At 47.8% G+C, this 57,671-nt stretch carries 50 protein-coding genes and 1 tRNA gene; 29 read left to right on the top strand and 22 right to left on the bottom strand.

Annotated elements, in window-relative coordinates; all coding sequences use genetic code 11:
* Positions 1-80: 80 nt before the first annotated feature.
* From AB3R30_RS09035 to AB3R30_RS09025, 3 genes are all read right to left on the bottom strand, one after another.
* Positions 81-1,790, bottom strand: coding sequence for a dipeptide ABC transporter ATP-binding protein (locus tag AB3R30_RS09035; RefSeq protein ID WP_458648847.1), 1,710 nt, complete (start codon positions 1,788-1,790; stop codon positions 81-83).
* Between the two features lie 143 nt (positions 1,791-1,933).
* Positions 1,934-3,178, bottom strand: coding sequence for an MlaD family protein (locus tag AB3R30_RS09030; protein WP_458648846.1), 1,245 nt, complete (start codon positions 3,176-3,178; stop codon positions 1,934-1,936).
* A 20-nt stretch (positions 3,179-3,198) separates the two neighbouring features.
* Positions 3,199-3,981 (bottom strand): ABC transporter ATP-binding protein, encoded by a 783-nt coding sequence (locus AB3R30_RS09025; RefSeq protein ID WP_458648845.1) that lies wholly within the window; start codon positions 3,979-3,981, stop codon positions 3,199-3,201.
* Positions 3,982-4,215: 234 nt separating this feature from the next.
* Here AB3R30_RS09025 and AB3R30_RS09020 point away from each other — a divergent pair, with 234 nt between their 5' ends.
* The 5 genes from AB3R30_RS09020 to msrA all read left to right on the top strand — a co-directional run bounded on the left by AB3R30_RS09020 (position 4,216) and on the right by msrA (position 9,380).
* Entirely contained in the window at positions 4,216-5,547 is a 1,332-nt protein-coding gene (locus AB3R30_RS09020; RefSeq protein ID WP_458648844.1) for a bifunctional folylpolyglutamate synthase/dihydrofolate synthase, read from the top strand.
* A gap of 307 nt (positions 5,548-5,854) precedes the next feature.
* Positions 5,855-7,006 carry an NAD-dependent epimerase/dehydratase family protein gene (locus AB3R30_RS09015; RefSeq protein ID WP_458648843.1) on the top strand — a complete coding sequence of 384 codons (1,152 nt, stop codon included), beginning with the start codon at positions 5,855-5,857 and terminating at the stop codon, positions 7,004-7,006.
* Positions 7,007-7,011: 5 nt separating this feature from the next.
* Positions 7,012-7,299, top strand: a complete 288-nt coding sequence (locus tag AB3R30_RS09010; RefSeq protein WP_458648842.1) for a hypothetical protein — start codon at positions 7,012-7,014, stop codon at positions 7,297-7,299.
* Positions 7,300-7,329: 30 nt separating this feature from the next.
* Complete coding sequence (locus AB3R30_RS09005) at positions 7,330-8,463, top strand: glycosyltransferase family 4 protein (RefSeq protein WP_458648841.1); 1,134 nt, start codon at positions 7,330-7,332, stop codon at positions 8,461-8,463.
* Positions 8,464-8,603: 140 nt separating this feature from the next.
* Complete coding sequence (msrA, locus tag AB3R30_RS09000; protein WP_458648840.1) at positions 8,604-9,380, top strand: peptide-methionine (S)-S-oxide reductase MsrA; 777 nt, start codon at positions 8,604-8,606, stop codon at positions 9,378-9,380.
* An 86-nt stretch (positions 9,381-9,466) separates the two neighbouring features.
* Here the strand turns inward: msrA and AB3R30_RS08995 are convergent, their stop codons facing one another.
* Both AB3R30_RS08995 and lipB read right to left on the bottom strand, forming a co-directional pair.
* Positions 9,467-10,504, bottom strand: coding sequence for a Rieske 2Fe-2S domain-containing protein (locus tag AB3R30_RS08995; protein WP_458648839.1), 1,038 nt, complete (start codon positions 10,502-10,504; stop codon positions 9,467-9,469).
* A 131-nt stretch (positions 10,505-10,635) separates the two neighbouring features.
* Entirely contained in the window at positions 10,636-11,280 is a 645-nt protein-coding gene (gene lipB / locus AB3R30_RS08990; protein ID WP_458648838.1) for a lipoyl(octanoyl) transferase LipB, read from the bottom strand.
* A 279-nt stretch (positions 11,281-11,559) separates the two neighbouring features.
* On the opposite strand from lipB, the gene hpf reads away from it, so the two are divergent.
* On the top strand, positions 11,560-12,216 hold the full coding sequence (gene hpf, locus AB3R30_RS08985) for a ribosome hibernation-promoting factor, HPF/YfiA family (RefSeq protein WP_458648837.1): 657 nt from the start codon (positions 11,560-11,562) through the stop codon (positions 12,214-12,216).
* Positions 12,217-12,355: 139 nt separating this feature from the next.
* On the opposite strand, the gene AB3R30_RS08980 is transcribed toward hpf, so the two are convergent.
* Complete coding sequence (locus tag AB3R30_RS08980; RefSeq protein ID WP_458648836.1) at positions 12,356-12,568, bottom strand: DUF350 domain-containing protein; 213 nt, start codon at positions 12,566-12,568, stop codon at positions 12,356-12,358.
* 232 nt (positions 12,569-12,800) lie between these two features.
* On the opposite strand from AB3R30_RS08980, the gene AB3R30_RS08975 reads away from it, so the two are divergent.
* From AB3R30_RS08975 to AB3R30_RS08950, 6 genes are all read left to right on the top strand, one after another.
* The gene (locus AB3R30_RS08975) at positions 12,801-13,793 is read left to right on the top strand and encodes a hypothetical protein (RefSeq protein WP_458648835.1); all 993 of its coding nucleotides are present in this window, start codon (positions 12,801-12,803) and stop codon (positions 13,791-13,793) included.
* A 10-nt stretch (positions 13,794-13,803) separates the two neighbouring features.
* Complete coding sequence (locus AB3R30_RS08970; RefSeq protein WP_458648834.1) at positions 13,804-14,031, top strand: hypothetical protein; 228 nt, start codon at positions 13,804-13,806, stop codon at positions 14,029-14,031.
* A gap of 45 nt (positions 14,032-14,076) precedes the next feature.
* Positions 14,077-15,714 (top strand): spermidine synthase, encoded by a 1,638-nt coding sequence (locus AB3R30_RS08965; RefSeq protein WP_458648833.1) that lies wholly within the window; start codon positions 14,077-14,079, stop codon positions 15,712-15,714.
* A gap of 83 nt (positions 15,715-15,797) precedes the next feature.
* Positions 15,798-16,391 (top strand): DUF4178 domain-containing protein, encoded by a 594-nt coding sequence (locus tag AB3R30_RS08960; protein ID WP_458648832.1) that lies wholly within the window; start codon positions 15,798-15,800, stop codon positions 16,389-16,391.
* Positions 16,384-16,785, top strand: a complete 402-nt coding sequence (locus AB3R30_RS08955; protein WP_458648831.1) for an S-adenosylmethionine decarboxylase family protein — start codon at positions 16,384-16,386, stop codon at positions 16,783-16,785. Before AB3R30_RS08960 ends, AB3R30_RS08955 begins: the two co-directional genes overlap by 8 nt.
* A gap of 12 nt (positions 16,786-16,797) precedes the next feature.
* Positions 16,798-18,210 carry an amidase gene (locus AB3R30_RS08950; protein WP_458648830.1) on the top strand — a complete coding sequence of 471 codons (1,413 nt, stop codon included), beginning with the start codon at positions 16,798-16,800 and terminating at the stop codon, positions 18,208-18,210.
* 38 nt (positions 18,211-18,248) lie between these two features.
* Here the strand turns inward: AB3R30_RS08950 and glmU are convergent, their stop codons facing one another.
* Entirely contained in the window at positions 18,249-19,643 is a 1,395-nt protein-coding gene (gene glmU / locus AB3R30_RS08945; protein ID WP_458648829.1) for a bifunctional UDP-N-acetylglucosamine diphosphorylase/glucosamine-1-phosphate N-acetyltransferase GlmU, read from the bottom strand.
* 86 nt (positions 19,644-19,729) lie between these two features.
* Positions 19,730-20,920: a GNAT family N-acetyltransferase gene (locus tag AB3R30_RS08940; RefSeq protein WP_458648828.1), complete on the bottom strand. Its 1,191-nt coding sequence runs from the start codon at positions 20,918-20,920 to the stop codon at positions 19,730-19,732.
* A gap of 381 nt (positions 20,921-21,301) precedes the next feature.
* On the opposite strand from AB3R30_RS08940, the gene AB3R30_RS08935 reads away from it, so the two are divergent.
* The gene (locus AB3R30_RS08935; RefSeq protein ID WP_458648827.1) at positions 21,302-24,064 is read left to right on the top strand and encodes a DUF4912 domain-containing protein; all 2,763 of its coding nucleotides are present in this window, start codon (positions 21,302-21,304) and stop codon (positions 24,062-24,064) included.
* Between the two features lie 21 nt (positions 24,065-24,085).
* Here the strand turns inward: AB3R30_RS08935 and AB3R30_RS08930 are convergent, their stop codons facing one another.
* The gene (locus AB3R30_RS08930) at positions 24,086-24,580 is read right to left on the bottom strand and encodes a lysostaphin resistance A-like protein (RefSeq protein WP_458648826.1); all 495 of its coding nucleotides are present in this window, start codon (positions 24,578-24,580) and stop codon (positions 24,086-24,088) included.
* Positions 24,581-25,205: 625 nt separating this feature from the next.
* On the opposite strand from AB3R30_RS08930, the gene AB3R30_RS08925 reads away from it, so the two are divergent.
* Both AB3R30_RS08925 and AB3R30_RS08920 read left to right on the top strand, forming a co-directional pair.
* Positions 25,206-25,523, top strand: a complete 318-nt coding sequence (locus AB3R30_RS08925; protein WP_458648825.1) for a slr1957 family protein — start codon at positions 25,206-25,208, stop codon at positions 25,521-25,523.
* A 256-nt stretch (positions 25,524-25,779) separates the two neighbouring features.
* Positions 25,780-26,301: a CGLD27 family protein gene (locus AB3R30_RS08920; RefSeq protein ID WP_458648824.1), complete on the top strand. Its 522-nt coding sequence runs from the start codon at positions 25,780-25,782 to the stop codon at positions 26,299-26,301.
* Between the two features lie 39 nt (positions 26,302-26,340).
* On the opposite strand, the gene AB3R30_RS08915 is transcribed toward AB3R30_RS08920, so the two are convergent.
* A complete protein-coding gene (locus AB3R30_RS08915) occupies positions 26,341-26,949 on the bottom strand; it encodes a hypothetical protein (protein ID WP_458648823.1) in 609 nt (202 codons plus the stop codon).
* Positions 26,950-27,273: 324 nt separating this feature from the next.
* Positions 27,274-27,903, bottom strand: a complete 630-nt coding sequence (locus AB3R30_RS08910) for a thylakoid membrane photosystem I accumulation factor (RefSeq protein ID WP_458648822.1) — start codon at positions 27,901-27,903, stop codon at positions 27,274-27,276.
* Between the two features lie 153 nt (positions 27,904-28,056).
* On the opposite strand from AB3R30_RS08910, the gene AB3R30_RS08905 reads away from it, so the two are divergent.
* The 5 genes from AB3R30_RS08905 to AB3R30_RS08885 all read left to right on the top strand — a co-directional run bounded on the left by AB3R30_RS08905 (position 28,057) and on the right by AB3R30_RS08885 (position 32,079).
* Entirely contained in the window at positions 28,057-28,569 is a 513-nt protein-coding gene (locus tag AB3R30_RS08905) for a Fur family transcriptional regulator (RefSeq protein ID WP_458648821.1), read from the top strand.
* A 34-nt stretch (positions 28,570-28,603) separates the two neighbouring features.
* Positions 28,604-28,915 (top strand): Ycf66 family protein, encoded by a 312-nt coding sequence (locus tag AB3R30_RS08900; RefSeq protein WP_458648820.1) that lies wholly within the window; start codon positions 28,604-28,606, stop codon positions 28,913-28,915.
* Positions 28,916-29,166: 251 nt separating this feature from the next.
* Positions 29,167-30,996 (top strand): hypothetical protein, encoded by a 1,830-nt coding sequence (locus tag AB3R30_RS08895; RefSeq protein WP_458648819.1) that lies wholly within the window; start codon positions 29,167-29,169, stop codon positions 30,994-30,996.
* A gap of 129 nt (positions 30,997-31,125) precedes the next feature.
* Positions 31,126-31,782, top strand: a complete 657-nt coding sequence (locus tag AB3R30_RS08890) for a DUF3386 domain-containing protein (protein ID WP_458648818.1) — start codon at positions 31,126-31,128, stop codon at positions 31,780-31,782.
* 54 nt (positions 31,783-31,836) lie between these two features.
* Positions 31,837-32,079: a NifU family protein gene (locus AB3R30_RS08885; RefSeq protein WP_458648817.1), complete on the top strand. Its 243-nt coding sequence runs from the start codon at positions 31,837-31,839 to the stop codon at positions 32,077-32,079.
* 241 nt (positions 32,080-32,320) lie between these two features.
* Here AB3R30_RS08885 and AB3R30_RS08880 read toward each other — a convergent pair whose 3' ends face one another.
* From AB3R30_RS08880 to AB3R30_RS08865, 4 genes are all read right to left on the bottom strand, one after another.
* On the bottom strand, positions 32,321-32,737 hold the full coding sequence (locus AB3R30_RS08880) for a TIGR02588 family protein (protein WP_458648816.1): 417 nt from the start codon (positions 32,735-32,737) through the stop codon (positions 32,321-32,323).
* A complete protein-coding gene (locus AB3R30_RS08875; RefSeq protein WP_458648815.1) occupies positions 32,734-33,594 on the bottom strand; it encodes a TIGR02587 family membrane protein in 861 nt (286 codons plus the stop codon). The genes AB3R30_RS08880 and AB3R30_RS08875 overlap by 4 nt, the downstream gene beginning before the upstream one ends.
* Positions 33,595-33,654: 60 nt before the next feature.
* Positions 33,655-35,469, bottom strand: coding sequence for a M3 family oligoendopeptidase (locus AB3R30_RS08870; RefSeq protein WP_458648814.1), 1,815 nt, complete (start codon positions 35,467-35,469; stop codon positions 33,655-33,657).
* Positions 35,470-35,940: 471 nt separating this feature from the next.
* On the bottom strand, positions 35,941-36,393 hold the full coding sequence (locus tag AB3R30_RS08865) for a hypothetical protein (RefSeq protein ID WP_458648813.1): 453 nt from the start codon (positions 36,391-36,393) through the stop codon (positions 35,941-35,943).
* Positions 36,394-36,620: 227 nt separating this feature from the next.
* Here AB3R30_RS08865 and AB3R30_RS08860 point away from each other — a divergent pair, with 227 nt between their 5' ends.
* Positions 36,621-37,922, top strand: coding sequence for an FAD-dependent hydroxylase (locus AB3R30_RS08860; RefSeq protein WP_458648812.1), 1,302 nt, complete (start codon positions 36,621-36,623; stop codon positions 37,920-37,922).
* 67 nt (positions 37,923-37,989) lie between these two features.
* Here AB3R30_RS08860 and AB3R30_RS08855 read toward each other — a convergent pair.
* The 3 genes from AB3R30_RS08855 to AB3R30_RS08845 all read right to left on the bottom strand — a co-directional run bounded on the left by AB3R30_RS08855 (position 37,990) and on the right by AB3R30_RS08845 (position 39,419).
* A tRNA-Val gene (locus tag AB3R30_RS08855) sits at positions 37,990-38,061 on the bottom strand.
* A gap of 68 nt (positions 38,062-38,129) precedes the next feature.
* Positions 38,130-38,708, bottom strand: a complete 579-nt coding sequence (locus tag AB3R30_RS08850; RefSeq protein ID WP_458648811.1) for an Npun_F5749 family FMN-dependent PPOX-type flavoprotein — start codon at positions 38,706-38,708, stop codon at positions 38,130-38,132.
* Complete coding sequence (locus AB3R30_RS08845) at positions 38,709-39,419, bottom strand: M48 family metallopeptidase (protein ID WP_458648810.1); 711 nt, start codon at positions 39,417-39,419, stop codon at positions 38,709-38,711. It abuts the gene before it with no gap.
* Between the two features lie 175 nt (positions 39,420-39,594).
* Here AB3R30_RS08845 and AB3R30_RS08840 point away from each other — a divergent pair, with 175 nt between their 5' ends.
* Complete coding sequence (locus AB3R30_RS08840; protein WP_458648809.1) at positions 39,595-40,245, top strand: GNAT family N-acetyltransferase; 651 nt, start codon at positions 39,595-39,597, stop codon at positions 40,243-40,245.
* 73 nt (positions 40,246-40,318) lie between these two features.
* Here the strand turns inward: AB3R30_RS08840 and AB3R30_RS08835 are convergent, their stop codons facing one another.
* Positions 40,319-41,086: a Uma2 family endonuclease gene (locus AB3R30_RS08835; protein WP_458648808.1), complete on the bottom strand. Its 768-nt coding sequence runs from the start codon at positions 41,084-41,086 to the stop codon at positions 40,319-40,321.
* A 197-nt stretch (positions 41,087-41,283) separates the two neighbouring features.
* On the opposite strand from AB3R30_RS08835, the gene AB3R30_RS08830 reads away from it, so the two are divergent.
* Entirely contained in the window at positions 41,284-43,692 is a 2,409-nt protein-coding gene (locus AB3R30_RS08830; protein ID WP_458648807.1) for a C2 family cysteine protease, read from the top strand.
* Between the two features lie 114 nt (positions 43,693-43,806).
* Complete coding sequence (locus AB3R30_RS08825; protein WP_458648806.1) at positions 43,807-44,286, top strand: hypothetical protein; 480 nt, start codon at positions 43,807-43,809, stop codon at positions 44,284-44,286.
* Between the two features lie 14 nt (positions 44,287-44,300).
* On the opposite strand, the gene AB3R30_RS08820 is transcribed toward AB3R30_RS08825, so the two are convergent.
* Complete coding sequence (locus AB3R30_RS08820; protein ID WP_458648805.1) at positions 44,301-44,978, bottom strand: SOS response-associated peptidase; 678 nt, start codon at positions 44,976-44,978, stop codon at positions 44,301-44,303.
* Between the two features lie 148 nt (positions 44,979-45,126).
* Here AB3R30_RS08820 and AB3R30_RS08815 point away from each other — a divergent pair, with 148 nt between their 5' ends.
* On the top strand, positions 45,127-47,451 hold the full coding sequence (locus AB3R30_RS08815; protein WP_458648804.1) for a Tex family protein: 2,325 nt from the start codon (positions 45,127-45,129) through the stop codon (positions 47,449-47,451).
* 50 nt (positions 47,452-47,501) lie between these two features.
* Here the strand turns inward: AB3R30_RS08815 and AB3R30_RS08810 are convergent, their stop codons facing one another.
* A complete protein-coding gene (locus AB3R30_RS08810) occupies positions 47,502-47,897 on the bottom strand; it encodes a carboxypeptidase-like regulatory domain-containing protein (RefSeq protein ID WP_458648803.1) in 396 nt (131 codons plus the stop codon).
* A gap of 180 nt (positions 47,898-48,077) precedes the next feature.
* Positions 48,078-50,672, bottom strand: coding sequence for a pre-peptidase C-terminal domain-containing protein (locus AB3R30_RS08805; RefSeq protein ID WP_458648802.1), 2,595 nt, complete (start codon positions 50,670-50,672; stop codon positions 48,078-48,080).
* A gap of 450 nt (positions 50,673-51,122) precedes the next feature.
* Here AB3R30_RS08805 and acs point away from each other — a divergent pair, with 450 nt between their 5' ends.
* From acs to AB3R30_RS08785, 4 genes are all read left to right on the top strand, one after another.
* Positions 51,123-53,090: an acetate--CoA ligase gene (gene acs / locus AB3R30_RS08800; protein ID WP_458648801.1), complete on the top strand. Its 1,968-nt coding sequence runs from the start codon at positions 51,123-51,125 to the stop codon at positions 53,088-53,090.
* Between the two features lie 206 nt (positions 53,091-53,296).
* Positions 53,297-55,222 carry a DUF3685 domain-containing protein gene (locus AB3R30_RS08795; protein ID WP_458648800.1) on the top strand — a complete coding sequence of 642 codons (1,926 nt, stop codon included), beginning with the start codon at positions 53,297-53,299 and terminating at the stop codon, positions 55,220-55,222.
* Positions 55,223-55,502: 280 nt separating this feature from the next.
* On the top strand, positions 55,503-55,862 hold the full coding sequence (locus tag AB3R30_RS08790) for a hypothetical protein (RefSeq protein WP_458648799.1): 360 nt from the start codon (positions 55,503-55,505) through the stop codon (positions 55,860-55,862).
* 88 nt (positions 55,863-55,950) lie between these two features.
* Positions 55,951-57,378, top strand: a complete 1,428-nt coding sequence (locus AB3R30_RS08785) for a hypothetical protein (RefSeq protein ID WP_458648798.1) — start codon at positions 55,951-55,953, stop codon at positions 57,376-57,378.
* The last annotated feature ends 293 nt before the right edge of the window (positions 57,379-57,671 follow it).

Raw genomic sequence — 57,671 nt, 5'->3', positions numbered from 1 at the left:
TTAGGGCTGGCAAGCTAACCAGAAGTGACTGTTCAACACTCAACATTCAACACTCAACATTCGACATTCGACATTTCCTCTTAGACCCTGCTTAACAACGGTGCTGCCTGCAACAGGGTTTGGGTATAAAGATGCTGGGGATTAGAGAAAATGTCGTGGGTTTGCCCCAGTTCAACGATTTTTCCGGCTTGCATCACGGCAATGCGATCGCAAAAATAGCGTGCTACCCAAAGATCGTGCGTAATAAATAGATAGGTCAGGTGAAAATCTTGTTTTAATTCCTGCATTAAATCCAACACCTGCGCCTGCACGGTGGCATCCAGCATACTCACGGGTTCGTCGCAAATGACGAGTTGGGGGCGGGTGATCAGGGTGCGGGCGATCGCCACTCGCTGCTGTTGCCCTCCAGAAAGCTCCGATGGATAGCAGGAGTAGTAGGCGGATGCAGGGGTTAATTGCACCCGTTCTAGCATTTCTAATACTGCTTTTTTAGCCGCGATCGGAGTGGCTAATTGATGAATCAGGAGTGGGTCGGCAATGCTTTGTCCAACTGTCATCATTGGGTTAAGACACGCACGCGGATCTTGAAAAATCATTTGCAGATCTCGTCGCTGTCGCTGCATGTCTGCACGAGCCAAGTCGGGCAAATTGCGTCCCAAAAATTCAACCCGTCCAGAGCTAGGACGCACAAGCTGCAAAATCGTGCGGGACAGGGTGCTTTTGCCACAGCCCGATTCGCCGACTAATCCAAGGGTTTCACCGAAATAAATCTCTAGGGTAATGTCGTCTACGGCTTTCAAGGTTTGTTCTCTACCGGAAACTAATCGGGCGAGCAGGGTGGATTCTAAACTGTAGTGTTTTTTGAGATTTTGCAGGCGGAGAAGGGGGGTGGAGGGGGAAATTTTGAGTTTTGAGTTTTGAGTTTTGAATTGTAGAGGGGTGGAGGGGGGAAGGGGTGGAGGGGTGGAAAGAGTTTTGGTCGCTTGCACATGTAGGGCGGCTTGCAGGAGCGATCGCGTGTAGTCGTGCTGGGGATGGGTGAGGACGGATTGGGTGTTGCCTGTTTCGACAAATTTGCCAGTATGCATGACGGCAATGCGATCGCAGTATTCCCCAACTAGCGCTAAATCGTGGGAAATCAGCAGCAGTGCCATCTCTCGTTCACTACATAGGCGCGTTAATTCCTGTAGGATTTGAGCCGATATGGTCACATCTAGGCTGGTGGTAGGTTCATCTGCCACAATCAGCTTGGGATTCAATAACAAGGCTAGGGCGATCGCCACCCGTTGCCGCATTCCGCCGCTGAATTCATGGGGATATTGCGCCCAGCGATTGGCAGGAATTTTTACCGCTTCTAAAACGGCGATCGCCCGATCTTTTGCCTGCGATCGCGATAATCCTGGCTCGTGAGCTTGCAGCGTTTCTACACAGTGATCACCAATGGTCATCAGTGCATCTAACCGCGTCATTGGGTCTTGAAACACGAGCGCTACTGATTCCCCTCGAAAGCGGCGTAAGGCTGAGGGTGCCAGGTCTAATACTGATTGTCCGGCAAACTGAATGCTGCCTTGGGTTACACTTCCCGCTGGCAATAACCGCAGCAATGCCCGTCCCAATGTCGATTTGCCGCACCCTGACTCGCCGACTAATCCCAAGCGATCGCCTGCCCGCAGTTCAAACGAAACTCCATCCACCGACCAAATCGGCTGCGATTGACCCGTCTCTAGTTTCCCGTGCCGCGTGGGATAGGCAATTTTTAGTTGGTCAACCTGGAGTAAGGGCTTAGTCATATCAATAAGTTGGGCTTAGTATGCAGGGTATGGACTGCGGTGTTTTATACCGTTTTGAGTTTTGAATAGTTGGAGTGCGATCTCATTCTGTCTCAACCGCGATCGCACTCCCGCTAAAAAACCAAACCGCGATGGCTTCCATTTTATTCTTGGCTGATGCCTTCTGGGGGCGGTGAAGCAGGGTTATTACTAGGCGGCTTATTAATGTTGTTGGGAGCGGCATTAGCAGGATCAGCGGGTTGGGGAACTGGGGTAGGATGAGTTAGAGAAGCCGAGATCGGGGCGAGAATTTGGGCAGTTTGGGTGTGTTGCTGAAGTTGTTGGGTTGAAGAGACTAAGCCGCTCAATCCATTGACCAGATTTCTTAAGTTACTCCGAAATTTAGGATCTCCGGTTAATTCATCTAAATCAGCGGTAATTTTCTGAGCATTTTGGAAAGTCGCCCTAGCAGAATCCAAGGTTTGTTGCAGCACCAGCAGATTTGCAGGACTATTGAGGGCGTCACTGGCGGATCGTAAATTCGCTGAAGCTTTGGCAGCATTAGTCGAAAGAGTTTCTAAATTTTGAATAAACTCGCCTTGCTCAACCTTCCCTAGTACCGTACCTAGTTTGCCGATGGAAACCCGTAGGTCGCCGCTTGTGGCATTGATGTTGTTTAGGGTGGAAACTAGGGTTGCTCGGTTTGTAGCTAGTAAGCTATTTACCTGAGAGGCAGTTGCACTAAGCTGGTTGGCAGTTTGGGTAATCGCTTGAGCGGAAGAGGACAGATTTTTGAGTTCTGAGCGAGCGTCTTTTGTGAGCATCGTAAACTCACGGCTAAGAGAAGCAATTTCGGCAGCGGCGACCGAGGTATTTTTGACCACCCCGTTAACATTGGCAAAAAACTGGGGATCAGTATACAGGTTGGCAAATCGGATGGTTGCGCGTCCTAGTTCATCAATGCTAAAGCCGGCTTCACCCGACAAACGCGCCTGATCACAGAGAATCAATCCTTGGTTACAATCCTTTGCTAAAGGAGTGATTTTAACGTTAGGAGGAAGTTGGGTTAAGGGAGTGAGTTCGATCGCCGATTGGCTAATTAACCCCGACTGGTTCACTTGAGCAATCACTTGCTTCGGAATGAGAGTCGTTGCGGGAGAGATTTCTGCTTCAACTTCAATTTTGTTGGGCTGAGGACGAATTCCGACAATTTTGCCAATTGTTACCCCGCGATAGCGCACAGGTGCGCCAACCTGTAGCCCGATGGCATTGGCAAATTCAATGAAAATTGTGAAGCTGCGTTTACCAAGCTGGATTCCTTGGAGCCACAAAGCAATCCCAATAAATAATCCAATGCCTGCCAAAATCAGTAAGCCTACTGAACCTTCTCGCACTGTTCGCGATCGCATACGTTGCCCTCACACAATGATTAACCTGCTACCTGAATGGGTCCTTCCACCTTACCGCTAAAAAATTGGCGGATTAAGAGATTGTCCGTTGTATCAATTTCATCAATGCTGCCTTCCCACTGCACTTTTCCGCGATAGAGCATGATAACCCGATCTGCCGTCCGCCGAATGGTGCTGTCTTGGTGAGTCACCATCACATACGTCCCACAGACTCCCTGAGAGTGTTGCAGTTGACGCACCAAATCTTCGATCACCGTAGACGCGATCGGATCAAGCCCTGCCGTGGGTTCATCGTATAACAACACTGCTGGCGTATCTTTGGGATTAGCTGGATTGGACATAATGGCACGGGCAAAGCTAACTCGTTTACGCATTCCACCCGACAACTGTGCCGGATAGCGATCGCCAATGCCAGTTAGCCCAACCATTTCTAGTCGCTGACTCACTAATTTCTGAATTTCTGCATGGGACAAGTTGGAGTGTTCATAGAGCAAAAAACCGACATTTTCATCCACGGTAAGCGAATCAAACAGCGCCGCTTGTTGAAAGACCATGCCAATCCCAATCGGGTCTTCAGCATCTTCGATCAACCCTTGGCGGCGGTGCCCCTGCACCCAAACCTCTCCTTCATCCGGTGCAAGCAGACCCGCCATAATCCTTAGAATTGTTGACTTGCCAGTACCCGACGGACCCACAATTGCCAGTGCTTCCCCTCGATAAATGGTTAAATCAACGGAATCTAATACAATTTGCTCTCCAAATGCTTTGGAGATTCCTTTCAGTTCAATTAACGGTTCAGACATGAGGATATGAACCAAGCCACGCAGTACTTAAATTTGGACTCCTATGAATTTAACCGTCAAAGGCACAATCTGTCAGGTGAATAAATGGAAGCCGACATACTGTATTGCATTTTTTCATTGAAAGAGTAAACAGTTGCCAGACTGCACTCCTGCTGCTTCTCTTTTCTGCATTCTGTACTCCGCACCCTGTAGCCTGTACCCTGGATGCTAGCACCCCTTTATTGACTTAGTACTTTGGCGATCGACGAAATCCTGCAATCCTTTAGCCATTTTGGTGTTCGATTGGGGCTAGATTCCATTCAGCAACTCCTCAAAAATCTTGGCAATCCCCACGAACAAGTTCCCATCATTCATGTGGCAGGCAGCAACGGTAAAGGCTCGGTTTGCGCTTACCTGTCCACCATTTTGACTGAAGCGGGGTATACCGTTGGACGATATACTTCGCCTCACTTGATCGATTGGACAGAACGCATTTGCTTAAATAATCAGGCGATCGCCCCAGAAACGTTGGAATCAATTTTGCAGGAAGTGATTGCCGCGATTCAGCCGGATGATTTGCCACCGACTCAGTTTGAGGTGATCACAGCAGCAGCTTGGCTTTATTTTGCCCAACAGGAAGTGGATGTGGCGGTGATGGAAGTGGGATTGGGCGGACGGTTGGATGCCACTAATGTGTGCGATTATCCCCTAGCTAGCATTATCACCTCGATCAGTCGCGAACACTGGCAACGACTCGGTCCAACGCTGGCGGATATTGCCTGGGAAAAAGCGGGCATTTTGAAACCGGATTGTTCAGCGGTAATCGGACAGGTGCCTAGGGAAGCTGCGTCTGTGATTCATCGACGGGCTTTAGAGTTGGGCTGTGTGGCGACCTATCCTCAGATTGCGCGAGATTTGGGCAATGGTTGGGCTGAATATCAGGGAGTTGAAGAGTATGAGCTAGAGTCAGATTTACAAGACCCTGAAGAGCGGAGCATGGTGCATTTACTGAAGGCAATTCGTTACCCGCTACCGCTCCAAGGTGCGATCCAGCTTCACAATTCGGCACTCGCGATCGCGGCGATTCAACTATTACGAGAGCAGGGCTGGCAAATCTCCGATGACGCGATCGCCCAAGGAATTGCTAACACCCAATGGGCAGGACGCTTACAGTGGGTGACCTGGCAAGGACACAAAATTTTGATCGATGGTGCCCACAATCCTGCTAGCGCTCAGGTGTTGCGAGAGTTTGTGGAGGCTTTGAATCCGCTGCCCTCTACCATTCATTGGGTAATGGGAATGCTTTCCACGAAAGATCATGGGGATGTGTTTCAAGAATTATTGCGATCGCACGACTCGCTTTACCTAGTGCCCGTCCCCGATCACAGCACCGCCACACCCACCGAGCTAGCAGTTTTAGCCAAAAATATTTGCCCCGATTTAGCAGAGTGTCAGACTTTTGCCGACGTAATAGAAGCGCTTGAAACCGCAACCCATCAAGCTGAGACCTCAGATCTTGTCGTTTTGTGCGGCTCCCTCTATTTGTTGGGACACTTTTTCAAAACTGCGAACCCTCTTCAGGCGTGAATGCACAGCCGTCTTAGAAAAGCTGAAAAGAAAAAATATCATACTATTGGACGATATTGGCACTCTAGAGAGAAGACGGGGCAACCAACAGATTGACGATTAAATATATTTCTCTAAAAGCACAGAATTTATCATCAAACTCCTGACCAGAAAGGCATCTGGCGATTTAGCAACTTGTTAAACTGACCAATTGAGATGAATCGGAACAGTCTAGATTTTTTAGTCACAAAGGCATTAACCCAAATTCATAGCTCAGAATGTGCCTAAGTCTGGTAGATTTGGCAGAGTATTCGCAAGCATGTGCAAGATGAAAGTCCTAGTAATTGGTGGCGATGGCTATTGCGGTTGGGCAACCGCGCTCTACCTCAACAAGCGGGGATATGAAGTTGGTATTCTCGATAATTTGGTGCGGCGGCATTGGGATAATGAGCTTTGTGTCGAAACTCTCACCCCGATCGCGCCGATCCAGCACCGTCTCAAGCGCTGGAATGAATTGACTGGCAAAAATATCGACCTATTTATTGGCGATATTACAAACTACGAGTTTTTGAGCAAAACCTTACGGCAGTTTGAACCCGAAGCGATCGTCCATTTTGGCGAACAGCGATCCGCGCCCTTTTCCATGATCGATCGCGAACATGCGGTCATGACTCAGGTGAACAACGTCGTCGGCACGTTGAATATTCTCTATGCCATGAAAGAGGATTTTCCCGATTGTCACCTGGTTAAGCTGGGCACGATGGGCGAATATGGTACGCCCAATATTGATATTGAAGAAGGCTACATCACGATCGAGCATAACGGGCGCAAAGATACATTGCCCTATCCCAAACAACCCGGCAGCATGTATCACCTTAGCAAAGTGCATGATTCTCACAATATCCATTTTGCCTGTCGCATTTGGGGCTTGCGGGCAACCGATTTGAACCAGGGTGTGGTTTACGGCGTGTTGACCGATGAAACCGCCATGGACGATTTGCTAGTCAATCGGTTGGATTACGATGGTGTGTTTGGCACGGCGCTCAACCGTTTTTGCGTTCAAGCAGCGGTCGGGCATCCCCTCACGGTATATGGCAAGGGCGGACAAACTCGCGGCTTCTTGGATATTCGCGACACGGTGCGCTGTGTGGAATTGGCGATCGCCACTCCAGCCGCTCCCGGCGAGTTTCGGGTCTTCAACCAGTTCACTGAGCTATTCAGCGTGGGTGATTTAGCGCGCATGGTGGAAAAAGCAGGCAGCGAGATTGGCTTAAAAGTTGAAGTGAAAAATTTGGAAAATCCTCGGATTGAAAAAGAAGAACACTATTTCAATGCCAAAAACACCAACTTGCTAGATTTAGGCTTGGAGCCTCACTATCTCTCGAATTCGCTGCTCGATTCCCTGTTAAATGTGGCGGTGAAATACAAAACCCGCGTCGATGAATCGCAAATTCTGCCTAAAGTGACCTGGAAACGGTAACCACGATGGGCGCTCGTGTGCTGCTATTGGTATCGACAACGATCGCGCCTAGGATGGGTGCGATCGCGCTTTGTACGTTTTACTTGTTTCCAGAATGGGCAGCGTTAGACAGGAGCTATCACAATTACCAAATGCTGGCAAAATCGGAGGCACCCGTGCGGGAGGTATCCGTTGCTCAAGCGGCTGAAAATCGACATCGAATCAATTGCGTTGCTGAAGGAATTAGAATTTTGCTAGGCGGCATTATGGTATCCATTGGTGTTCATGGTTTCTGTCTCCTCGCTCGACGTTAGCCCTGCCATTTTATTAAAGCGTTCACTTATATGCGTATTGCTTTGTTCACCGAAACTTTCTTGCCCAAAGTTGACGGCATTGTCACCCGCTTACGTCATACCGTGGAGCAGCTACAGCGCATGGGCGATCAGGTGTTAGTGATCTCTCCCGATGGCGGCTTGACGGAATATAAAGGGGCAAAGATTTACGGCGTTTCGGGCTTTGCGATGCCGCTCTATCCAGAGCTAAAGATGGCGCTGCCTCGACCCGCGATCGGGGAGGCGTTGACCCAATTTAAGCCGGATATTATCCATGTGGTCAACCCTGCCGTCTTGGGGTTGGCGGGTATTTTTTATAGCAAGACCCTGAATATTCCGCTGATTGCGTCTTACCATACTCATATTCCAGAGTATCTCCAGCATTATGGGCTGGGAATGCTAGAAGGCTTAGTCTGGGAATTGCTGAAAGCCGGACATAACCAAGCGCGACTGAATCTTTGCACCTCAACGGCAATGATGCAGGCATTGACAGACCATGGGATTGAACGGGTGGATTTATGGCAGCGGGGCGTGGATACGGAAATGTTTCAACCCCATATGGCAAGCCGAGAGATGCGATCGCGCTTATCTCAAGGTCATCCTGATTCTCCGCTTTTACTGTATGTCGGTCGCCTCTCGGCTGAAAAAGAGATTGAACAAATCAAACCTGTTTTAGACTCGATTCCCAATGCACGGTTGGCTCTAGTGGGCGATGGACCCCATCGACAAGCGCTAGAAAAACATTTTGCTGAAACTGCCACTTATTTTGTGGGCTACCTGCAAGGGTTAGACCTTGGTGCTGCGTTTGCCTCTGCGGATGCGTTTGTTTTTCCCTCGCGCACTGAAACTTTGGGCTTAGTACTGCTAGAAGCAATGGCGGCAGGGTGTCCCGTGGTGGCTGCACGATCAGGCGGCATTCCCGACATTGTGGACGATGGAGTCAATGGCTTTTTGTTTGATCCAACCGACGAGCAAGGGGCGATCGCGGCAACTCAACGACTTCTAGCAAATCCTCAAGAACAAGCCACGCTACGCCATAATGCCCGTCGCGAAGCAGAATGCTGGAGTTGGTCAGCCGCCACCCAGCAACTTCACACCTACTATCAAGCGGTGATCGATGCTCAGGTTTACTCTGCCGCAGCTTAACTTAAAAAGCGCTTGGTAGAGAAGCTCTTCTAATTGAAATGACAAATGCAACAAGTCCTCAAAAACGCTGAAGAGTTGCAAATAAGGCGGATTAATCCGTTCAGGAGTGGGCTGCGTATACCAAATATAAGGGTGCTAAAGTGCAGTTTCAATTGCAGCACTCCACCCACTTGCCCATCCAAAATATCAACGCTATGCCAAATTATCGGTTTACTTCCCGTCGCATCCTCCGCAACATTTCCTTAATTGCGCTAATTGCTGTAGCCTTTGCCTACAGTGCCTCTCGTCTGGCGTTTTCGAGTGCTGCTAGAGATCGCCCCGCTGTGATCGCGGCAGGAAAAGCAATTGAGCCTGCGATCGACATTGCAGCTTCCACCGTCCAAGGGGAGCAGACCGCAATTTTTGCCGGAGGCTGTTTTTGGGGAGTAGAAGCTGTTTTTGAGCATCTCAAGGGAGTTTCTGACGTGGTTTCTGGCTTTTCTGGAGGCAATGCAGCCACCGCAAACTACGACACGGTAAGTTCAGGGCAAACAGAACATGCTGAGGCTGTGAAAATCACCTATGATCCCGCGCAGATTTCCTATGGACAACTTCTCAAGGTCTACTTTTTAGTCGCCCATGACCCAACGCAACTGAATCGCCAAGGTCCTGATATAGGAACTCAATATCGTTCAGCGATTTTTGTCAACACTGCTGAGCAAAAGCGAGTTGTTCAGGCTTACATCGCTCAGCTTGATAAAACTAAGATTTTCCGCGCTCCAATTGTGACCCAGTTAGTTCCTACATCTGATTTTTATGCGGCGGAGGAGTATCATCAGAACTTTATCGATCGCAACCCCAGCTATCCCTATGTGGTTATCCACGATCTGCCAAAGCTTGATCAGTTGAAACAGCAGTTTCCAGACTTGCACAAATAAGTCAATAAGCCGCGATCGCACGCATAGAAAAGTCAGCAACAAATTAGCGAAAGTTTTGGCATCAGAAGAATCTTAAGCTGCAAAAATCATGCTGTAAAAGAACGTCCTAAGCCCAAAGCTGCAAGCCGTTTGCGGAATATGATGGAGCTTTTATCCCCTGCAATATGCACTTCCTCAGCCAAACTGATAGGCAAATCCTCTGGCCATTGCTCTTCAACAATATCTCTATCTTCAGCAAACACCTGATGATTAAAGTCGAGCGTGTCTTGCAGTGGCGCATCCTTATCAAAGTTACGACAAATTGGCACAAACACGCGCGTCTTACGGGCTGAGATAGGGGAAGCTGCATTGAGAACATGAAGTTTGCCGTGAGGAAAGAAAACCGTTAACTTAGCTGTAAAAGGAACGTATAACTCAAACAAGCGTCTCCACAGAAAATCAGACGGCGCTAAATGCTTCATTCCATGAGCATAGTTGCTCACAGAACTTACATAATCTGCTCGAAAACCATGTTCAGTTTGCTCGATTAGGTAATCTGGCACTTCTGGATTATCTTGCTCTCCAAAAGATTTGGCATGGATAAAAGCAAAATGGCTAACATCTAAAAAGCCTTCCACTTGTCGCCCTGCTGCTGCATGTAACTCGACAGAATCGGGCAATACCTGAAGGTAATCAGGGTCATTCCACTCGCTCAGATCAGGAAACCCCACAGGTTCGTTGTCTACCAATCGAGTCCATACCAACCCATACTGCTCTACCACAGGATAGGTCTTGAGTTTTAGCCGTGATGGGATTGCTGCTTTGGGCTGAGCCGGAATGCAAACGCACTGGGCATTTTGGTCATATTGCACCCCGTGATAAGGGCAGATGAGGCGATCGTTTTCAATCCAGCCCAAGCTGAGCGGTGCGCCTCGATGCAAGCAGAGATCTTGGGCAACGATGATGGAGCCATTGGAAACTCGATAAATCACCAGTCGCTCATCTAATAAGCGAGTGCCATAAGGCTTCTCAGTTGTAATTTCATGGGAGAACGCCACGGGATACCAGAAGGGTGCTAGTGCTTGCCAGTCAGTTGGACTGAACGTGCAATTGCGCGGTAAAGATACTTCTTGAATCGCCACCATAAACGCTACTCCTGCATATGAACCAGCAGGATAAACACTACAACGAGATGAATTTCTGTTTTGTGTAATCTTGCACAGATACGGCGATGAGGCGATCGCGATCGCCTCATCGCCGCAATTTTAATAGCGCCCTAAGTGAGCCGCACTTGAAAGACAGCAGCAAATGCGATCGCCACTTGTTCTCTCACTCGATCAATCTGAATATCTGGGATAAATTGTGCCATGCTGCCCACTGCTTTATCGGCAATGCCGCAAGGGATGATCTGATCAAACCCGCTTAGATCAGGACATACATTGAGTGCGAAGCCGTGCATTGTAATCCAACGGCTGACTTTAATGCCGATCGCAGCTACTTTGCGATCGCTCACCCAAACTCCCGTCATTCCGGCAATTCGCGTTCCTTCTAGCCCATACACCGCCAACACTTGAATCAGCACCTCTTCCAGTTGGCGCAGATACCAATGCAAATCTTTTTGGTAATAGGTCAAATTCAAAATCGGGTAGCCCACCAACTGACCGGGGCAATGATACGTCACTTCACCACCTCGCTCTATCCACACAAGGTCATGCTCTGTCTGGGCTGAATTAAATTTAAGAAAGCTTGTAGTGGAACCTTGACCTAGGGTATAAATCGGCGGATGTTCTAGCAAAATCAACACATCGTCTAAATCGGGCGAGTTTGGATTTGCTTTGCGTTCTATAACCAGCGATCGCTGCAAATCCCAAGCGGTTTGATAAGGCACAACGCCTAAATTTACGACTCTACAAAGTCTCAATCGATTCTTAACCTGATGCAATAAAGCAGCATTATTTACAGAATTTGAGTAGCTTCAACGGGTAATTCCCCCCCCGATCTCTAACAATGCTCTAAAACGCCAAGAGAATCAAGAGTAATTCTCTGCAAAATTGCATCAATTTAACGCAACAGCAATCAAGAATTATCAAGGCTTGCAAAGCATTCTAAAGCTATCTGTTGGGAAGAATTCAAAGTGCTAGGGTGAAGTTAAGAACCGACTAGGGTTCAGTTAAACCTGTTTTTTAAGGGAGAAAGCTCCATGAAGCTGGTTATTCAAGGCAAAAACATCGAAATCACTGACTCCATTCGTGAGTATGTCAATCAGAAGATTGAGAAAGCAGTTATCCATTTTCAACAAATGATTACTGAAGTAGATGTTCATCTGTCGATCGCTCGTAACCCCCGTATCAACTCAAAGCAGACGGCTGAAGTAACAATTTATGTCAATGGTGCCGTTGTGCGCGCAGAAGAGGGAAGTGAAAGCCTCTATGCCAGTATTGACTTGGTTGCAGATAAGATTGCTCGTCAACTGCGGAAATATAAAGAAAAACGCAACTTTAAACAGCATACAGTGCCGAAAGGAATTGAAGAACTAATCGAGCCGCTAGCGATCGATCCGCCAAATGTGGATGATTTGTTAAAAGATCGCACTCCCGCGCTCCCGCCTGAAGTGATTCGGACGAAGTATTTCGCGATGCCTGCCATGAGTGTACAAGAAGCTATGGAACATCTAGAAATGGTGGATCATGATTTTTATGTATTCCGCAATGAAGAAACGGGTGAGATTAATGTGCTGTATGAGCGCAACCACGGAGGTTTTGGAGTGATTCAACCTCGCAATGGCAATGGGCATACTCACAACGGGAAGGATGGAAATGGGAAGGTTGCCCACCCTCCAAGCTTATCCTCGGTTTAGATCCAATTTAGGATATTTGCTGTTCAAGAGATACCTCTGATAGCTGCACCGTTTAAGTTCTCACGCGATCGCTTCAACGAAACGCGGAGCCACTTAAACGGTTTTTTAAGGCGCTGCTTCTATCACGAGTTCATTGATACTAGGGCGTGAGAAGAACGGAGATGACGATCGCAGTGATCGCCAAAACCACCGACGACATTATCACTCCCGCCGCAAGATTCCCGTTGCGGATTTCTTCGCGATAATCAATCGGATCAAGTTTATCAAACAGGCGTAAGCACCCATAAAAAATCAACACGCTGACCACAGACCACGCTATCGTTTCTCCAAGCTTTTGTAGAAATGGCATCATACAACCACCAACCGTATTTTCTAAGCTAAATTCCCAAGTTGCGTGATTATTATGACACTTGATGTAGAAAGGAATAACCAACCGGAATAAATTAGAGACAAACTGTAGCTATTTGTAGCGATTTGCTGATCAACCTCGGGTCATGGCATATCTTTCAAATATAGTGTTGAATTCTGCTTGGCTAACCAGTAGATTCCAGTTTATTTCGCTTATCGTTATTTGTGATTGACTGATGTCTTCATCTCCTAAGACTCAATACACAGCCCGATTTCTTGACCTTTTTACTTATCTAACCCTGCTTTCAACAGCGGTGATTTTTGCCTGTTTGGTATTCAGCCCGGTTTTTATGCGATCGCTCGCTTCCAAAACCATTCAGGTAAACCCAGATGTGCCAGAGCAGTTACCCCCAATTCAGCTTAAAAAAGAACTCATTGGTGCCCTGAGAATTGATGTTAGTGCGTCTATTCCATCGAATCACTGGGTTACCTACGAAATTCAGCTAAAAGATCAGCAGGGTCGGGTGCTTGCCAGCGGCATCAAACAAGCCTGGAGAGAATCAGGCACTTGGTCAGAAGAAGGAGAAAGCGGCACTTGGACAGAGGATGATTTAGTCGGTGGCTTAGATGTTCGAGCCGTCAAATCAGAACCCGTAACCATTGTGTTAGATGTATTGGAATATTCTGATATTTCTGGAAAAGAGATTGATCAGCCTGTGCCTTTTGAGATCAGCGTCGTCAATGGAGCCGTGGATACTCGCTATCTCTGGACTGGCATGATCGGCACAGCATTTCTAGCATTCCTTGCCCTATTGGTTACGCCTTTTTCGGGCAAGGTAATTATTGATAAATTAATTTGCGACAGTGACCTTAGTGGACGAGGAATTTTAGGAGGAACGAACAATTTAGTTAGGGTGACTGTCAAAATTAAATCGGATGAACACTCGCCGCGATCGCTGACTGTGCTGCTGGTGATCAACGATGGCAATGGTGAACAACTGTATTCCCAAAGGCATCCAGTCACCCTATCATTCGTTAAATCCGAGGGCAAAGTTACTGCTGCCAACGGAAAACTAACCACCTTTTTCGTCTTAGAACCGCGTAGTTCCTATGGCTTCCACGTCGAAGTTACGCCCGATGCCACGGTCGATCGCACTAAGCTCGTCGTCCGCGAACACTGCAAAACGCTGTTTCCCGCTAAAATCACCACTTTAAAGTCAACTCAATAAAATTAACCCAATGACCAAATTATTTGCTTTATTAGCCATCCTCCTCGCAGGAACCACGCTCTTTTATGGTTTTACTCAACAATCTGCCCTAGTGCTACGGCAGGAGAAGCAAGATAATCATTGGGTTCGCCATGGCACGAATACGTCTGGCTCGTATCGCAGCGGTGTTTGGATTGCCTCGCCCACCCGCCAATCCTACGGTAGTTTTCGGGGGGGTGGTCCTGGTGCGGGAAAATAGGCTAGGCAATGAAGTCCGAGTTAAAGCGTCAAGCCAATTACCTAGATGAATGAGATTGCGTGGATTAAGGAACACCCGCTTAGCCGTCGTCAGCGATGGCTATTGCTACTAACGGCGGCGGTTTCTTCTAGCTGTGGGCTAGCGGTGGAATTGTTGTTGGGTACGCTTGCCAGCTATTTGGTTGGAAATCCAGCCTTAGCTTATGGGGTGTCGGTTGGTGGTTTTTTAGCCGCGATGGGTTTGGGAGCTTACTTGAGCCGATTTGTGGCGGTGAAGGGCGATCGCGCCACCCAGCAAACCCAACTGCAAACTGCCTTGGTCTGGGTGGAACTAATGATGGCTCCCCTCAGTGCCATTATTCCCTTGATACTATTTTCCCTATTTGTGATCGATGGTCCCTTTTGGATTGCCTTGTTTTTGGGAACTATCCTGCTGGGAAGCTTGGCAGGCATGGAATTACCCCTAATCACCCGCCTACTAGAGCAAGATGAAAATCTGAAAGATACCCTATCTGGAGTGTTGGCATTGGATTATGCCGGAGCGCTTTTTGGTTCTTTGCTGTTGCCGATCGTGCTGCTGCCCCTGTTGGGTATTTTTCCCTCGGCTGCTCTGATTGGGGCGATTCCAGCGGGAATGGTGGTGTTGCTAGCGCGAAACTTTCCAGCCCTGCGCCACTGGGAACGCTGGGGGCTGTTCATCGGGTTGGCGCTATTGATATTTGTGCCGTTTACGATTATTTTGGGCGATCGCCTTGAAAACACCTTATACAAAGCCCCCGTCATTACCCGCATCCAATCTCCTTACCAGCGTGTTGTATTAACTCGTCAAGGGGCTGACCTACGCTTGTTTCTGGATGGCGACCTGCAATTTTCTACTTTAGATGAATATCGCTACCACGAAGCCCTCGTCCATCCTGCCCTCAGCGCTAATACTGCTCTACGCGCCAAAGCAAGTCAAAATGTCGAACGCCAAATGCCGAATGTCGAATCTTTAACTCCTGATTCCCCCCTCGCCTCTCGCCAGGTTCTTTTGCTGGGTGCAGGTGATGGATTAGCGTTACGCGAAGTGCTGAAATGGCAAGATGTGGAAAAAGTTGTGCTAATTGATCTCGATAAAGCAGTAGTGAATTTGGCGATGCATCATCCGTTTTTGATTAAGGCAAATCATCACTCCTACGCTGATCCTCGCGTACAGGTGATTCAAGCTGATGCTTTTGTGACTGCGCCAAACCTCCGTGATCGCTTTGATGTGATCATTGCGGATTTTCCTGACCCCGATCGCGATGTGATTGCCAAACTTTATGCTCAAGGGTTTTATCAGCGATTGCTGACTCGGTTGGCTCCTAATGGTGTATTTGTCACCCAAGCATCCAGCCCATTTTTTGCACCCAAAGTCTTTGCCTGTATTGCCGAAACCTTGAAATCTGTTGGGCTAAACGTATATCCCTATGTAGTGGATGTGCCGAGTTTTGGGCTATGGGGCTTTGTTATGGCATCTCATAGCGCCATTCAACCCAACACGCTGGAATTGCCCGTTGCTACCCGTTTTTTAAATATACCAACCATGAGAAACCTATTTCAGCTGCCAAAAGACATTCAGTTAGGCAATGTGGAAGTGAATCGGCTATCGCAGCCCGTTATCCTCAACTATCAGGCAGACTCACGCTGGGCAGCCTATGACTGACGAATGGCGAGGGGCAAGAGGCAAGGGGCGAGTTAAATATCCGATCGCGTCGAAAGGCATCATAAAAAAGTAAAGGAGGAAAAATGTTGATGTGGTTGTGGATTGGAATTGGCGCGATCGCGATCGTGGGAGTGGTTCTGGTCGTGCGGCAACGCCAAGGTAAGCCACTATTGGGAGCTTCCAATCAGCCAGCATTGCCATCACTGCATCGCACGGTGTTTAGTCTGCAAATTGGCGATATTGTCCAATATCTCGGTAAGGATTGGGTGGTTGAAGGGCAACTAACGTTTAACGATCATGGTTACACCTGGATGGAATATATGCTGCAAGATGGGGATGAAGTTCGCTGGCTATCTGTGGAAGAAGACGATCGCCTAGAAGTTTGCTGGGTGGAAACCATTACAGGCTTAGAAATCAGTGGCACTCCGCCCCAACAAATCACCTACGAGGGAGCCGTGTATAAACTGAGAGAATCGGGAACTGCTAGGATGACCCGCGCTGGCACCACGCTGAATAAGCAAGCTCAGCAGTGTCGCTATTACGATTATTCGAGCAACCATAAACAACTTTTGTCAGTGGAGGACTGGGACGGAGATATGGAAGTATCAGTAGCGTGGCAGATTTCCCCTAGCTCCCTAACTTTGCTTCCGGGTGATGGACGGCGCGTGTATGACTGAACCCACGAATGATCAAACTCTAGAACCTCTGCGATCGCACCATTGGTCTGCCATTTTAACCGCTGCTGCAAAGGTATATTCTTGGTCATCTGCCGATTTTCTAGCGTGTTTAAAGCAGGTCGTGCAGCAAGCTGGATTGACTGTTGTTGGCGAGCTCGCGTTTACCTTTGAGCCTCAAGGGATTTCGGCGATCGTGCTGCTCGAAGAATCTCATGTAGCGCTACATTTTTGGACTGAAAAAGGTAAAGTAACCGTGGATATTCATGTTTGCGATTTTCAGGAAGACAACAAACCCAAAGCTGAGAAACTAGCCCATTTGTTAGCGCTGGAAATTAGCGAGGCACCGGGTCAATGGCATTATTTATCGCTGACTGAAACTGAAAAAAATCCTTAGAGAAGACCTTGCATGGACTCAACAGATTTAGCTTTTACGACTGCGATCGAACAGGCACGGCTGATCCGCTGCAAAGAGATTTCGCCATTAGATTTAGTTGAGATTTATTTAGAGCGCATTCAACGGTTGAATCCTCAGTTAGGGAGTTATGTAGTAGTGGCGGCGGAGCAGGCGATCTCAGATGCCACAGCCAAAACTGAACTCTTGTCCCATACGCCAACCGCAGACTTGCCAGCCTTTTTTGGTGTGCCCATTTCAGTCAAAGATCTCAATCCAGTAGCAGGTTTACCCTGTGCTTATGGGGTGAAGATCTTAAAAAAACGAATCGCGACTGATGATGATGGTGTGGTCACCAAGCTGAAACAAGCAGGATTTATTATTCTGGGCAAAACGGCCACCTCAGAAATGGGCATGTTGCCTTATACCGAGCCACGGGGGTTTCTGCCTGCCCGGAATCCTTGGAGCTTGGAACATACCCCAGGGGGATCGAGTGGTGGCGCAGCAGCGGCAGTGGCAGCAGGTTTAGGTGCGATCGCCCATGCCTCAGACGGAGGCGGTTCGGTGCGAGGTCCCGCATTCTGTTGTGGGTTAGTTGGAATTAAACCTTCCCGTGGACGCATTAGCTATGCACCGATTGGAGAACGGTTGAATGGGTTGGCAACCAATGGACCGATTGGGCGCACTGTTGCAGATGCAGCGGCATTGTTGGACGTGATGGCAGGCTATGTTCCGGGCGATCCCTATTGGCTTCCCAACCCAGAGCCATCCTTTTTAGCGGCAACTCAAAGCCCTCCCAATCGGCTACGTATTGCTTACTGCACCGGAATTTTGTCGGTGGGCGAAGCGGATGAATCCTGTCGGCAAGCGGTATTAAACACTGCTACTCTGTTAGAGCAATTGGGGCATTCTGTCGAAGCCAAAGAGTTTGTGGATGTGAGCGGACTGATTGAGCCATTTACAACGGTTTTTCAGGCGATTTTGAATGAAGTCGGTATTCCTGAACTGTTTCTGGGCAAGATGAGTCGCTGGTTTGCATGGCGTGCGAGGTTTTGCTCTTCTGGCAAATATCTTAGGGCGGTCAGCAAGTTGCAGGCGATCGCCCGCCAGATTGTCGAATTTTTTGACACGATAGATGTGTTGGTCTTGCCAACCTACCTGCATCCGGCGATTCGAGTCGGCGAATGGGCAAAAGAGCGACCCGGAAAAACGTTAGACAATATCGTGAACTGGATTGCGCCCTGCGCTCCCTTTAATGCGAGCGGACAACCTTCAATTGCTCTGCCTACCGGATTTACTGCCGCAGGATTGCCTGTCGGTGTGCAGTTAGTCGGTCGTCCGGCGGCTGAGGCAACCTTGATCGCCCTCGCTGCCCAGATTGAAGCTGCCCAACCGTGGAGCCATCATCGTCCGGCGTTGGCGCTGTAATAGGAAGTATTGGATTTCGCGATCGCTAGACATCTGGCTCAATCCCCCATATTTTTCTGGTCAGAGTTGGATTTCAAGCGCCAACCGGGTTTGATCACTTGCCGAGATCGGGCGATCGCCAAACAATTGTTAGGCACATCGTCAGTAATGGTTGATCCTGCCGCAATGTTGACATCTTCGCCGATGGTGACGGGCGCAACTAAGACGCTGTTAGATCCAGTTTTGCTGCGATCGCCAATGTGAGTCGGATGTTTTTTTACGCCGTCATAGTTTGCAGTAATCGTGCCTGCGCCGATGTTCACTTGATTGCCAGCGATCGTGTCACCGAGATAGGACAAATGCGCGACGTTGGTGCGATCGCCCAATTTTGTATTTTTCAGTTCCACAAAGTTTCCAATCCGACAGTGCGATCCCGTTTCTACATGTCCTCGCAGGTGAGCATAGGGACCAATTCGAGTCGCTTCTGCCACATAGCTATCTGTGACCACCGAATAAAGCACCGTCACATTTTGACCAATTTGGCTGTTTTCAATCAGGCTACCAGGACCAATGCGGCTCCCCGCGCCGATCGCCGTTTTGCCGCGTAGATGAGTTTGGGGTTCGATCACCACATCGGGTTCAAGCTCAACGGTGTCATCGATGGTGATGCTGCTGGGATCAATCAGCGTAACGCCTTTTTTCATCCAGTCCTCTTTAATCCGCGTTTGCAAAATGGTGTAAGCATCGGCAAGCTGTTTGCGATCGTTAATCCCCAAAATTTCCTGGTAGTCTTCTACATCGATCGCCATCACGGGTTTCATGTAGTTGACTGCATCGGTTAAGTAATACTCCTTTTGATCATTATTCGTCGTTAGCTGGGGCAACACTCTCCCAAGATCAGCCCACCGAAAGCAATATACGCCCGCGTTGATCCGATGATTTTGCCTTTGAGTCGGCGTGCAGTCGCGGTCTTCTATAATCTGCTGCAACAAGTTTTGATCCGTGCGAAACACCCGTCCATAGCCTTTAGGATCGGGCAGTTGCGCCGTCAAAATTGTGGCAGCGTTACGGTTTTCTTGGTGGGTTTGCAGCAGCAACTTGAGGGTTTGAGGACGAAGTAAGGGAACATCGCCATTGAGAATCAGCAAATCGCCCTCGAACCCTTCCATGGGGGTGAGCAATTGCTGAACGGCATGTCCGGTGCCTAGCTGCTCTCGTTGTTCAACAAATTCTAGAGCAGGTAATGGTGTCTCACCCTGCGAATTTGCCAGCATTTCCATGACTAGTTCATGGCGATAGCCAACAATTACCAATCGGCGGACGGGCTGAATCTCTTCTACGCTATTCAGCACCCATTCCAGCAGTGAGCGCCCCCCCATGCGATGTAAAACCTTGGGCAGGTCAGACTTCATGCGGGTTCCACGTCCGGCGGCTAAAATTGCGATCGCGACCATGCTTATTCAATCAGATGGGGATTAGAACAACATCTTATGCGATCGTGCTCAGGTCACACAAAAAAAGGCATACAAACCAGCCGACTCTACAGGGCTTTCTCGTAAATTCGATAGGTTTTGTAAATTTTGCCGCCCGACGTTTCGATCAGTTTGCGGGACGGGAAATTGTCCTCATAAACCCAAGACAGTTCAGCGCGTTGATAGGGTTTTCCTTTTTTAATGCCACCCATCATGCCCAAATAAATCAAAGCGAGAGCCACTCGTTTCCGGCGATACTCTGGCAACGCACAGATCGCAATCACCCGTCCTTGGTCAATTTGGCGGCGATACCACAGAAATTTCAGAATCCCCAACCAGTTCAGCTTTCCGTTAACATGCTTGAGGGCAATGTTGTAGTCCGGTAGCGCCATCCAAAAGCCAATCATTTCACCGTTATATTCGGCAACCGGGAACACGTCGGGATCAACCAAATCCTGTAACGACTTGGCTTCTTCCAAAAATTCTTCCTGAGTGCGCGGAGTGGAACTCCAGTTAGCGGAAAAAGCTTTGTTAAACAGGTGATATAGGCTGATCGCGTCTGTTTCAAAGTCTTTACCCTTCGTATGAATCGGGCGAAAACTGACTCCGGCTTTGCAGGCAAAATGATAGGCTTTTTCAAACTCTTGGGGCAGCGGCTCATCCAGTGGAAAGTTATAGGCATAGGCATCTTTGGCTTTATGCCAGCCGTTTTGCTCCATAAACTGAGGATAGTAATGTGGGTTATAGGGCATCATGATCAGGGGCGGCGAGTCGAACCCATCTACTAGAAAAAGACAATTATTATGGGTGGAAAGGTCGATAGGTCCTCGAATTTTATTCATCCCTTGCGATCGCAACCACTGACTGGCAGCGTCTAACAAAGATTGGGCGATCGCAGCAGCATCAATACATTCAAAGTAGCCAAATAGCCCGATGTTTTCTCCTTCGCGATCGATCAGACGACGATTAATCGCCGCCACGATGCGTCCCAAAGGCTTGGGTGGCGATGAGGTGGATGGCGTTTCCACGGCGATGAATGCTTGCAAGGTGCCGTATTGAAAAAAAGGATTGGTGGGAGCTAGCTGGCTGGCAATGCTACTGCGAAGCGGGGGCACCCAATGGGGATCGTTTGCATAGACGATCGCAGGCACATCTAAAAAAAGGGCTTGCTCAGCGGCGGTTGTGACTGGAATGATTTGAAAAGCAAAATCAGCGTTGGAGATGGGAGCGATCGCGCTTGAATGGGGTAATGGGTTCATGAAAAGATGCCTTATCTACAGCACAGATAATTTTGTGGTGTTGCTAAATCTAGATATAAAATTCGTAGGGACAATCCCTTGTGGTTGCCCTGATCCCAGCGAGGGTAGGCACAAGGCGCTATCCCTACCAGTGAAAATCATGTCAGCATTCAGCAATACCTTTTTATGGTTTAAACAAGAACTTAATGGGACTATATCAGGCGATGGGAATATGCACGATAGCCAACAAAATGTCGATTGCTGCCGAGCGAGAAATCGCCCCAGTTGTACCAAGAGCTTTGAGATCGCCATTGACTATGAGGGAAATTGCTGGGATATTTTGAGCGTAACTTGTTAAGAAAAAATAAGGTCAACACAAATTTTTAGGTCATTTTTATTCTTATGTCGCACAAGAAGTCCCTTTCCATACTGAACTTATCGTTGCTCCTTGCTTTAGCCGCCAGCCCCATCGCCGCTTTGTATGGGTCGCTAGAGTCTGTCATTGCCCAATCTCCTGTTGTTTCTCCAACCGCTCCCTTACCAAAAGCCTTTCCTGCGGGTGCTACCGTGCGAATTGATGGTTCCAGCAGCATGGCAGCGGTCAATCAGTCTTTAAAGCAGCGCTATGAAAAGGAATCGCCAGGAACCACCGTTGATTTAGGCAGCAATGGATCAGATGCGGCTGTGCAAGCCTTATTAGATGGAAAAGTAGATATTGCGGCGATCGGGCGACCTCTGACGGCAGCAGAAAAGCAAAAAGGGTTGGTTCCGGTTTCGATTGGGCGTGAAAAGATTGCAATTATTACCAGTTCTAAGAACCCGTATAGCGGAAACGTGACTTTTGAGCAGTTTGCTAAACTCTTCCGAGGAGAAATTAAAGATTGGTCCCAACTAGGCGGCACTTCAGGGAAAGTCCGGTTTATCGATCGCCCTGAAATGAGTGATACTCGGCAGGCATTTAAAACCTATCCCGTGTTTAAAACGGCTCCTTTCCAAACCGGGACAACCGCCGAAGCCGTGAGCCAAGATAGCACCGCTGAAGTGATCCAAAACTTGGGGCAAGATGGCGTTGGTTATGCAGCCTATAGCCAAGTCAAAGGCGTAGGTGGAGTCAAGATTATCTCCATGCACCAAACGTTACCTAATAATCCGGCTTACCCGTTTTCTCAACCCCGTTATTTTGTGACAAAGGGCACTCCTGCCGCTGCTACCCAAGAGTTTCTTGCTTATGCAACCGGGGCATCGGGTTTGGCAGCGATTCGTGAAACTGAAGCTGCCGCAATTGCCCCAGGCAACAATTCAACATCGTCTCCAGCAGTTTCTCCCAGTGCAATCGGTTCGCCCACTTCGCCGATCAGTTCACCGGAAGCCGTCACTCCCAATGTAGCTCCCTCGCCTAGCCCGGAGCCAGTCGCGATCGCTACCCCCACCAATCAAGGCTTAGCTGGATTGATCCCGTGGCTGTTGCTAGTGCCTGCTGCGATTTTGGGATGGATTTGGTGGTCTGCTAAAGGACGACGCGCTCCGGCTTCACCTTTGTCTGGCGTAGAGAGATCGCCCCAACCGCCTGTAACTGAACCTGTGGCTGAAGTGCCTCCTGTGCCACCGATTGGGGATATTTCCCTGCCTGAACCTATGGTCGGGGCAGCTAGTACTGTATCAGGGATTAATCCAGCGATCACTGGGGGAACCGCGATCGCTGGAGCCGCTGGACTAGCAGGATTAGCGGGATTGGCAAGCAAGGAGCAAGATGAACCTGAGATATCTGCTGCGATAGAACCAACGCCTGCTCGGACTGCATCCGAAACCGTGAGTCCGATGGTTCCTATTTCTGCCGAGTCCTTAGCCGAGGTGCCTGCTCCAACCGCTCCACCCGACATGCATCCAGGGTTAGCTGCGGGTGCTGCATTGGCGGTAGGTACAGGAGCGGCACTTTGGGCAAAGAGATCGCAAGATCCTGACCCGGCGATCGCAAACCTTCCCATCGTGGATAACTCCCTGGACAACTCACTTTTGGGTAACTCACTTGCCGATGTAGATAACGGATTAGCAGGGCTGCCCGATGGCTACGGGGAAAGTCGGATTGTGTTAATGCCTCGCGATCCCCAGTGGGCGTATGCGTATTGGGATGTTTCTGATAGTCACAAAGCGTCATTGCGGCATGAAGGGGGCGATCGCTTAGCCCTACGCTTTTACGACGTAACAGATGCAGAACTGAGTCAACAAAACCCACACAGCCTACAGCAATATGACTGCGAGGAAGTTGCCACTAATTGGTATATTCCGGTGCCCCTCAGCGATCGCGATTACATTGTAGAAATTGGCTACCTGACCCAAGATGAGCGCTGGTTAATGCTGGCACGATCTGCCCCCGTTCGGATTCCGCCTATCTATCCATCAGATTGGACGGAAGATCAAGACGCTACCATTTCTTGGGATGAAGACTTGAGTGGGAAAATCTTTTCTGTTCCCCTCCCCTATAAAAAGAAAGCACGCACAATGCACGAAGCAATGTATGAGCTAGCCCATGGAGTCGAACGCGATCGCGCTGCGGGTTCTCTCTATGGCTCAATGCAAACGGCTAGCGCTCATCTTTCTCCTTCTGGAGTTGGCATGTCGGGAGTTGGCATGTCGGGAATTGGCATGTCGGGAGTTGGCATGTCGGGAGTTGGCATGTCGGGAGTTGGACTAGGTAGTTTGACAACTTCGGGAGTCGGCATGTCGGGAGTCGGCATGTCGGGAATCGGGATGTCGGGAGTCGGCATGTCTAGCTGGGCAACTTCTGGAATTGGGATGTCGGGAATTGGCATGTCGGGAATTGGCATGTCGGGAATTGGCATGTCGGGAATTGGATTCTCTGCTTCTATGCCACCCATTCGATCTCGTAAGTTTTGGCTGGTGGCAGATGCAGAATTGATTATTTATGGCGCAACAGAACCTGATGCCACACTGACGATCGCAGGTCGCCCAGTCCAACTGAATCCAGATGGTACTTTTCGTTTCCAAATGTCATTTCAAGACGGTTCGCTTGATTTTCCCATTCTGGCGGTTGCTTCAGATGGAGTTCAAACTCGCACCATCCATCTCACATTTGATCGAGCAACGCCTGTCCGTAACACAAATGCTAAAGATGACGCAGTAGAAGAATGGTTGCCTCATCAGTAAGCCGATGATTCGTCAGCAGCATCAAAAATGGCGATCATCCTTAAAGAAAAAGGTGTATGCCGCGATCGCTCCGATTAAAGTGATTAGAAAACTAATTTTAGGATCTAAAAAAGTAACTTGGGTCAATAAAGAGGGCGATCGCAGACTAGAATCGGCTGAATTAGCGATCAATAACATGAACAGATTATTAGCAGCATGAATGCCAAGAGCAAGTTCTAATCGATTATCTTTTAGTGTTACTGCGGCTAAAAAAAGAGATAGCACTCCGTAGGTTAATCCAGTCCACAAACTGCCGCGATTCATTTCCGAGTTACTAAAATGTGCCATGGCAAATGGAAGACTCGTTGCGATCACAAGGATTACAGGTTGTTTAATCAGTTGTCCCACCGCTTGCAAAAAATAGCCTCGAAACAGCAGTTCTTCGGTTGAAGTTTGTAGCGGTGTTAAAACGAGCGCGATCGACAAAAATGCCAGCCATTGCAAAGGATGAACACTCCATTCAAAGTGTTGTGGCATCCATAAAAGCTCTACTAATAACTGAATACTTAATATAAAAAACCAGATGCCAAATCCTAAAGTTAAACGTCTCCATTGTATAGAACCTATTGGATTAATCAAGGTGATTAACTTACGTTGGTGAATCCATTCAGTAGTAGCAAAAATACCACATAGCAAGAAGAAAAACGGAATAGTACTAATTAGATAATGTGATATCCAAGGCGAAAACCAGATACTCAGCCAAGAAGTTATTAAATGATTTGTATTTGTTTCTTTTTCCAGAAAATCGCTAATTTTCACTAGTAAATTGCTAATCAGTATTGAAATAAAAACTCCAATCCATGCACTTGTAATAATGCATAAAAACCCTAGCAAGTAATCGATCCAATGATTTTTCCCCTGTTTGCCAGCATCCAAAAAGCTTGTTTTCATTCAATATCAAAAGGAAATCTTTGTAAATAACTTAAAAGCCAGATTTCAAAAAGTTTCTAATTGTTGCAAAGTTTTGCGATCGCGAATAAAAGAGTAAATTTTGATTTCCTCAAAAACACGCTTGAGGATTCTATTTGATATAGTCGATAGACACCAGTTTTCAATACTACATTGACACCTTTTTTGCTGATTATTTTTTGTTAGCTAGGATATGAATCATTACGCAAGCCATTGGATTGATGATTGGTGCCAAGATAACGGCTGGACTGACTGGTTTATTGATCGCTCGATTTATTGGGGTTTTCCACCTCATGGGGTGATGCCAATGCCCATTCCATCAAAGGCAATGAGAGCAATTAAAGCCAAACAGGGATTGTGTTTTGAAGAAAAAGTGTGGTGTATAGCAGCCGTGAGCAGCACGATCTTGGCAGTAGGATTCAGCTACTTTTCTTCTTCTCCAATGCCGCTGGTTGGTGCATTTGCTTTCTGTGCGGTGGTGGCTGCTCGACTAGAAAACGAAGAACTCTAGCAGCAAGTCCAAATCTATAAAACACAAAAAGTCAAATACACAAAGATTCAAGTTTCGAGTGCTTAATGTAACTTGACCAACCCTCTAAAATGCTGGCTTCAGTATTGCGAGGGTTTTTTATTTTCCTCTAACAGTTTTCTCTAACAACGGCTTATTTGCTCCTTATCCTTCCTTTTGGGAAGTCGTTTATACTGAAAACTACGTTTAATTCAGATCAATTTTTCTATTCAATCTATTACACTCACGGGAGATCAGCGTGTTGCCAGATGACCCGACCCAAAATTTATCGATCGCGGCTTGCCCAGTTCCAAGCGAGCAACTTCCTTTGAATGAATACGAAGATTTGAAAGAATCTTGGTTTTTTCGGTGGGCAACGCTAGAGCGATCGCGCTATGTCAGCAAAATAATTTGGGTTTGGCTATGGAGTTGGGCGATCGCGGCTCCAATCGCAGCCGCAAGTTTTCCGTTTGAAAAATATCCGGCTAAATTTTTACTGACCAGCAGCGGTGGGGGAATTTTGCTATTGGGTCTAGTCTTAATCCGGCTTTATCTCGGCTGGTCTTATATTTCATCTCGTCTGATGGATGCCAATGTATTTTATGAAGAATCGGGTTGGTATGACGGGCAAACCTGGATTAAGCCCGCAGAAGTTTTAGCCCGCGATCGCTTAGTAGCGAGCTATCAAATTCAACCGATTCTCAAGCAAATGCAGGTAACCTTTGCAGTCTTGGCGGGACTTTGGGGCATCGGCGCTATTATTTGGCAGCTTCTAAATTAATGACAATTAAAACTAATAACAATTCTGGGTTGATCCTGCTCAAACAAACGGTTGATTACCCGAATTGACCGCATGGACACACTCGCTACCCGATTCTGGAAACCCATGACGGTATGCTGCATTTTCTGGATTCCCCCAGCCTAATTGCAAAATAATTTCAAGTTGGCTAGGACTTCCTTGCTGGCTCAAACTTGCCCATTCCGTGCGTTGCATCATGCGATCGACATCCTCCTGCGCCACCAGCCGATAGGCTTTACCCCCATTCAAACTGAGATATAAATCCATCTCCGTAGTAACCCCACCCCAAAACTCGAACAACTGAGTCTTTGCTGCTTTCAACAATTCCAAATCTTCTGGTAGCGCTGCCAGTTGCTCATCGACCTTGGGAAAGTGCAAACATTTCTCCTTGATCGTCAAAAGTTGCCAGACAATACCCGAAATTTTATGTTGCCGCTGATAGTCATGAACAGCAGCTCGAAAGTTGCGGTAAGCAGTAAATCGTTGCAGTCCTTCTGGCTGTAAAAATTTGTCAATAAATGGACTACCTGATGGACTGACCGCTAAGTTCAGGCGCTTTCCAGCCATACAAGCTCGCCGTTCATCTGACAAGATTTTGATCAGGTCTGCGGTGCTATGAATCTGTGACATCAGCAACCTACCGAACGAGGACAAAAGTTTACTAGAGGAGAATTGATTTAGAGTTATTTAAGTATTGCGAGTCCTGCTAGATTTGTCGGATGTTTCGGCTACTTTCTCATTGCTTCTTTGACTTTCTTTGATTGTGTGCCATGGGTTGAAGCGCGATCGCAGCATCGTCCAAATAAGGGCATTGCTGAATCTGAGGCTGAAATTTGTAGGGGCAATCCCTTGTGGTTTCCCTCGATCTCCGGCAGGGTCGGCACAAGACCTAACTCTACAGTCAGAAATCATACTTGCATTCAGCATCCTTAAAATAATCCCATCCAACCCAGCTTACTGAACTAATTCGGTGTTGATCTCGTTGACAGGCTGACGTTTTAGCTCAGCCGACTCAGAGCGGGGCAACAGCTTAAACACTTTACGTAATACGTCATCTAATTGTTCATAGGGAATGCTGCCTTTCTGATTTAGAACAATTTTACCAGTTTCATCAAATAAAACGGTTTGCGGCACCACTCCACTGTAGTAGTATCCTGGTTCTGTTTTTGTATAGCTTTTTTGGGGTGGAATGGCATCTACCCGTAAAGCAATAATGTCTGCTGCTCGACCATAAAATGCTTGCAGTTGGGAAACAACAGTGGAATATTGTTTGCTATCACTACTATCGTCGATGTAAAAGACTAGTATGATTGGGCGTTTGCGCTCTAAGGCTTGCTCTAGGGTGATTTTTGGCGGCACAAGAGAGCCGTTTCCTGCATACAGTGTGAAAATGTCGCCATCGTAGCGATCGTCGTTTAACCCAGCGATCGCCGTCGGCATATTCATCACTGTTAATCCACTAACTAAAATCAGGAAGCTGATTGCAAAGAGGCTAATCTTACGCCAAGAAAACCGCCAAGAAACCAGCGATCGCAGCCGAGAGAAACCCGAAAACCCAAAGAAGCACATACCATTCAGACTCATATTTTATTCTTATTGTGAAGCAACAAAGGACAGGCGTGAACCCTAAACGCGGATGGTTTGGCTCTTAGCATTAAACCAAAGTTGTAGCGAGTTTACTTTAGCTATACTAGAACTATACTTGGAAGCATGATGTGTAAAGGCACTTGAGACAGATTGTATCTAGCGATCGCCGCATCGCATCAAAAAGCTGGATTGGAAAAAGAGCGGTTAGATATGCAAAACAACACGATTAGTCAAAAACCAATTCGATCGCTCAATGATGCTCTAGATCGGTGCCAGGATTTAGGGATGCGCTTGAGTCGTCAGCGTCGTTTTATTTTGGAACTGCTGTGGCAAGCCCAAGAGCATATGTCTGCCAGAGAAATTTACGATCGCCTAAATTTACAAGGAAAAGAAATTGGGCACACATCAGTTTATCAAAACCTAGAAGCGCTTTCTAGCCAAAACATTATTGAATGCATTGAGCGATCAGATGGCAGACTCTATGGCAATATCAGCGATTCCCATAGCCATGTGAACTGCCTAGATACAAACCAGATTTTAGATGTTCACATTGTTTTGCCAGCCGACATTCTCAAGCAGATTGAAGAGCAAACAGGCGTTCGGATTACAGACTATCACATTGACTTTTTTGGCTATCGCAATCTAGAACCTGCAAATAGCTAGTATTCTAAAGCTAAAAATTTAGGGTTAGCACCATATGGTGAATATTGGGCTGAATTTAGGGAGTATTTTGGGGTTGCTACAAATTCTGATTGCCCTAGGATATCTTGCAGTGTCCATTGCTCAGATAGCGAGTGCGATTGGGTCACAGCGAAATACTGATATCCTTCTTCGCGTCCTTCAATTGATTTTTGCACCGATTATTTTGTTTCTATGTGGAGCGATTCTCTTTCTGCAAGGATGGCGACTAGACCCGATTTTGCAGTTCCAGCAGCTTTTGCTCAGTTTTCTAATTAGCTATTTAATCTTGTTGGACTTGGGCAGGTCAAACCGGAATTCTCAACGATAGGATAGGGCTGGTTTTAGAGCAAATTGCCTGTCTATCCAGCACTCCTATAAAGTATGGAAGTCATTGCATTTTGTTAAAGAAGGCGGTGCGATCGCGAAAGATTCCACTATTTGCGATCTAAACTGAGTTTCAGCTTTACAATAGCGGCAAGCTGGAATGCGGATGAATCAACCGATCAGGCGATTATCCTATCTCAGCTAGGCTGTTCATAGCAGTCGGCACTGAATTGTTGACACAGAAGCGCTGAAGGCATGGCACATAAGGCAATTGACCGATTTCGTCCCCAATTAGCAACGGGACATCAGGCTGCATCCGAATCTCATTCTCCAGTTGAATCGGCTGACCCAGAAGCCACTCTCGTAGGCTTGGAAGCCTCAGAAGTCGCGAACCAGTCTGATACTGATTTAGGTGATCCTGAACCTAGTAGTTCGGTGGATGTGGTTACCCCCAAAGAGCTAGAGCCACCAGCCGATGACATGGATTTGTCTATAGAAGCAGAGACGCAGAAGCAGACAACGGCTGAATTGTTTGCTCAAGTGACCTCAAAGTTGAAGCAAGGCGCTAAAGCGTTAGGAACGCCTTTGGTGTGGTTAGGAGTGGTGGCATTTTGTGGTGGCACTGGAGTTGCTGCGATCTCCTGGCTAACGGATGTACCGCCCAATCCTAATTGCCAGCAACTATGGTTTTTTTCATCCGATGCAGAGCGGCTATTTTGTGCAGAGCAGGCTGTGCGATCGGGTAGTGCTAGTTCGCTGGTCGCTGGATTAAAACTGATTGAACCGTGGCAGGATAACCACACGTTAGAAAAACCGGCTCAACGGCTAATGCGCGATTGGTCTAAAAATACGCTGGCGATCGCCCGCCAAAAAGCAGGACAAAACAATTTAAAGCAGGCAATTTATCTCGTCAGCAAAATTCCTGCGAGTAGCCCGTTTTATAAAAATGCTCAACAAGCTGAAAATCGCTGGCGAAAAAGCCAAATCAAAGGCACGGCGCTAGAAGCCTCGATTGAGAACGTCTTAAAAAAACAAGAGTGGCAAAAATCCGAAGCGCTTATTTTGCCGTTTGCCAACCAACAAGATGAGTATTGGCAGCAGCAATTTATCCGGATGCAAGAGCGCATCATGACAGAGCGCCTATCCTATAATCAGCTTCAAGCTATCCGAACAGACCTAGGAACAGATCTCACCAAAGCGGCAGGAAAACTAGGATCGGCGATCGCCGCAGTGGAGCAGTTACCCCCTAAAACTTATGCTCGTGCCAGTGCTGAAGAGGATGTGATTCGTTGGCGCAAAGCTCTGACCGAAAGTGCGGCTCGGCAATTGGAGCAGGGCAACTTGACAGAGGCGATCGCCCAAGCCAAATGGCTTCCCGTTCAATCCTTATCCCCTGACTTGCAAAACCTGATTGAATTTGACCAGGCAACCCAATTAAATCGACAAATGCCTGCTGCCATCCCAACCGAGGAAAACTTTTGGCAGCTAATCAGCACCCTAGCCGCTTTGCGCCAGATCCAGCCCAGTCACTCGCTGTATGCCGCAGTACAACCTAAGATCTCACCGCTAGAAGAGCGACTGCAAGATTTAACGCAATTGCGGCTTGCCAAATTTGTAGCGGAAGTACGTTCGCTCCCCTTGCTGCCGTTTGCCATTCAAATCGCTCAAGGAGTTACGCCCACTCGCCCTCATCGTCTTTATGCTCAAACGTTAATTTCAGTTTGGCAGCAGGATACGCAACAAATGGGCGATCGCGCAAATATTATTGCGGCTGAAAGATTTGCGTCGCTAGGAACAACCCCGGCACTCACTAGGGCGATCGCCTACGCAAGTCAAGTCCCTCTGGGAAGACCGCTGCGCCCAACTGCCCAAGCTGCCGTCTTTGACTGGAAACAACGCCTGCTCGATCTCGAAGACCAAGCCATTCTTAATCAGGCTCAGAAATTGGCAACTGCAAAACAGTATACTCAGGCGATTCAGCTTGCGAATAAGATTGGTGAGGGTCGCCCCCTTTATAATTCAGCGCAAACTTTAGTTCAACAGTGGAGCCTTACTGAAAGCGATCATTCTATAAAAGAGCAGTAGCACGGGCGACTAAACCAGTTTCTCCTAAACCCGGTTGAAGGTGATATTAAGAAATAAGCTCAATAAGCGAGTTCATATCCTGAGTAAAAGTCTCTAAACTAAATAAAGAACCCAACCAAGGAGAATTGCATGACTGTAGCGCAAGTATCGGCACAGGAGCTATTTCAAGCCGCTTATGAAAATCGTTATACCTGGGAGCGCACGTTCCCAGGCTATACGGCTGATGTGGTTCTGAAGCTAGATGAGCAAGAATTTAAAGGAACAGTGCGGGTAAATCCTGATCTGACTGCTGAAGTCTTTGATATTGAAGACGAGCAAGCGAAAAAGCTAGTCCATGGTCAACTTTGGGAAATCGCGATTCATCGAGTCCGGCGTTCCTTTGAAGAAACTCACAGCAAAAATACTTTTGCCTATGGCGAAATCGGTGAGTCTGGTGCGATCGAAATTTTGATGGGTGGTAAATCTGAGGGCGATCGCTACAAAGTTCACAATGGCGAAGTTAGCCTAGTTCATCGTCATATGCACGGCGTTGTCATCACCATCAACACATTCAGCACCCACGACACCGGCGAGGGCTACCTCCCCTACCGCTATGATTCTGTTTATCAAGATCCCAAAACAGGCGAACAAAAAGGCGGCAAAACGGTATTTGAAGATGAGTATGAACAAGTCGGCGGCTTTTTCATTTTGAATCGCCGTTTCATGGAAACCGATGTTCATGGCAAAACCTCAACCCATGAATTTCTCTTTTCCAACATCCAGCTTTTGTTACCCAACGCCGCTTAGAAAGTAGCGGTAGGATCAAATGGAATGATAGCTTTACAAAAACCAAGGTAAATTATGTCTGAAACGCTGACCCTAAACACTGAAAACGTAGAAACCGTCCTAGACGAAATGCGTCCCTACTTAATGGCAGATGGTGGCAACGTGGAACTCGTTGAAATCGATGGTCCTGTCGTTAAACTGCGGCTGCAAGGTGCTTGCGGCTCTTGCCCTAGCTCCGCAATGACTCTGAGAATGGGAATTGAACGCCGCCTGCGCGAATTCATTCCCGAAATCGCTGAAATTGAACAGGTCATGTAAAAAAGGACGTTGCTGAATTGATTTATGAACGCCTAAATTTGCCCTCACCCTAGCCCTCTCCCAACGGGCGAGGGAATAAGATTTCTAGCTCCCTTCTCCTTGGGGAGAAGGGTTGGGGATGAGGGAAATCATAGCTGCAATCAGCAACGCCTAAAAAAGGATTAAGGGTCAAGGAGCCAAGAATTAATTTTTGCTCCTCACCCCTTTATCTTTTCCCCTAGTCAACTTCTCGGCTCGTCCATTAAGGCGTTTTGTAGCTAGCAACTCGCATCACCAAATCACCCTGGCGCGGGTCTGTTTTGAAGACAAATGCGGCTTTTTCCGTTTCACCTTCGGATAGAAAATCAATTTGCAAATCGCCGGATTCCTGAACGGCAGTTTTAACTTTTAACTCCGCGATGACTTGTACTGACTCAGCCGTTTCGCCGCCTGTGTTGAAAATCTCAAATGGAACATAAAACTGTCCGCCCACTTCACGCACGGGTTCCGTCCGTTGGATTGTCAAAATAGGGGGACTATTTTGTCCAGTTGCCCAGCTATAAATGACCAAGCCTGCTGTGATTCCGACAATTAGAGATGAAATGCCAAAGGATAGCCATTCAGCCAAACTGCGGGAAGGTTTTTTTGGGTCACCATTTTTAGCTTCAATATCTGTCATATTGCTAACCGTCCTGCTGCGCCGCCGATCGTGGCAGGCAACCCTAAAATAATTGAGTAGCTTAGCCAGAGGTGCCAGGGATCTTGCCAGCGCAACTTATCGAAAAACACCAGCATCATGCAGGCTGCCAACACTGAAAACACGTATGAGATCAATGTTTCACTGTAAGGATTTTGAAAAAGCCCTTGTTGCTGCTGCCGTTTTTGCTGGTTGGTGAATCCTGCGGCAAAGACGATCGCGTAGGACACTAGAAGCGAGGCGACCATCACTGCCAATAGCCATAATCCACTCGCTGCCGCTGCGATCATCGGAATCTCATCGGTGGGCGCGATGTTGAATGCGATAATGATTGCGCCGATTAGAGTGCTGCCAATATCGGAAAATGTTGCATTAAAAGTCGGTTGATTAGGATCGTCATTGTTTGGGGCTTCGTCCTCTTGACCCGACAAAAACTGATTTGCCAGAGCCACTCCCAATGTGAAAGGAGTACTGACATAAATGACCTTGCCGATCGCCTCATTCAGTGGCGTTTGTAGCGTAATTTCTTGAATGAGCATCAGCATCAAACCCGCACACACTAACCCGATCGCCATTGCTTCCACACTATCGATCGCGGCATCGATCGCATAAATATCATTCGTTTGGCGAAATCCAGCCGTGCGATTCAGCATAAAGACGATGGCAAAGGTCAATACCAGCGCCATGAGTAAGCGAATCATCTGGGCAGAGGAGCCAATCCACCAAACTTCCATGGTGTAGAGCAAAGGAACCCCAAACAAAAAACCGCCCGATGCCCCTCGAATGAGGTCGCTGAGTTCGGTCTGCCACTGATGAGGATGTTTGTTTGTCGTTTTCACTGGTTGATCATCTACTCTAAAAAGCATCTGGAAGGCGATCGCCCCAACTTCTATCACTCTTTACAGCGTTGCTTGGAGTTGATCGAGCAACCCTTCCACATACTTCAGCGCCGCGCTAATCGTCGCAGGATCTTCCAAATCGACATCGACATATTGCTTCAGTGCTGTCACTTGATCCATGCTGCCGCCTGCTGATAGGAGTTCTAGATAGCCAGGAATAAAATCTTTACCCACTTGTAGATATTTCTGATAGCAGGCAAGGCTAACGATATTAGACGCGGTGTATTGATAACAATAGTAGGGCTTGAAGTAGATATGTCCAATCCGTGCCCAGTCATATTGATGGTCTGGCAACACTTCCACTGCATCACCGCAAAGCTCGTGATAGAGCGACATCCATTGATCGTTGACAAAGGTGTGGTCAAAGGTGCCTTGGGTAGCGCGATCGTGCATTGCCAACTCTAGGCGGCTGATGGTGCTTTGGCGAAACAGTAAATTTAGCTGATCCTCTAGCTGTCGCGTTATGAGAGTTTTCTTGAGCGCGGGATTGTCTCCAGCTTGCTTCAGCAGATAATCCAGCAGCAGCAGTTCGTTGAAGGTTGAGGCAATTTCTGCCAGGATCATCGGCGGATTGCTGTTGAAATAAGATTGGCGATCGCTAATCCAGGCGAAATGTAGCCCATGACCCATCTCATGCGCCAAGGTAAACAGGGAATTGTAATCTTCGGTATAGGAAAGCAATAGACAGCTATGTTTGCCGTGGATATACCAGCAAAACGCGCCGCCTCGTTTGCCGGGACGCACCTTTGCATCGACCCAATTCTTCAGAAAAAATTCTTCGGCACGACGAGCATAGTTCACATCAAAATCTGCGATCGCGGCTAGCAAGGTTTCCACCCCCGCTTTATAGGGCAATGGCTCTACGGGCTGGCTATCCCACGGCGCATAAACATCGCATGTGCGAATCGTTTGCCCCAACGCCTGCCCCTTCAGGGTGTAATAGCGCTGCCACAGATCAAAGCGATCGCGGGTGCCTGACATAATGGCGCGAAAGACTGGCTCTGAAACTTCATCGGCTAGCAACTGCTTGTGTAGGGTGGAGTCATAGCCCCGCATTTGATTTTCTAGCTTGTGATCTTGAGCCACGCTATTAAGAATGTAGCCATAGAGAGAATTATGCTGTTGCATCACCGATCGCACCGAGCCATAAGCGTTGTAGCGCACTTCGGCATTGGGATGAAATAGCAGCGCCCCTAATTCCGCTTCAGTGCTACAGGATTTGCCATCGGGCGTAGAAACTGGCTCATACTCCTGTTCACCTAGATGCACCGATCGCAAATTGATAAACGCTTGCCGCCCCGTCAAACTATCCTGGTTGCGGGTTTGCTCCACTGCTTCCGAGAGTTTATAAGGTCTAAATTTAGATAGGTTATAAAAATAGTGACGATAGGACTGAAGCACAGCAGATTGCTCCAATTCGGCGTATCTGGCATCATCTAGATTTTTGAGTTCTAAGTCAAAAAATAAAAGCTGATTTTCAATGCTCGTCAGCGCTTCTAGCACTTTGTCTTGCATTTGCTTCGCTTCGGTGTTGCGTGTATCTGCTGAGAAGATCAGCGCCGGAAATGCGTAGAGAATGCCCGATTGCTGCGCGATCGCCTCCAGTTGTTTCAAACAATCTGCAATTTGTTCCGCTGTCAGATCCTTTATGTTGTCGCGAAAGGTATCCCGAAATTGGATGGCTGTTTGCTGAAGCTGTTCTAAATCCCCAGTCAACTGTGGATCGTCAAATCCTTGGTAAAGAGTAGATAAGTCCCACTCCTGAGGGCTTTCCAGCAGGGTAGGGTGATTAAGCGTTGACACAGGCTGAACCAAGGTAAACTCCTTTTTCCGACTGATACCAGCATGGCACGAGGGTGAAAAATAGCAAGTCGCAAATACTTTTCTCTATAAATATGAGTCTATCCACTAACGTTTTGTGGCGTTGCTGAATGCAAGCATGATTTGCCCTCATCCCCAACCCTTCTCCCAGCGGGAGAAGGGAGCTAGAAGTCTTGTTCCCTCTCCAGCGGGAGAGGGCTAGGGTGAGGGCGAATTTTGATATTCATACCCCAATTCAGCAACGCCCGTTTTGTCTACCGTTTTCTATCTTAAGCAGATTTTCAAACATCAATTTCACCACATACACCATTTAATATATTTCTTTTCAGATGCCTCAATGGATTGCTATAGTAAATGCCCTGATATATAGCTAGTGCCGATATCAGGACATTCAGGGGGAATTGAAACAGAGTACTGAAAAAATTTCATCTCGGCACTATGTCACAGATTGACAAGCTAGCTTGTTTAGTTAAAAGCATCCTTAATGGTGTCAACCGTGCGCTCAACAGCATTCTTAGTATTGTCTACTGCCTTCTGAGTGAGATCGGCATCTTCCTCGGCTCTTTTCTGAATTCGACTCGCGTCTTTCTTGGCTTTGCGCTCTAAGAAACTGCCATTATCGGTTGCATTATCAACCTTGGCGGCATTGTTTCTAGCAGTTTGTTCAACTTTATTTTTAGTATCTTCAATAAAGCCCTTAGCGCTTCCAGCATCTTTGTTAGCCTTGTGCTGAACCTGATCGCCAGCATCTCGTGTTGCAATCAAATTGCTACCAGGACTAGCCAGAGCAGCCATGTTTGAGGAAAATGCACCCTGCCAGATAAAAGCGATCGCAGACACGCACAGAACAGCGGTAGTCACCCAACGTCCTACACGAGCTACACGAGATAATTGCTTCGCAAATAAGTTCAATGTCATAAAATGTAATCTCCGTAAGCTTTAGCAATCTTAGTTCTACTGTGTTTAGACAAGTAGTTAAATCGTTCTATAGATAGAAAAATTAGAAATTGATTTATCCCAGACTGTTAGAGAAATTCATCAATTTGGTAGATTGAATTTTGACCCGCGATCGCTTGCATCCGCTACGGAGTACAGGTGACAATAGATGTAAACAGATCTTCAAATAACGATACGTTTATTTAAATATGACGTTTGATTTGTATTCGACTGCTCCAACTTCAAAGCAAAATTATTCCAGGCAAGCTCTTCAGCAATCGGCTACTGAGCAATCTAAAAAGCTGGACTACGATGTGGCGATCGTGGGGGGGGGGATTGTCGGGCTAACCTTTGCCTGTGCGCTCAAAGAGTCTGGTTTGCGGATCGCGGTGATTGAAGCAAAGACCGATTCATCTGCCGTGAGTCGAGGACAGGCGTACCATATTAACTTAATGTCTAGCCGCATCTTTGAGGGCATTGGGGTTTGGGAGCAGATGCAATCTCAGGTCAATCCGATTCAGCAGATCCGCCTTTCGGATGCAGATTATCCCGGCATCGTGCAGTTTTTGCCCCAAGATTTGAACGCGACCGTATTGGGACATGTGGCAGATCATGCGGTTGTGCTGGAGGCGCTACGAGATTTTTTGCGCCACTGTGCAACTGTGACTTACCTATGTCCGGTTGAGGTGGTGCAGATTGATTATCAAGCTGACCGTGTAGAACTAGAGTTGGTTGAAAAGAGTGAAAGTAAACATATTTCGGCGCAGCTATTGGTGGCAGCAGATGGGGCGCGATCGCCGATTCGTCAGCAGGCAGGGATTCGCGCCGATGGGTGGCAATACTGGCAATCGTGCGTGGTTGCTTTCATTCAACCTGAAAAACCACATCAGAATATTGCTTATGAGCGGTTTTGGGAAAGTGGACCTTTTGCAATCTTGCCGTTGCCGAATAATCTCTGTCGGATTGTTTGGACGGTTCCCAAAGCTGAAGCCGCAGCCATTTTAGCGCTGGATGACCATGAGTTTTTGGTTCAGCTACAGCAGCGATATGGAGATCAAATGGGCGCACTTACTCTCGTGGGGCAGCGCCATTTGTTTCCGGTTTATCTAATGCACAGCCGAGTCTACACGATGCATCGTGTAGCGCTGATTGGGGATGCGGCTCATTGCTGCCATCCGGTGGGTGGGCAGGGCGTAAACTTAGGGATTCGCGATGCGGCGGCGCTGGCGCAGGTTCTACAGGCAGCAGCCCACAAAGGGGAAGATTTAGGACTGTTATCAGTGCTACGTCAGTACGATCGCTGGCGGTTTTTAGAAAACCTAATAATTTTGGGTTTCACCGATGTCCTCGATCGCCTGTTTTCCAATAGCCTATTTCCCCTCGTCACCCTTCGTCGAGCAGGGTTATGGGCTTTGCAATCAGTGCCATTGATGAAAGTATTAGCATTAAAGCTGATGACAGGATTGCTGGGGCGATCGCCTGAAATTGCAAAACCTAATCAAGGTAAATGAAATAAGTTAGTACGTAATTATGCAGGTAAAGTAGTGGTCATAGTGAGTTGAGAGAGCTTAACGAGTATGGGCGATACTGGATTTGAACCAGTGACCCCTTCCGTGTGAAGGAAGTGCGCTACCACTGTGCTAATCGCCCGTAGACAACAAATTATTTTATTGACTTTTTCTAGAATAGCTGAAAGTGGTAAGGTTTGGGTCAACTTGCTATGGATTTACTGCTTGAATTGACCAACCGATCGCGTCGCTGAAGGAGTAAATTGAGCGATTTTGAGGGTCGCCTCTGAGTTCAAGGTGATCAACGCGGGTCGGATTTAGTAATAGCAGACAAAAGTGAGGTAAAGGAGTGATGGAGTGAGGAGGGGGAGGGTTAAAGCCAGAGTTTTCTCTCGGTGCGCCGGGGTGCGACCAAGCAAATTGAATTCGGGCAGCATCAGAGAGTTCTTGCCACGATCGCGTTCTTGCGTCAAGCAAATCAGTATCTAGGCAGGTTTCCCGAACTAGGGTAAGTTGCCCAAAAAGGCGAAACTGTTCACGAGTATTGGGAAAATACCAACAGGCTTCGCTCCAAGCATTCTGATCAATCTGCTCCGCTTTTTCGCTACGAGCATCAGTGATGATTTTTAGTTGATTGGTATTGTCGAGGAATCCTCGAAAGACAACGGTGCGATTTGCAGGACGATTATCGACCCGAACGGTTGCCAGTTGAACGTAACGCGCATAAACGAGGGAGCGGTTGCGGTGGAGCGCACGCGCCAGGGGCGATCGCCAAGGAGCCAACGTCATTTATTGCTCCATCCACCAGGGAACAAGATATCGAGCATCTCGGAGATTGGCATCAAGCGCTTTATAGTCAGACTCATAGGTACTAACCAGTGCCCAAAAATCACTAGAGTGATTCAGATGAACGGTATGGCAAAGTTCGTGAATCAGGACATACCTCACAAGGGACGGGGGTAGAAAGAGTAATTTACTGTTGAGGCTAATCGTTTTACGGACTGAGCAACTGCCCCAAATTGTTTTTTGATGACGAATAGATAAGCCTTGAAAGGGCAGCACTAGATCGTGACTGAGGTTGCGAAGCCAAGGAGCAAAATGAACGCGGGCTTTGTGAGCAATCCACTGCTGCAAGATAGCCTTGCAATCATCCGCGTTTTCAGTGTCGCCCTGAAGAACAAGTTGGTAGTTGGAGGATTCTTTGGCTCGAATCCCCGATTTCGGGCTAGAAGTATACTCAACCTGCCAATTTTCGGCGATCGCTTGAAGCGAAATTCGTTCGGGGCGATCAGCTAAAACATCAGAACCCGCAAGTGCTTGCTGATTCACCATCCGACGAGTGACCCGTTCAATCCAGCTTTGTTTTTGCTGAAGGATTTCAGGAATGCGCTTTTGATCAAACCCTCTAGGGACAATAACCTCCAAGCTTCCCTTGATGGACATTTTCAAGGAAACATGCTTTGCTTTGGGGCTTTCACGAACACTGTATTCTGGCGACATATTATGGCGACATTTCAAACTGTGAAGCAACGACGCTACCCACCCATAATGCCTTAAATAATCAGCTTCTCATCTCAAGATTCTAAAAAAAAGCAGAGTTTTTCCCAGCTTAAACACCGCCATTTGAGGGGTCAAACCCTATAGACTGAAGAAGTTCACTGTGAGCGTGAAATACATGCTGCTTCAGCCTTTAATGAGTCATCTAACGCTGCGTCGGGCGATCGCAGACGATGGGAACTGGGCAGCCCCACTTCTATTTTCAATTTGTCCTGCTCTATTTAGCTACATTTTTGCCGCTTCGGCTGAACAGGCTCAAGATGTTTTGCAGCAGGCATTTGTTTATCCTAACCATTCATTTAGCTATGAATATACCTGCGTTGTAGAAATTCAAGGGCAACCTGTAGGGCTGCTGATGGGCTATCCCGCAGTCATCAAACGGCAAGCGGATGAGAGAGTGCATAGCGTAATGGCACGCATCACCCCCCTAAGAAAACTGCCAAGAATTTTGGTCAATGTTGCAGACTTTAATCGGATTAAGCAAGATATTTCTGTGAAGGATTATTACTTGTTAGGAGTAGGCATCTTGCCAGAATTTCGTAACCAGGGATTAGGAACCTACCTATTAGCTCAAATCGAGGCTCAAGCTCAAGCTTCTCATTGCCAAGCAATTTGTTTAGATATTACTTACATCAATACTCGTGGACATAAATTTTTTGAACGAAACGGCTACCGTATTGCGCTGAGCAAAACGACCGATCGCTTCGAGCAATTTACCCGCTCAGGTGGTATTCATCGCATGATCAAATATTTTGGGGAACCGATTTGATATCGACTCATCCACTAAGCTCATTAATTAACCATTTAAGTAGCAGGTTAATCAAACAAAATGAGTTTTGTATCTAGGGGTTTTCAGGGTCGATTCCCAGTTCTCGGAGTTTAGCGGCAAGGCGATCGGCACGCTGCGCTTCCTGATTTGCCCGTTCAGTTTCCTGATTTGCCCGTTCAGTTTCCTGATTTGCCCGTTCTTCTCCCATTAATAGTAAATTACCATTGAGATCCCACCAGCGCAGCCAAGGCAATTCCATATTTTGGTAGGTGCCATGCCAAATGCCTAGTTCAATTCCCAGTTGGGGAATGGGATAGTGTCCGCGATCTCCAGCAGGAACCCGCTGAAACTGGTTTTCAACATAGTGATAAAGCTCAATACTCGCTTTTTTCACTTCGTAAATGCCATAAAATGCGGGACGAATGACCTGTTCATACACCCAAAATTTGCCCGTCCAAGGAGTTTTATCCCGCTCTTCAGAACCATCACCAGAGACAAATTCTAGAAGCACCAGCGGCGCAATGTGTTCTCGCCACAGCACATAAGAGCGGCGCGGCTGTCCATCCAATGTTGCGGGCACATGGGGCACATAAAACCAGTCGGGGGCTTCGGCTCCTCGTTCGGGTGGGTCAGTGATGCGCCAGTAAATGCCGGAATCTTGCCCAATGCAAAAATCGCCTTCTGGATGTAAGGCTTGCAACGTCGCCCAAATCGATTCGGTGAGGAGAATGCTTTGGGGATGCTCCTGAAAGTTTTTCACAAAAGTGCCATCAGAGTCGGGAAGTTGGGTGTGGTCTGGAAAGGCAGCCCCAACTTCCGCAGAAAAAGAGGTGGAGGTCATGGCAAATAACGCCCTTGGGTAGCCAATTGCTTCTTATTGTAGGGGTGATTTGAACAGAATGCTTAGGGCGATCGCGATTCACAAAATTATCACTGCATAAAACTGGAGTGGGCAAACGTATGGATGAGTAGAGCGAATTGCGCCAGTAAATCACAAACTGGACAGCGCTTCAACTATCCTTTAGCCCCCTTACCATCATGTTTCCAACCTCTCAAGACCAAGCTCAACTGAATACTTTCGGAACTTCTACCCTTGCGGCTCCCCTCCAAACCACTGCTGTGATGCCCCAAGCCAGCGCAGCCTACGGGTTAACCGACACTAATCCACTATCCTCTATGGTTGGTTCTAGTGCCCCAATCACCGCTGTGAACAGCCCAGTTATATCAATCATTGATCCGAGTCTTGTTCTCAGCCCTATCTACTTCACCAATAATACCCTCGGTACTGCCACCAATTTAGGCAGTCTCAGCAGTACCCTAACGCGCAGTGGCTCAGTCGGTAGCACTGACATTATTGATTACTACCGCGTTAGTCTAGCTGGGGCTGGGTCTAGCCTTAACCTCACCCTTACAGGCATGACTGCCGATGCCGATTTGCAACTGATTCGGGATTACAACAGCAACGGCATTGTAGATTCTGGTGACGCGATCGCCGCTAGCAACCGGGGCAGCAGCAGCGATGAATCCATCAACCTGCATGGGTTAGCGGCTGGCGAATACTTCATTGGAGTAAAGCGCTTTTCTGGCGACACGAGCTACACTTTGCGCCTATCGCCCGATTTCAAGAGCAATCTGCTAGCCACAGAAAACAACGTTGGTACACTGATTGGCACTGAAACGTTTACCAATCCTAGCTATAGCGAAGGGGAAACTTTCGATCGCCGCAACGGTATTAGTTCCACCGATACATCCGACTATTACCGCTTCAGCATTGGCAGCATTCGTAACGTTTCTCTAGGATTAACTGGAATCGGTGCGGGTACTGACTTAGATATGCGTCTCATCCGCGACTACAACAACAACGGCGTGATTGATGCTGGCGAAGAACTGGCATCCTCAAACCACAGTTCCAACTGGAATGAAGCGATTAACAAAAACCTGGAAGCAGGCGACTACTTTGTCCAGGTAAATCGCTATAGTGGCGCTTCTACCTATAGCCTGAAGATGTCTGAAACGGTTCCCCAAGTGCGGTTTACAGTGAACCAAGTGATTGCAGGCAACAACCCCGACTCTGGCTGGTTTGGGGATGATGCCGATTACTATGCTCGGATCACTGTGAATGGTGCAACTACTACCACTGGCGTAGTCAGCAACGACAATAATATTTCTCCTAACTGGCAGTTTACCCAAACCGTGAACAGCCGCTATGTCAACATTACGGTGCAACTGTGGGATAGCGATGGTGGTTTGGCAGGCTCTGACGATCGCATTGATATCGATTCTAGAACAGGCTACCGCGATCTCAACTTGACCTATGACTTGATCACTAATCAAGTGACAGGCGATGCCAACGGGTTAGGCGGTCGGCGGCTATCGGTGAATGGCGCAGGAGACGGCGATCGCGCTTCCATGTACTTCACTGTAGATAGCGGCGACTGGTACAACATGAACTTGCGCGATGCCGATGTGATTGACCTGACCCGCAGTTTTGCCGCAGATGGCACCCTTGATCGCAAAGATATGATTGCCATCCTGCGCGATACTAAAGATGGTAGCGTCATTGACTCTACGGAAGTCACCGACCTAAAACGCATCCTCAGCAGCCTCGGCTACATGATGCCCGACTACGTGGAAAATCTAGCAGGCAAAGTGGTCAACGGTGATCCAGCAAACCCCCGATCTGGAATTGGCAACCTATTTGCAGGCAGCACTAGCACCCAAATGGAACGACTGATCGGCAAATGGTTCTTAGGCAACGATCGCCCAGATGCGGCGGCGAGTTCTACCTATCGCTACGTCAGCGGTTCTCTCTTTCAAGGCGGAGCGAACATAAACGACATAGACCAAGGGGGCGTGGGTGATTGTTACTTTGTCGCAGCGCTGGCATCGGTGGCTGACAACAAGGTCGGTTACATCAACAATATGTTTATCGACAATGGCGACAACACCTATACAGTCAGATTCTTCCGTAATGGGGTAGCGGATTATGTCACCGTCGATCGCTACTTGCCTGTAAACGCTAGCGGCAACGCGGTATATGCAGGCTGGAATGGAGGTTCCTACACTGAAACCAACAACGAACTATGGGTCGCCCTTGCAGAAAAAGCTTATGCTCAATTGAATGAATCAGGGGGGATTGGTCAGAACAACACCAACACCTATGCCGGAATAGATGGGGGTTTAGCCTACTTACCCATGCAGCACCTCACAGGGCTTTCCGCCTCCAATCCTGGCACTTCCGCTAACAAAGCAGACATCATTGCCAAAGTGAATTCTGATAATCTTGTTTCCTTTGGGCGACAAGGACACGCTTATGCTGTCACTAGCTACAATGCGGTAACTGGAACGTTCCATCTGCATAATCCTTGGGGACACAGCCATCTAGATCTCACCTGGGCACAACTACAAAGCACTGCTAGCACTGGATGGCACTTCACTAGCACCTGATCGTCAATCTCGGTAAACGCTTTTCATTCGTGCTTTTCACTGATGCAATAGGAGTGGATGTCGATCTGCTCCTATTTCCTTCTCAACCAGGAATCTCATATGCAAGTCAGACTCATGAAAGCTTCGTTAGTACTTGTTGCAGGAGCGATCGCCGCAAGCTGCACCCAGTCTTTATCCCAGACTCATCATCAACCTTTACCCACTTTTTCTCCTATGTCTCTCAACTCCGCCATAATCATTAATCAAGTGACCTTACAAGTTCGCGAAGAAAAGTTTTCTCCCGATGGTGTTGCCCCTCAAAGCGATCGCGATGTTGGTTTTGCAGATGTCTTTTTGTCGATTGAAAATCTCAAACAGGAGCAGGTAAGCTTAGTTATTAAGCAGATTCAACTGCTCAATGCTGCAAACCAAGTGCAATTGGCAACACAACGCCCCACTGAAATTCATTTGAATCCGCTCGAAAGTTCAGTCAATGATTTTCATCTAACCAATCAAACTGGCTTCAAAGGCAGTAAAACCCTGAAAGCAGTCATCACCTATCAAGTTGGCAATCAGACTCAAACCATAGAATCCACGACAGTTGAAGTGCAGTGATAGACTAGATTGCCTTATTCTGCTGGAAGCGGTTCAATACACTCCGGGCGATCGCTACTTACTCGATTCACCTTCTTACTGACCGGATAGGCTGCCATTTCATCTGCTGGATAAGGACGCAACAGCGGCAATAGCTGAGATGACACATTCAAACTTGGATCGATCCACTGATCATAGTCATCTGGGTGAAGCATCACCGGCATTCGGCGATGAACTGGGCGCACCACCTCGTTTGCCTCAGTTGTCAAAATGGTACAAGTCTCCAGAATCTCATTTTGGGGACTTTCCCACTGTTCCCATAAACCCGCAAAGGCAAAAGGCTGATCATCTTGCAGGTGAAAGAAATGGGGTTGCTTAGCGCTTCCAACGCGCTGCCATTCATAAAAGCCATCTGCCAGAATCAAACAGCGACGATGGCGAAACGCTGCCCGAAACGAGGGTTTCTGTGCGACTGTTTCGGCTCGTGCATTGATTGGCTTTGCGCCCAAACTCGCATCCTTCACCCAAAAGGGAACTAGCCCCCATTGAAACACTCGAAATCGCCGCTGGGATGATGGCTTTGGCTGAGTCACTGCTGCAATCAATTGAGTTGGCGCAATGTTATAACGCGGCGGCGAATCGGGCACAGTCTTAAGCTGAAACTGTTTCGCGATCGCGTCCGCAGATTGCCGTTGAGTATAGCGTCCACACATAAAAGCAATATCGAATGATGAATGTTGAATGTTGAATGTCGAGTATTGAATATTGCGTTTGTAATTCGCAATTCGTAATTCGTAACTCGTCCTTCTCTTCTATCATAGGAAACACCCCGACCAAGGGTAGTCTTTCTTACGATAGGTCATGCTAAATATTTCTCAGCTATTGGCAACAGAGCTTTCTCTACAATCGTTTCAGGTAACAAATGCGCTGGAACTGCTGGCGGAGGGGGCAACGGTGCCGTTTATTGCGCGGTATCGCAAGGAGCGCACAGGGGAAATGACGGAAACTCACTTGCGAGGCTTGTTTGAGCGATTTGCTTACCTAACGGAACTGGAGGAGCGTAAAGGGTCAATTTTGGCGGCGATCGCGCAGCAAGGCAAACTCACTGATGAACTGCAAGTCAAAATTTCTGCTTGTTTACAAAAGACAGAACTGGAAGATTTATATCTGCCCTACCGCCCCAAGCGCCGCACTAGAGCCGCGATCGCCAAGGAAAAAGGCTTGGAATCTCTAGCCGAATTGATCAAATCGCTGAATACGCCGATTGCAAAACCGCGATCTTTGGAAGAGGAAGCTGCTCGGTATGTTTCGAGTGAACGGGGAGTTCTGGCGATCGCGGATGCGTTGAGCGGTGCCTCGGATATTTTGGCGGAAGAAATGGCAGACAAAGCGACTCTACGTGCCTACTTGCGCGATTTTTTGCTGCGGACTGGGGTATTTACTTCGCGGATCAAGGGCGATCAGGCAGAAGGCAGCACCAAATTCGAAATGTATCGACAGTATCAAGCAGCGGTCAAATCGATTCCTTCGCATAATCTGCTGGCGCTTTATCGGGGTGAAACTGAAGGCGTTTTGGATGTGACACTAGACTTTGATGAACAGACCGTGCAAACCTATTTAGCTTCTCAAGAAATCCATACAAAACAACCGGAAATTCGCAGCTTTTATCAAGCCATGCTAAAGGATGCATTTAACCGCTTGATGAAGAATTCTTTGCTGTCTGAAGTGCGAACTATAAAAAAGCAAGAGGCAGATATTGAGTCGATTAAAACCTTTGAAGCAAACTTACGGGAACTGTTGCTATCCTCTCCAGCGGGAATGAAACCTACACTCGCGATCGACCCTGGTTTTCGCACGGGTTGCAAAGTGTCTGCACTGGATCAAACTGGTCAATTTTTGGAATATCAAACCATTTTTCCCCATCAATCTGCCAATCAACGAAACCAAGCAGCGCAAACAGTGAAGCACTTGCTAGAGAAACATCAAATTGAGCTAATCGCGATCGGCAATGGCACCGCAGGAAGAGAAACCGATGACTTTGTGAAGGAGGTGCTTAAAACTTTGGATAAAAAACCGATCGCGGTCATGGTGAATGAATCGGGAGCCTCAATTTATTCCGCAAGTCCGGTGGCGATCGCAGAGTTTCCCGATCAGGATATCACCGTGCGGGGAGCTATTAGCATTGGTCGCCGACTGCAAGATCCGCTTGCCGAACTGGTGAAAATCGATCCGAAATCGATTGGTGTGGGGCAATATCAACACGATGTTGATCAAAAGTTGCTGAAAAAGAAACTGGATGACACCGTGGAAAGTTGCGTCAATTATGTTGGGGTAGATTTGAATACCGCATCGAAAGAACTGCTGACATTTGTCTCTGGAATTAGCGCCGCGATCGCCAACAATATTATCGCTTACCGCAACGACCATGGAGCCTTTCGCGATCGCCGTCATTTGCTCAAAGTTGCCAAACTGGGACCCAAAGCTTTTGAACAAGCCGCTGGTTTTTTGCGAATTCGCGACGGTAAAAATCCCTTAGACAATACTGCCGTTCATCCCGAAAGTTACCACTTGGTGGAAGCGATCGCCGCTGACCTCAACGTGCCCCTGACCCAACTTGATCAGTTTGCCGAGAAAATCAAAACCGTTAACCTAAAAAAATACATCACCGATACCGTAGGCGAACCGACTCTGCGCGACATTTTGGCAGAACTGGAAAAACCCGGCAGAGATCCTCGCGCCGAATTCAAATACGCCACTTTTATGGACGGTGTGAAAGAAATCAGCGATCTAAAACCAGGACTGGAGTTAGAAGGCGTGATCACCAATGTGGCAAACTTTGGCGCATTTGTAGATATTGGGGTTCATCAAGATGGTTTAGTGCATGTTTCTCAACTGGCAGATCGGTTTGTTAGCGATCCGACCCAAATTGTGAAAGTGGGTCAGGTGGTGAAAGTGCGGGTGTTAGAAGTGAATGAGCAGCTAAAGCGAATTAGTTTGTCTATGAAATTGGGTGAAATGAAATCGAGCGAAAATCCTGTTAGTAGCCAACTGCCTATCCCAGCAAAAGATCGCCCTCCAACAGCAAAACCGCAAGCCAAACCGCAGCCGCAAACTCAACTCAAACAGCATCCCACATCACCCACTCTGGAAGATTTGCAAGCTAAATTTGGCAAGAAGCGATCGTAAATATCGTTCAATCATTTTGAGTTCCCAACGATCTGTATTTTGCTACTCGGTTACTGGCTCACGGCGCGCTTTAGCTTTATATCCAGCCGCCGCGTGGCAACATGGCATTCAGCTTTAGAAACCTGAACGTCTTTAAGTACAGTTGAGCGATAACCAGGCGCTGAAGCAGTGACGGTATACCTGCCAGGTCGTTCAAACGCGCCTCCATAAATAGTTTGTCCAGAGGCAGTCGCTCCTTGAACTCGCAGGGTCTCCTGAAAGGTGCTTTCTTGAATCACAATTTGGGCTTCAAGAGCGGTTTTTGTTTTGGCATCCGCAACCGTGGCGGTAATGCCGGGTTCAAAACTGGGAGTACAGGGTTTCATTGGTTTTGCCTGAGTATAAGTAGATGAAAACGTGAGGGCGATCGCACCGAGGGCGATCGCAGCTTGATTTAGAGACAACATGGGATTTAAACCAAAAAGATACTTGAGAGACAACATGGGATTTAAACCAAAAAGATACTTGCTCCAAAAGACTTTAATCAATCAACCATAAGTTCCCCAGATTTTGTCAGGACGCTCTAGGAACGTCCTGACAGTTTTGTCAACCAGTTCAGTCAACCCAAACTCTCTGGAATCAATCGGTTATGCCAGCATCGAGCTACCAGAATGTAGATTTGCCACATCCGCGTTATTTCTTAATGCCCAGGCTCGCCGCACTGCCGCATCCGCATTCACCAGCCCTCGACCGTAGGTGCTATCTGCGCCAGATGCGCCCAGATCCATCGCCGTGTCAATCAAAATCTGGCGCACCTGCCCACCCGTCAAACTAGAGTTGGCGCTCCAGACTAGCGAGGCAATTCCCGCCATATTCGGGTTAGCACAGGATGTACCCCCAAAGTAGCCCATGCTGCCATCTCGATTCATCGCTGGCGAATTGGTTGCTGCCATCAACACACCCGTACCGTAGTTTGAGTAAGATGCCCGATTCACGGAACTGGCATTTGTTAAGCCATTGACTGTCGTTGAGCCGGTACTTGCAAGTGCCCCAACCGCAATCACGTTGCTGTGGGTGTTTTGCAAGCGGGCAACTCCAGCGCTGAAGTAGGCTTGAGTCGGTATGCCCCATCCTTGATAGTCGATGTCTTGCTGGTGAATGCTGGTGTCATCAATGTGGCGATACCCATTCCCAGCGGCAACGGCAAAGACTGCAATATCCGAGTTACCAGAAACCAGCGCTTCAAGTTGGGCTTGAGTGCCTCCACTGTTTAGCCAGCTTTCACCCTGCACCCCGCCCTGAAACACCACTCGCATACTGTTCGCTCGCGCATAGCTGATCACATTTCGCACTGCTTGCTGAAGCGAAACTCCATCGTATACATCATTAACGTAAACGCTGCTGTTCCAGTTCACCCCAGCCACACCAGAGGCGTTGTTTGCCGTCGCCGACATCACACTGATGGCGCTATGTCCATGACCAGAATCACCTGCTGCACCGGAGATTAAGCGACCCGTTGCCATATCAAACGTGCCGCTTGCTCCACTGACCAAGCCAGTATCTAGGGAAGCCAACAGCACATTGCTAGACCCTTGGGTAAACCGCCAAGCGCTGTCTACATCGGAAACATGTAGGTTCCACTGCTGTCCGTAGAAAGTGTCATTGGCGCGGGCTTGCAGTTCAAAGCGACTTCCGTCTGAGAAGCGTAGATTCTCAATCCCTTGCATGTAGATTTCGCGCCCATCTGCCAGCGTGACGTAATCAAAGGCAGTGCCTCGGAAGGTTGCCTGATACCAAGTCGAGTTGGTCAACGGATTGAAGCTACTCAAGCTCAAGCCATTAATGCTCGCCACTTGAGCGCGATCGATGCCCAAATTCAACGTGTCGGTGCCGCCCCGTCCCTGAATCACGGTGCCTGTACCTGCGGCTGCCGAGTAGTTAAAGGTGTCAGCCGTAAATGAACCCGTGCTGCGTCCCCAAGCCAATACATTCAGAGCGCTTGAGCTTGAGTAAACCGCGTTGCCGCTCGATTCATACGCCACAGCCCGCAGCGTGTAACTACCGGCTGTTAATCCAGGGAAGCTTGCCAGGTTGACGACAGCGTTATAAGTGCTGCTGCCAGTCCAACTGCCAAGGCTGGTAACGGCTCCGGTACTGCTGATGGCTTGTAATCCGACGCTAGAGGCATTGACTCCAGTTGCCAAACTATAGTTAAAGCGGAGCGCTCCCCCTTCAAAAACGGTGTTGTAGGTGTTGTCGCTGGAAGCATCGTAGGTGTTGGCGTAGCTGAAGAAACTGGACGGAGTGCCCATATTCAGCGTGTAGCTAGTATTGGCGGAACCAAACCGATTCACGCGAACGTGGTAATCGCCAGCCGTCAAATCTGAGAAGTTGATCGATTCAGAGGCACTGCTGCCGCGATATCCGCCGCGAAGTACTTCTCCCGTATCAACAACTCCGTTAAAGTTTGCGTCTCTAATCAGTTCCAGGTCGGCATCTGCACTTAGCCCTGTTAGAGCAAGGCTGACATTGCTAGAAGCTCCCAAACTGAAGCGGTAGAAATCTTGAGTATCACTATCGCCAACCCAACCCGTGAAAATCCGATTTCCATTTAGGTTGCCGGAGGAGTAGGAGTAGCCAGAACCACCGATGTCATAGGCAGTTGTGAGGGTGTTGTTTGCTTCGATCGCATAGCCTGAACCCGCGCTGGCGGTTAGATTCAGCGAGTAGTTGGTGACAGCGTTACCGTAGGGATAGACGCGAACGTAGTAGCTGCCAGATCCTAATCCTTGTAAATGAATTGTCTCTGAGGTACTGCCTCCCCAGCGAGAGGACTTGAGAACTTCCCCAGCATCTATAGTGCCGTTGAAGTTGCGATCGCGGATGATTTCCAAGTCGGCATCTGCTGATAAGCCAGTAAGAGAGACGCTGAGGTTGCTGGTGCTACTGAGGTTGAAGCGGAAATAATCCTGGTCGCCAATCCAATCGATCGCCCCAGTTGTTGTGTAAGTGCTGAGAGTGCCAATGTTGGTGGCTGCACTTAACGTATCTCCATGCGGGGGCGGCGGCATGAAATCGGGCAGGATGGGGAGAGCCGCGCTGGCTCTAAATACATTTTGTTGGAATGGAGAGTCTAGCCCATAGGAGCCTGTAGAAAATAGTTGGGGGGCTGCTTGGAGTGCTGTGCTATCTGGAGTAGTGCCAAAGACTTGGTTGGTGGGTTGGGATTCAAACGGGGGCATAACTTGTTTCCTCTATAGAAGTAAAAACACATGGATGGGTGACCAGATGAGTCATGGACTCTGGTCAGGGGGACTGATCAAACAGGGAAAATTGCGGAGTGGTAGTCTTGGCGATCGCAAAAGGATGTGCGATCTTGTCTCACATCCCTGATAACTTCATGCTCAACTGCAATGGAGTTTTTGAAGAAAAGTGGATGTAGATACCTTCCTCTAAGGACGATACTGATTCATCGCTCAAATTTCCTGTATTTATGCAATTGATAGGCACAACTTTTTAGTGAGCCGAAACCCAAACAACAGCCGACATCGCCACATCACCCACTTTGGAAGATGTGCAAGCTAAATTTGGCAAGAAGCGATCGCAATCACTCTAAATTCTTTCACCCTCAAGGTGATCAGCCTCACTCATTGCGATCTAAAATCTAGAATCGCCATTCTACAATCACCCTCATGCCTCAGCCCACGATCGAATCCATCCTGCACGAAGAGCGCCTGTTTCATCCGGTTGCAGAATTTTCTCAGCAAGCCCAAATCAAAAGCCTGGAACAGTATCAGCAGCTTTATAACAAGGCAAAGGCTGACCCGCAAGCGTTTTGGGCAGAGCTAGCAGACACCGAACTGCACTGGTTTCAAAAGTGGGATACGGTATTGGATTGGCAGCCACCCTTTGCCAAGTGGTTTGTGAATGGCACGATCAATATTTCCTACAACTGCTTAGATCGACACCTGACGACCTGGCGACGCAACAAAGCCGCGCTGATCTGGGAAGGGGAACCCGGCGATTCGCGCACGTTAACTTACGCCCAACTGCATCGGGAAGTCTGCCAGTTTGCCAATGGTTTGAAGCAATTGGGCGTAGAGAAAGGCGATCGCGTCGGAATTTACATGCCAATGATTCCCGAAGCGGCGATCGCTATGCTTGCCTGTGCCCGCATTGGTGCGGTACACTCCGTGGTGTTTGGCGGCTTCAGCGCCGAGGCATTGCGCGATCGCCTGGTAGATGTGCAGGCAAAACTAGTTGTAACAGCAGATGGCGGTTGGCGAAAAGATGCGATCGTGCCGCTGAAAGAGCAAGTAGACAAAGCACTGGCGAATAATAGCGCTCCTAACGTTGAAAAGGTGCTGGTGGTGCGGCGGACTGAGCAGCCCATTGATATGGAACGCGATCGCGACCATTGGTGGCATGACCTGCAAGCCGGAGTCTCTGCCGACTGCCCCGCCGAACCCATGGACAGCGAAGATATGCTGTTTGTGCTGTATACCTCCGGCAGCACGGGCAAACCTAAAGGGGTCGTCCACACCACAGGCGGCTACAACCTCTACACCCACATAACGACAAAGTGGATTTTTGACCTGCAAGATACCGATGTTTACTGGTGTACCGCTGATGTCGGCTGGATTACCGGACACAGCTATATTGTCTACGGTCCCCTTTCCAACGGTGCCACCAGCGTCATGTATGAAGGTGCGCCCCGTGCCTCGAATCCTGGCTGCTTCTGGGATGTGATTGAAAAGTACGGCGTGAATATTTTTTACACTGCGCCCACTGCCATTCGTGCTTTCATCAAAATGGGCGAACATCTGCCCAATGCCCGTAATCTTGACTCCCTGCGGCTATTGGGCACTGTCGGCGAACCGATCAACCCCGAAGCCTGGATGTGGTATCACCGGATTATTGGCAAAGAGCGCTGTCCCATTGTGGATACCTGGTGGCAAACGGAAACCGGCGGCATTATGATCACGCCCCTTCCTGGCGCAGTGCCCACGAAACCCGGTTCAGCAACGCTGCCGTTCCCTGGTATTTTGGCGGATATTGTGGATTTGGAAGGAAATTCCGTTCCGGCAAACGAAGGTGGCTATTTAGCGGTGCGGCATCCGTGGCCAGGGATGATGCGAACGGTGTATGGCGATCGCGATCGCTTTCGTCGCACCTATTGGGAACACATTCCGCCCAAAGACGGGCAGTATCTTTATTTTGCGGGAGATGGTGCCCGTCAGGATGAGGACGGCTACTTTTGGGTGATGGGGCGCGTAGATGACGTGATCAACGTGGCAGGACATCGACTTGGTACGATGGAAATTGAGTCAGCGCTGGTGTCTCATCCATCGGTTGCAGAAGCCGCTGTAGTCGGTAAGCCTGATGATCTCAAAGGAGAAGATATTGTGGCATTTGTGACCTTGGAAAATAATATTAACGCTAGCGATGAATTGAAAAATGAACTGAAAAAACACGTCGTTCAGGAAATTGGCGCGATCGCCCGTCCTGGTGAAATCAAGTTTGCTGATGCCCTACCCAAAACGCGATCGGGTAAAATCATGCGGCGGTTACTGCGATCGCTGGCGGCTGGCGAAGAAATTTCTGGCGACACCTCCACCCTAGAAGATCGAAGCGTTTTGGAAAAACTGCGCGAGGGTTGAAGAGAGGGGATGGGCGTTGCTGAATGCAAGTATGATTTCTGACCGTAGGGGTAGGTCTTGTGCCTACCCTGCCAAAGATTGAGGGCAACCACAAGGGATTGCCCCTACAAATTTCATCCTCAGATTCGGCAATGCCACATGATGAAGCCTGCATACTTGTGGTAAAAGAGGCTAGAGAGTAGATTCAATTTTCAATTTATTGCCTGATGACTTCTCAGCCTGCTGCAACGCTGAACTTAATGGTAGTGGAAGACGACCCGGTGTTTCGCCAAGGTCTAATCACCAGCCTCAATGCCTATCAAGATTTGCAGATTGCGTTAGAGGCATCAGGTGAGACGGCGATCGCAGGGCTATTGCAGTGGTTTGAGGAAGGGCGATCTCTGGATCTGATCTTGCTCAGTTTAGATCTCGGTGCCGCGAATGGCGTAAATACCGGACTAACGCTGTGTCAACAACTCAACGCTCGGTATCCCAAAATTCCAATCCTGCTACTCAGCACCCTTCCTGATCCGGCAGTGCTGGCTGCGGCATTGCAAACAACAGCAATGGGCTATTGTCAAAAAGGTACACCAACGAGAGAGATTGTTCTGATCATCCGCCAAATTGCCGCCGGGTATCCTAACTGGACGCAAGGAATGCGGAGCATCGCCCAAGCCTTAACTCAGCCTACCGTGCCGAACTCTAGTCCATCCGCTCTCGTCTCGCCTCCCTTGACCGCGCTAGATGTGATGCGGCGAAACATGCGGCTGTCTGGCATCCAGCAAATTGATGCCGCGATCGCCCAACTCAACGCCCAACTGAGCCGCACCCATCTTTCTGTACTGGATCAGCTATTTCTCACTGGGCGCAGACGTGAATTGCAAACCGCTCGTTGGGTGGTTAATCGGCTGCTAACTTCAGAAGCAGAGCGATTGGTAGATCGATTAACAGCCTTGTCTGGAGTGCCACAAACAAATCAGCCAACAGGGGCGCGATTCGTGAAACGTTCGCGAAGCTTTCCGCCGGACTTCCTACGGGAATCGCAGCCTACCCCACAGCCCACTTTGACAGCCTCCGCGATCGCGCTCAGCGCGACGAAGTCGTTCGCCCCAATCATCACACTAACGCCTTACACCAAAATCAGCGGAGAAACGGCTTCAGCCGATACCCTACGCAGCATTCAGTCATCCCTACTTGATGCAACCTTTGCTAAGCTGCAAGGTGTTTTACATAATTTGACCGCTTATCCACTGGAGATTGATATTCTCAATAACGACAAAAAGCATGAACTGCTGGCGATCGTCCTGCGTCAGCTAGAAGAGCTATTAAACGATCTGCGATTTTCTAATCTTGAGCTAGCGCAACTTCCAGCCAAGCGCAGCATCGTACTACGAAATCTTTGGCAAGCAGCAACGAGCGATTTTTTTGGGCGATATACCACCTTAAGCTTGAGCAATTTTCCCACCGAACCACTACAGCCGCCGACTGTTGATGTGGTGGAAGTGCTGCTACTCGATGTGGATGTAGTTCAAGCCAATATTCTAGATAAAATTCCTGCTGTTGATGATTTCTTGGCGCATCTGCTATTTCAAACTCCATTGATGATTGACAATACCACTCATGTCGTCGGTTCGATGGAAGCCATGGCGCGACTGGAAACGTTACTCGAAAATATCATGATTCAGGTTGCTAATGCAGTCATGCAACCATTGCTCAATCGATTTGGAGACGCGATCGCAATCAAGCAAAACTTTTACGATCGCCGCCTGCTCTCCATCCGTGAGATTGAGCGATTTAGAAATAATCTTTCCTGGAAATACCGTGTAGAACGCTTAGTGGGTGAACCTACTGCCATTTTTGAAAGTCGCCATACCCTATTTACATTAAACTCTCAAGGCATTACTCAAACCTCCATCTACGCACCCCGAAATCAAGAGCTTGCCGATTTAACCGGAGTTCGGCTTGCAGTCACCCTAGCATTGGAAACACGAGACGCGATCGCCCCTCGTTTGCAATCGGCAGTCTCTTTTGTCGGCAGTGGCGTGGTCTATGTTCTCACGGAAGTCATCGGGCGCGGCATTGGTTTAATTGGACGCGGCATCATCAAAGGCATCGGCAATGCCCTACAAGACACCCGCTTTAGCCGCCGGTAACCTACAGCAGATTTATTGTCTGCTTAATCACCAAAACAGCATATAAAACTTCAGTCTATCTACCCAATATTAGGCTGTTATACAGAGTTTTCTGCATAATCCCCTAGTTTGGATCGTTATGCGGAAACCTTTACTCTAATAAATTGTTAGGCTGCTTCATATCTTGATACAGAGCATTTTTGTATGCTGTCGGTATTTACAGAGAAGCGTTTGAATGTTATTTACGCGTGTATGTGCTATAAATTGGCAAAATTCTGAATTAAACAGGATCACTACCAACATGGAATTAACTGTACTAGCTTTACAAGCAGTAAACATTGCGCTCTATGCGCTCGACAAGGCTTCAGGCGGAGTTTTAGAAAAAGCTGGAGCAGATGTTTTAGGTTTTTTGTCGAAAAGATTTCAAGGCAAACTTCAAATCGAAACATCTGAACCAAAACTTTTAGAAGCTGCAATTTTGAGTGAAGCCGAATGGGACAGAAAGTTTCAAGAAGATCTCGAAAGACTTGTAACTCATTATCAACAGGTTCAAAATACCTCCCATGTTTCTCAGAGTACTGAATCAGGTGTCAACATCAATGTTGATAAGAATTCAGGGACAGTTGTGGGGCAGCAGGTAGGGCAGCAATTTTTTCGTTAATCAGTTTTTTGACCTCAAGAACTCAGATTTAGAACCTAATAGAAACTTATTTAAGAAACTCCTTAACTACATTAAAGTCGTTGTATTTTTGCTATGTTCGGTCTTCTTCTGGATTTTATTTGGCTGGCTAGCTGATTATTCATTTCCCTTTAGTCAAGCATTAGAGTTATCTCTTGCATGTTTCACAGGTACTATTTCAGCGAAAATCAACGGTTTACAACAGCAATTACAGAGAACAGATATAATTGCTCAGCCAGATAATACACAGCAAGTTCAAAAGCTAAATAATTTAGAGTCTCAAGCATGGCTATATAAAGGCATTCTGGAACGTCTTGGTTTAGATCCGTCCGTAAATCATGAAAAAATTGCTAAAACACTTGAGGCGTTAGAGTATAAAAGAAGCGAAATCTTGCAAGAGCTTGAGCCTCGAAGACCCCGAAGTTATCGTGTCTTAGCCGGAATACAGGATTCTGCTCGTGATTTCTTGGCTAGTCAGGCAGAGAAAGATTATGAGCAACTTGAAAAAATTGTAATTAATTTAGTTCTCTTCGCAAATAGCAGACAACCCTCACAAGTTATTCTTTCAGACGTAATTGACAAACTAGCGACCGAAATAGCACAAAGCTCTGACCAAATAAGTCCATATCGCCTTCGTCTTGCTTATAAGATAGATGAATTAATAAAGGCTATATCATCAAACTTAATTTTAGGCTCTACTGGTTCTAAAACCGACAGTGGCTATCAATCCCTCGTCAGCGAGTTGCGCTCTCGAATCGAGCTTTTATCTGAGCAATTCAATAGTTTACTTAAAGCTAGGCAAGAAAGTGAAGCCGAAGTAGGCAGGCATGTAAAGGAAATTTCTAGCCTCACCCGTAATATTTCTGATTTATATAGAGCTATATCTAATCGTGATGCTGACGTAGCAGCTTTACGCAAGAATACTCACGAGCTAACGGAATTAACACACAGGAAACAAAACCAGATAAATAATTTACAAGATTCAATATCTGGACTGCAAAGAGATATTCAGATCTCAATAGAAGTTGATCAAAGAAAACAATCTCAAATCAATTATTTACAAAGCCAAATATCTCAACTAAATCAAGAAAAGCAAGATCTCCAGCAAAAGATTCAAGACACAACTAACTACGTTCACAGAAAGGAATCGGAAATTGCAGATTTGCAGAGTGAAAAATCTCAATTTGATCTTCAAAGATTAGAGTCGCAGCGACAGTACCAGTTGCTATACCAAAACTATCAGCAGAAGCAAGATGAGCTAGCTCGCTTAAAGAAAAAACTAGATGACCTGTCTACAAACAATCAATTTAAACTCCAAGATTCTATCTACACAAAATCCCAGCCGTCTGTCAAGCCGGTTGCAACTAAACCAACAATCACAGTAGAAGAGTGGAAACAGATCTCTAATCAAAGTGCATACGTATATGTCAAGGGATATCATAAACAAAATGGCACTTGGGTAGATGAGTATTATAGAAGACCACCGAAAAAGAGATAACGGTCAAATTAGTAAGTATTTAGTAGTCCAACAACTCGGTTAGAGCAGATTAAAATGGTTGGTTAGTGTTGTGATAGAGATTATTTGTAGCCGATCAACTACAACGTTATTTAGTTCTAGCAAGAATTTTGGGTGTAATAAGGTTTCAATGAGTTGCTTTCATACGGTTTGAGTACATATGAATTTCTGAAATCATCTAACTTTTAGAAGATACTATAAAGCGATCGCGTTTTAATTGAGCGATCGCCTTCCTATTAACCTGCAAATTTTTAACAACTGCATTAGTTGAGCAA

It is taken from the genome of Sivoneniella epilithica UHCC 1019, from assembly GCF_040830845.1.
Classification (GTDB): Bacteria; Cyanobacteriota; Cyanobacteriia; order Leptolyngbyales; family Leptolyngbyaceae; genus ULC077BIN1.
The sequence above is the reverse complement of the archived record's forward strand: the minus strand, read 5'-3'. Positions and strand labels throughout refer to the sequence as shown.

What these genes read in the sequence shown, in the direction of transcription:
- AB3R30_RS08915 (WP_458648823.1), bottom strand. Translation starts at nt 26,949, where the DNA reads ATGTCACAGATTCATAGCACCGCAGACCTGATCAAAATCTTGTCAGAT.
- acs (WP_458648801.1), top strand. Translation starts at nt 51,123, where the DNA reads ATGCCTCAGCCCACGATCGAATCCATCCTGCACGAAGAGCGCCTGTTT.
- AB3R30_RS08880 (WP_458648816.1), bottom strand. Translation starts at nt 32,737, where the DNA reads ATGACAGATATTGAAGCTAAAAATGGTGACCCAAAAAAACCTTCCCGC.
- AB3R30_RS08980 (WP_458648836.1), bottom strand. Translation starts at nt 12,568, where the DNA reads ATGATGCCATTTCTACAAAAGCTTGGAGAAACGATAGCGTGGTCTGTG.
- AB3R30_RS08815 (WP_458648804.1), top strand. Translation starts at nt 45,127, where the DNA reads ATGCTAAATATTTCTCAGCTATTGGCAACAGAGCTTTCTCTACAATCG.
- AB3R30_RS08810 (WP_458648803.1), bottom strand. Translation starts at nt 47,897, where the DNA reads ATGTTGTCTCTAAATCAAGCTGCGATCGCCCTCGGTGCGATCGCCCTC.
- AB3R30_RS08820 (WP_458648805.1), bottom strand. Translation starts at nt 44,978, where the DNA reads ATGTGTGGACGCTATACTCAACGGCAATCTGCGGACGCGATCGCGAAA.
- AB3R30_RS08955 (WP_458648831.1), top strand. Translation starts at nt 16,384, where the DNA reads ATGACTGAACCCACGAATGATCAAACTCTAGAACCTCTGCGATCGCAC.
- AB3R30_RS08935 (WP_458648827.1), top strand. Translation starts at nt 21,302, where the DNA reads ATGTCGCACAAGAAGTCCCTTTCCATACTGAACTTATCGTTGCTCCTT.
- AB3R30_RS08910 (WP_458648822.1), bottom strand. Translation starts at nt 27,903, where the DNA reads ATGAGTCTGAATGGTATGTGCTTCTTTGGGTTTTCGGGTTTCTCTCGG.
- AB3R30_RS09030 (WP_458648846.1), bottom strand. Translation starts at nt 3,178, where the DNA reads ATGCGATCGCGAACAGTGCGAGAAGGTTCAGTAGGCTTACTGATTTTG.
- AB3R30_RS08825 (WP_458648806.1), top strand. Translation starts at nt 43,807, where the DNA reads ATGAAAGCTTCGTTAGTACTTGTTGCAGGAGCGATCGCCGCAAGCTGC.
- hpf (WP_458648837.1), top strand. Translation starts at nt 11,560, where the DNA reads ATGAAGCTGGTTATTCAAGGCAAAAACATCGAAATCACTGACTCCATT.
- AB3R30_RS08830 (WP_458648807.1), top strand. Translation starts at nt 41,284, where the DNA reads ATGTTTCCAACCTCTCAAGACCAAGCTCAACTGAATACTTTCGGAACT.
- AB3R30_RS08925 (WP_458648825.1), top strand. Translation starts at nt 25,206, where the DNA reads ATGAATCATTACGCAAGCCATTGGATTGATGATTGGTGCCAAGATAAC.
- AB3R30_RS08890 (WP_458648818.1), top strand. Translation starts at nt 31,126, where the DNA reads ATGACTGTAGCGCAAGTATCGGCACAGGAGCTATTTCAAGCCGCTTAT.
- AB3R30_RS08950 (WP_458648830.1), top strand. Translation starts at nt 16,798, where the DNA reads ATGGACTCAACAGATTTAGCTTTTACGACTGCGATCGAACAGGCACGG.
- AB3R30_RS08965 (WP_458648833.1), top strand. Translation starts at nt 14,077, where the DNA reads ATGAATGAGATTGCGTGGATTAAGGAACACCCGCTTAGCCGTCGTCAG.
- AB3R30_RS08940 (WP_458648828.1), bottom strand. Translation starts at nt 20,920, where the DNA reads ATGAACCCATTACCCCATTCAAGCGCGATCGCTCCCATCTCCAACGCT.
- AB3R30_RS08835 (WP_458648808.1), bottom strand. Translation starts at nt 41,086, where the DNA reads ATGACCTCCACCTCTTTTTCTGCGGAAGTTGGGGCTGCCTTTCCAGAC.
- AB3R30_RS08865 (WP_458648813.1), bottom strand. Translation starts at nt 36,393, where the DNA reads ATGACATTGAACTTATTTGCGAAGCAATTATCTCGTGTAGCTCGTGTA.
- AB3R30_RS08840 (WP_458648809.1), top strand. Translation starts at nt 39,595, where the DNA reads ATGCTGCTTCAGCCTTTAATGAGTCATCTAACGCTGCGTCGGGCGATC.
- AB3R30_RS08885 (WP_458648817.1), top strand. Translation starts at nt 31,837, where the DNA reads ATGTCTGAAACGCTGACCCTAAACACTGAAAACGTAGAAACCGTCCTA.
- AB3R30_RS08790 (WP_458648799.1), top strand. Translation starts at nt 55,503, where the DNA reads ATGGAATTAACTGTACTAGCTTTACAAGCAGTAAACATTGCGCTCTAT.
- AB3R30_RS08930 (WP_458648826.1), bottom strand. Translation starts at nt 24,580, where the DNA reads ATGCCACAACACTTTGAATGGAGTGTTCATCCTTTGCAATGGCTGGCA.
- AB3R30_RS08860 (WP_458648812.1), top strand. Translation starts at nt 36,621, where the DNA reads ATGACGTTTGATTTGTATTCGACTGCTCCAACTTCAAAGCAAAATTAT.
- AB3R30_RS08805 (WP_458648802.1), bottom strand. Translation starts at nt 50,672, where the DNA reads ATGCCCCCGTTTGAATCCCAACCCACCAACCAAGTCTTTGGCACTACT.
- AB3R30_RS08960 (WP_458648832.1), top strand. Translation starts at nt 15,798, where the DNA reads ATGTTGATGTGGTTGTGGATTGGAATTGGCGCGATCGCGATCGTGGGA.
- AB3R30_RS09015 (WP_458648843.1), top strand. Translation starts at nt 5,855, where the DNA reads ATGAAAGTCCTAGTAATTGGTGGCGATGGCTATTGCGGTTGGGCAACC.
- AB3R30_RS09025 (WP_458648845.1), bottom strand. Translation starts at nt 3,981, where the DNA reads ATGTCTGAACCGTTAATTGAACTGAAAGGAATCTCCAAAGCATTTGGA.
- AB3R30_RS08995 (WP_458648839.1), bottom strand. Translation starts at nt 10,504, where the DNA reads ATGGTGGCGATTCAAGAAGTATCTTTACCGCGCAATTGCACGTTCAGT.
- AB3R30_RS09005 (WP_458648841.1), top strand. Translation starts at nt 7,330, where the DNA reads ATGCGTATTGCTTTGTTCACCGAAACTTTCTTGCCCAAAGTTGACGGC.
- AB3R30_RS09010 (WP_458648842.1), top strand. Translation starts at nt 7,012, where the DNA reads ATGGGCGCTCGTGTGCTGCTATTGGTATCGACAACGATCGCGCCTAGG.
- AB3R30_RS08795 (WP_458648800.1), top strand. Translation starts at nt 53,297, where the DNA reads ATGACTTCTCAGCCTGCTGCAACGCTGAACTTAATGGTAGTGGAAGAC.
- AB3R30_RS08975 (WP_458648835.1), top strand. Translation starts at nt 12,801, where the DNA reads ATGTCTTCATCTCCTAAGACTCAATACACAGCCCGATTTCTTGACCTT.
- AB3R30_RS08895 (WP_458648819.1), top strand. Translation starts at nt 29,167, where the DNA reads ATGGCACATAAGGCAATTGACCGATTTCGTCCCCAATTAGCAACGGGA.
- glmU (WP_458648829.1), bottom strand. Translation starts at nt 19,643, where the DNA reads ATGGTCGCGATCGCAATTTTAGCCGCCGGACGTGGAACCCGCATGAAG.
- AB3R30_RS08850 (WP_458648811.1), bottom strand. Translation starts at nt 38,708, where the DNA reads ATGACGTTGGCTCCTTGGCGATCGCCCCTGGCGCGTGCGCTCCACCGC.
- AB3R30_RS09035 (WP_458648847.1), bottom strand. Translation starts at nt 1,790, where the DNA reads ATGACTAAGCCCTTACTCCAGGTTGACCAACTAAAAATTGCCTATCCC.
- AB3R30_RS08900 (WP_458648820.1), top strand. Translation starts at nt 28,604, where the DNA reads ATGGTGAATATTGGGCTGAATTTAGGGAGTATTTTGGGGTTGCTACAA.
- AB3R30_RS08845 (WP_458648810.1), bottom strand. Translation starts at nt 39,419, where the DNA reads ATGTCGCCAGAATACAGTGTTCGTGAAAGCCCCAAAGCAAAGCATGTT.
- AB3R30_RS08970 (WP_458648834.1), top strand. Translation starts at nt 13,804, where the DNA reads ATGACCAAATTATTTGCTTTATTAGCCATCCTCCTCGCAGGAACCACG.